Source organism: Streptomyces sp. A0958, from assembly GCF_004795035.1.
Lineage (GTDB): Bacteria > Actinomycetota > Actinomycetes > Streptomycetales > Streptomycetaceae > Streptomyces.
In genome coordinates, this window is the sequence record NZ_SSBK01000046.1 from 1 (window position 1) to 44,184 (window position 44,184).

General features: G+C 71.0%; 34 protein-coding genes, 5 pseudogenes and 1 riboswitch. Of the genes and pseudogenes, 20 read left to right on the forward strand and 19 right to left on the reverse strand.

What is annotated here, in order from left to right; all coding sequences use genetic code 11:
* Window positions 1-151 precede the first annotated feature (151 nt).
* Window positions 152-1,042, reverse strand: a complete 891-nt coding sequence (locus E6P78_RS29230) for a LysM peptidoglycan-binding domain-containing protein (RefSeq protein WP_136206653.1) — start codon at window positions 1,040-1,042, stop codon at window positions 152-154.
* Between the two features lie 5 nt (window positions 1,043-1,047).
* Window positions 1,048-1,230, reverse strand: a riboswitch (cyclic di-AMP (ydaO/yuaA leader).
* 301 nt (window positions 1,231-1,531) lie between these two features.
* Window positions 1,532-2,266 (reverse strand): ABC transporter ATP-binding protein, encoded by a 735-nt coding sequence (locus E6P78_RS29235; RefSeq protein WP_136206654.1) that lies wholly within the window; start codon window positions 2,264-2,266, stop codon window positions 1,532-1,534.
* Between the two features lie 532 nt (window positions 2,267-2,798).
* Between E6P78_RS29235 and E6P78_RS29245 the strand changes: the two genes are divergently transcribed.
* From E6P78_RS29245 to E6P78_RS29275, 7 genes and pseudogenes are all read left to right on the forward strand, one after another.
* Window positions 2,799-3,101 carry a hypothetical protein gene (locus E6P78_RS29245; protein WP_346765635.1) on the forward strand — a complete coding sequence of 101 codons (303 nt, stop codon included), beginning with the start codon at window positions 2,799-2,801 and terminating at the stop codon, window positions 3,099-3,101.
* Window positions 3,098-3,895 (forward strand): 2,3-dihydro-2,3-dihydroxybenzoate dehydrogenase, encoded by a 798-nt coding sequence (locus tag E6P78_RS29250; RefSeq protein WP_136206656.1) that lies wholly within the window; start codon window positions 3,098-3,100, stop codon window positions 3,893-3,895. Before E6P78_RS29245 ends, E6P78_RS29250 begins: the two co-directional genes overlap by 4 nt.
* A gap of 60 nt (window positions 3,896-3,955) precedes the next feature.
* On the forward strand, window positions 3,956-5,167 hold the full coding sequence (locus tag E6P78_RS29255) for an isochorismate synthase (protein ID WP_136206657.1): 1,212 nt from the start codon (window positions 3,956-3,958) through the stop codon (window positions 5,165-5,167).
* Window positions 5,164-6,858 carry a (2,3-dihydroxybenzoyl)adenylate synthase gene (locus E6P78_RS29260; protein ID WP_136206658.1) on the forward strand — a complete coding sequence of 565 codons (1,695 nt, stop codon included), beginning with the start codon at window positions 5,164-5,166 and terminating at the stop codon, window positions 6,856-6,858. The genes E6P78_RS29255 and E6P78_RS29260 overlap by 4 nt, the downstream gene beginning before the upstream one ends.
* Before the next feature lie 32 nt (window positions 6,859-6,890).
* The gene (locus E6P78_RS29265) at window positions 6,891-7,523 is read left to right on the forward strand and encodes an isochorismatase family protein (RefSeq protein WP_136206659.1); all 633 of its coding nucleotides are present in this window, start codon (window positions 6,891-6,893) and stop codon (window positions 7,521-7,523) included.
* 94 nt (window positions 7,524-7,617) lie between these two features.
* Window positions 7,618-9,353: pseudogene (locus E6P78_RS29270) on the forward strand (condensation domain-containing protein); the annotation flags it as partial.
* Window positions 9,354-9,541: 188 nt separating this feature from the next.
* A complete protein-coding gene (locus E6P78_RS29275) occupies window positions 9,542-11,752 on the forward strand; it encodes an AAA family ATPase (RefSeq protein ID WP_136206660.1) in 2,211 nt (736 codons plus the stop codon).
* 152 nt (window positions 11,753-11,904) lie between these two features.
* Here E6P78_RS29275 and katG read toward each other — a convergent pair whose 3' ends face one another.
* Complete coding sequence (gene katG / locus E6P78_RS29280) at window positions 11,905-14,136, reverse strand: catalase/peroxidase HPI (protein ID WP_136206661.1); 2,232 nt, start codon at window positions 14,134-14,136, stop codon at window positions 11,905-11,907.
* 341 nt (window positions 14,137-14,477) lie between these two features.
* Here katG and E6P78_RS29285 point away from each other — a divergent pair, with 341 nt between their 5' ends.
* Window positions 14,478-15,239, forward strand: coding sequence for a hypothetical protein (locus E6P78_RS29285; protein WP_240799417.1), 762 nt, complete (start codon window positions 14,478-14,480; stop codon window positions 15,237-15,239).
* Here E6P78_RS29285 and E6P78_RS29290 read toward each other — a convergent pair.
* A complete protein-coding gene (locus E6P78_RS29290; RefSeq protein ID WP_136206663.1) occupies window positions 15,236-15,853 on the reverse strand; it encodes a class I SAM-dependent methyltransferase in 618 nt (205 codons plus the stop codon). The genes E6P78_RS29285 and E6P78_RS29290 overlap by 4 nt on opposite strands.
* 141 nt (window positions 15,854-15,994) lie before the next feature.
* Between E6P78_RS29290 and E6P78_RS29295 the strand changes: the two genes are divergently transcribed.
* Window positions 15,995-16,747 (forward strand): ABC transporter ATP-binding protein, encoded by a 753-nt coding sequence (locus E6P78_RS29295; protein ID WP_136206664.1) that lies wholly within the window; start codon window positions 15,995-15,997, stop codon window positions 16,745-16,747.
* 153 nt (window positions 16,748-16,900) lie between these two features.
* Here the strand turns inward: E6P78_RS29295 and E6P78_RS29300 are convergent, their stop codons facing one another.
* From E6P78_RS29300 to E6P78_RS29330, 7 genes and pseudogenes are all read right to left on the reverse strand, one after another.
* Window positions 16,901-19,144 carry a serine/threonine-protein kinase gene (locus tag E6P78_RS29300; RefSeq protein ID WP_136206665.1) on the reverse strand — a complete coding sequence of 748 codons (2,244 nt, stop codon included), beginning with the start codon at window positions 19,142-19,144 and terminating at the stop codon, window positions 16,901-16,903.
* 175 nt (window positions 19,145-19,319) lie between these two features.
* Entirely contained in the window at window positions 19,320-20,543 is a 1,224-nt protein-coding gene (locus E6P78_RS29305) for a chitinase (RefSeq protein ID WP_136206666.1), read from the reverse strand.
* Between the two features lie 160 nt (window positions 20,544-20,703).
* A complete protein-coding gene (locus E6P78_RS29310; RefSeq protein WP_136206667.1) occupies window positions 20,704-23,094 on the reverse strand; it encodes a glycoside hydrolase family 65 protein in 2,391 nt (796 codons plus the stop codon).
* Window positions 23,091-23,867, reverse strand: coding sequence for an HAD-IA family hydrolase (locus E6P78_RS29315; RefSeq protein ID WP_136206668.1), 777 nt, complete (start codon window positions 23,865-23,867; stop codon window positions 23,091-23,093). Before E6P78_RS29315 ends, E6P78_RS29310 begins: the two co-directional genes overlap by 4 nt.
* 509 nt (window positions 23,868-24,376) lie before the next feature.
* Window positions 24,377-25,951 (reverse strand): DUF2207 domain-containing protein, encoded by a 1,575-nt coding sequence (locus E6P78_RS29320; protein WP_168712733.1) that lies wholly within the window; start codon window positions 25,949-25,951, stop codon window positions 24,377-24,379.
* Window positions 25,948-26,571: pseudogene (locus E6P78_RS33685) on the reverse strand (LemA family protein). The gene E6P78_RS29320 and the pseudogene E6P78_RS33685 overlap by 4 nt, the downstream one beginning before the upstream one ends.
* 82 nt (window positions 26,572-26,653) lie before the next feature.
* Entirely contained in the window at window positions 26,654-27,829 is a 1,176-nt protein-coding gene (locus tag E6P78_RS29330) for a cellulose-binding domain-containing protein (protein ID WP_136206669.1), read from the reverse strand.
* Between the two features lie 94 nt (window positions 27,830-27,923).
* Between E6P78_RS29330 and E6P78_RS33690 the strand changes: the two are divergent.
* The 5 genes and pseudogenes from E6P78_RS33690 to E6P78_RS29355 form a co-directional block, all read left to right on the forward strand.
* Window positions 27,924-28,034, forward strand: a pseudogene (locus tag E6P78_RS33690) (polysaccharide deacetylase); the annotation flags it as partial.
* 46 nt (window positions 28,035-28,080) lie between these two features.
* On the forward strand, window positions 28,081-28,740 hold the full coding sequence (locus E6P78_RS29340; protein ID WP_206307949.1) for an HAD family hydrolase: 660 nt from the start codon (window positions 28,081-28,083) through the stop codon (window positions 28,738-28,740).
* A gap of 30 nt (window positions 28,741-28,770) precedes the next feature.
* Entirely contained in the window at window positions 28,771-28,998 is a 228-nt protein-coding gene (locus E6P78_RS29345) for a hypothetical protein (protein WP_276607237.1), read from the forward strand.
* Window positions 28,999-29,243: 245 nt separating this feature from the next.
* The gene (locus E6P78_RS29350; protein ID WP_136206670.1) at window positions 29,244-30,377 is read left to right on the forward strand and encodes an SPFH domain-containing protein; all 1,134 of its coding nucleotides are present in this window, start codon (window positions 29,244-29,246) and stop codon (window positions 30,375-30,377) included.
* Between the two features lie 13 nt (window positions 30,378-30,390).
* Window positions 30,391-31,506, forward strand: coding sequence for a hypothetical protein (locus E6P78_RS29355; RefSeq protein WP_136206671.1), 1,116 nt, complete (start codon window positions 30,391-30,393; stop codon window positions 31,504-31,506).
* Window positions 31,507-31,603: 97 nt separating this feature from the next.
* Here the strand turns inward: E6P78_RS29355 and E6P78_RS29360 are convergent, their stop codons facing one another.
* Window positions 31,604-32,437, reverse strand: a complete 834-nt coding sequence (locus E6P78_RS29360; RefSeq protein WP_136206672.1) for a PIG-L family deacetylase — start codon at window positions 32,435-32,437, stop codon at window positions 31,604-31,606.
* Window positions 32,438-33,118: 681 nt separating this feature from the next.
* Between E6P78_RS29360 and E6P78_RS29365 the strand changes: the two genes are divergently transcribed.
* Both E6P78_RS29365 and E6P78_RS33695 read left to right on the forward strand, forming a co-directional pair.
* Window positions 33,119-33,835 carry a GntR family transcriptional regulator gene (locus tag E6P78_RS29365; RefSeq protein ID WP_136206673.1) on the forward strand — a complete coding sequence of 239 codons (717 nt, stop codon included), beginning with the start codon at window positions 33,119-33,121 and terminating at the stop codon, window positions 33,833-33,835.
* A 223-nt stretch (window positions 33,836-34,058) separates the two neighbouring features.
* Window positions 34,059-34,439: an MFS transporter gene (locus tag E6P78_RS33695; protein WP_240799418.1), complete on the forward strand. Its 381-nt coding sequence runs from the start codon at window positions 34,059-34,061 to the stop codon at window positions 34,437-34,439.
* A 319-nt stretch (window positions 34,440-34,758) separates the two neighbouring features.
* On the opposite strand, the gene E6P78_RS29375 is transcribed toward E6P78_RS33695, so the two are convergent.
* From E6P78_RS29375 to E6P78_RS29390, 4 genes and pseudogenes are all read right to left on the reverse strand, one after another.
* Window positions 34,759-35,298, reverse strand: coding sequence for an SET domain-containing protein-lysine N-methyltransferase (locus E6P78_RS29375; RefSeq protein ID WP_136206674.1), 540 nt, complete (start codon window positions 35,296-35,298; stop codon window positions 34,759-34,761).
* 108 nt (window positions 35,299-35,406) lie between these two features.
* The gene (locus tag E6P78_RS29380; RefSeq protein WP_136206675.1) at window positions 35,407-35,745 is read right to left on the reverse strand and encodes an inner-membrane translocator; all 339 of its coding nucleotides are present in this window, start codon (window positions 35,743-35,745) and stop codon (window positions 35,407-35,409) included.
* 113 nt (window positions 35,746-35,858) lie between these two features.
* Window positions 35,859-36,083 (reverse strand): annotated as a pseudogene (locus E6P78_RS29385) (IS5/IS1182 family transposase); the annotation flags it as partial.
* Between the two features lie 103 nt (window positions 36,084-36,186).
* On the reverse strand, window positions 36,187-36,990 hold the full coding sequence (locus E6P78_RS29390; RefSeq protein ID WP_136206676.1) for a helix-turn-helix transcriptional regulator: 804 nt from the start codon (window positions 36,988-36,990) through the stop codon (window positions 36,187-36,189).
* A 119-nt stretch (window positions 36,991-37,109) separates the two neighbouring features.
* On the opposite strand from E6P78_RS29390, the gene E6P78_RS29395 reads away from it, so the two are divergent.
* Window positions 37,110-37,532 (forward strand): hypothetical protein, encoded by a 423-nt coding sequence (locus tag E6P78_RS29395; protein ID WP_136206677.1) that lies wholly within the window; start codon window positions 37,110-37,112, stop codon window positions 37,530-37,532.
* Window positions 37,533-37,558: 26 nt separating this feature from the next.
* Window positions 37,559-38,143: an alcohol dehydrogenase catalytic domain-containing protein gene (locus tag E6P78_RS33945; protein WP_276607238.1), complete on the forward strand. Its 585-nt coding sequence runs from the start codon at window positions 37,559-37,561 to the stop codon at window positions 38,141-38,143.
* Window positions 38,144-38,189: 46 nt separating this feature from the next.
* On the opposite strand, the gene E6P78_RS29410 is transcribed toward E6P78_RS33945, so the two are convergent.
* On the reverse strand, window positions 38,190-38,831 hold the full coding sequence (locus E6P78_RS29410) for an MBL fold metallo-hydrolase (protein WP_168712734.1): 642 nt from the start codon (window positions 38,829-38,831) through the stop codon (window positions 38,190-38,192).
* Between the two features lie 85 nt (window positions 38,832-38,916).
* On the opposite strand from E6P78_RS29410, the gene E6P78_RS29415 reads away from it, so the two are divergent.
* Both E6P78_RS29415 and E6P78_RS29420 read left to right on the forward strand, forming a co-directional pair.
* Window positions 38,917-39,342 carry a MarR family transcriptional regulator gene (locus E6P78_RS29415; RefSeq protein ID WP_136206678.1) on the forward strand — a complete coding sequence of 142 codons (426 nt, stop codon included), beginning with the start codon at window positions 38,917-38,919 and terminating at the stop codon, window positions 39,340-39,342.
* An 833-nt stretch (window positions 39,343-40,175) separates the two neighbouring features.
* Window positions 40,176-41,394 (forward strand): annotated as a pseudogene (locus E6P78_RS29420) (IS110 family transposase).
* Here the strand turns inward: E6P78_RS29420 and E6P78_RS29425 are convergent.
* Both E6P78_RS29425 and ltrA read right to left on the reverse strand, forming a co-directional pair.
* Window positions 41,352-42,488 (reverse strand): IS3 family transposase, encoded by a 1,137-nt coding sequence (locus E6P78_RS29425; protein WP_136206679.1) that lies wholly within the window; start codon window positions 42,486-42,488, stop codon window positions 41,352-41,354. The pseudogene E6P78_RS29420 and the gene E6P78_RS29425 overlap by 43 nt on opposite strands.
* A gap of 19 nt (window positions 42,489-42,507) precedes the next feature.
* Window positions 42,508-43,767, reverse strand: coding sequence for a group II intron reverse transcriptase/maturase (gene ltrA, locus E6P78_RS29430; RefSeq protein ID WP_136206680.1), 1,260 nt, complete (start codon window positions 43,765-43,767; stop codon window positions 42,508-42,510).
* Window positions 43,768-44,184 lie beyond the last annotated feature (417 nt).

Sequence of the window (44,184 nt, forward strand, 5' to 3'; positions counted from 1 at the left end):
GCAAGCGCTGGACCATGCGATGGAAGGCCGCACTCCAAGCCTTCGACATCACCTTCAACGGCCGGCTCACCGCCGGACGCCGGTAGAAACAATCAACCGAGTCCCACCGTTCGCTGTACAGACCCCCGCCCCGAGCGCGGGACCGCTCGGATCAGTAGGCGCCGAAGACGTTGTCCATCGAGCCGTAGGTGGCGGCGGCGTAGTTGCACGCGGCCGTGATGTTGGCGACCGGGTCGAAGATGTCCATCGAGGTGCCGGGCACGTGGTAGGCGTCGAAGGTGGGCTGGATCACCTGGAGCAGACCCTTGGAGGGCGTGCCGGCGACAGCGTTGGAGTCCCAGTTGTTGACGGCGAGGGGGTTGCCGGAGGACTCGCGGATGACGTTGCGGTAGATGCCGTCGTAGCTGCCGGGGATGCCGTTCTGGGCCATGACGGCGAGGGATTCCTTGATCCAGCCGTCGAGGTCGTTGGTGTACGCGGTGGCCGCCTGCGTCTCGGTGGTCGCCTGCGTCTCGGTGGTCGCGGCGGTCTCCTCGGCGACCGGCACGGCCGTGCGCTCGGAGCGGTCGGCGCGGTCGGCGCTCTCGGCCCGCGCGGTGGTGCCGGCCTTCTTCTCGGCGTTCTCCGCCTTGAATTCGCTCTTCTTCGCGGCCTTCGGGGCGGCGGCCTCCGACTGGGCGCCGATGGTCAGCTTCAGACCCGGGTGAATGAGGTCGGGGTTGCTGCCGACAACACTCCGGTTGTCCTTGTACAGGCGCTCCCAGCCACCGCTGAGGGAATGGCCCCGGGCGATCTTGTAAAGCGAATCGCCGGAGATCACGGAATAGGTGGTGGGCGTGGCCTTGCGCACGGCAATTTCCTTGCCGGCAACGGAAGTCGGGGCGGCGGCCTTTTCGGCGACGACGGACTTCGCGGGTGCCGCGGAAGCCGATCCGGCGGTCATCAGGGGGAGCGCGAGAACGGCTCCGCCCGCGCTCACGGCGATGAAACCGCGGGTCAGGGACGTGGACTTGGCACGACGGTGCTTACCCGGGATGGGCATGGCGCTTTTCCTCTCCGCCGCCTGCGAGGTGAGCTGTCGGGTTCGGACTGGAGATGTCCGGCCGCACATGGCGACTTCACCCCTAGCCGCTCCGGATACCGGACCGGCGGCAAACCTGGGTCCCCCGCTCCTGCCGTACGTGAGTGGTCGGGTCCCCGGACGGCGGCAGGATTCGGCGTTCCGTCCGGATTGATTGACGGTGACCGTAAGCGAGAAACGGCGGCCGGAACAAGCCCGGAATTCGTGATCACAATTGTTTTACAAGATCAATCAAAGGAAATGCTCATGATCGACCGCGGCGAAGGAAGTCAACTTTCTTGGCACGTCTGGGAACCGACGCATCGGATCATGCGTCAGGGATGGCAAACGTGATGCTGACCACTGCGCCCGAAAGGGGCGATTTAGTCAGTGTTCACACCTTTGAGCACGCCCAAAAGCCCCTCGAAGTCTTCTTCTTAGCCTTTCGGTCATAAGTGAGCAATTAGGACATCACTGCATGGCGCTCGGCTGCGTATCCGCGCCCGCACGGCCGCGCGGTACGACGACCGGTGAGCCGTCGACGGGCGCGCGCAGGATGTCCGCTTCCAGCCCGTACAGCTCCTTCACCAGCGCCCCCTCGACCGTCTCGCGGGGAGCGCCCTCGGCGATGACGCGGCCGTCCTTCATGGCGACGAGCCGGTCGGCGTAGCGGGCGGTGGCCGTCAGGTCGTGCTGGACCATCACGATCGGGCGGCCGGTGGCGGCGACCTCGCGGACGAGTTCCAGGACCTCCACGGCGTGGCCGAGGTCGAGGGCGCTGGTGGGTTCGTCGAGCAGGACGAGCGGCGTCCGCCGGGCGCGGACCATCGCGAGCCGGCCGCGCAGGCGCTGCCCGCCGGAGAGCCGGTCGACGCGTTCCCCGGCCAGGGCGGTGGTGCCGGTGGCGTCCAGCGCGCCGCGTACGCCCGCTCGTCCTCGCGCGACCGCTGCCGCAGGAGCCCCTGGTGGGGGGCTGCGGCCGTAGCGTACGAGCCCTGCCACGGTGATGGCCTCGGGGGCGCGCGGCGACTGGGGCAGCAGGACCACCCGGTGCGCCGCCCGGCGTCGGCTCAGCTCCCAGATGTCCGCGCCGTCCACCAGGACCGCGCCGGAGGCGGGGTGGTGGAGCCGGGCGACGGTGCGCAACAGGGCGGACTTACCGCAGCCGTTGGGGCCCACGACGGCGACGACCTGTCCGGCGGGCACCGCGAGAGGGTGTCCGACAGGCCCATTCCGGTCGACCTCGCCATCACCGCGAGCGAGCCGTTCGTCCGGTAGCGGTAGGCGTCGAAGGCGGACCGGGTGCCCCGCAGACGCACGAGGCGAGTCCGAGGGCCAGGGCGAAGGCGGTCCCCGAGTTGACGCCGACGAGTCCTGTTTCGGCGAGCGGGTTGCCGGTGGCCGCCCAGCGGACGGAACCCCCTTCCCCCGGCAGGATTTCGCTGGGAAGGGACCTTGTTTCGGACTGTCCCCCTTGCACGATCGACATATGGTTAGCCTAACCTAAGTACCCCGAGCGGATTGCGGTGGTCCCCGGGGCACTCCCCTGCCCTGAGACGACGTCAATCGCTCTGTACCGCCTCCCCCTGTCGGTTGCTACGGAACGCCCGCCCGGACCAACTCGCCCCTCGCACACAAACGGAGATCCCAGGCCATGGCGCCGCACCGCCCCCCTTCCTCCCGTCGCCCCCTCCGCCCCGCCGCGGCGGTCTCCCTGACCGGCGTCTGCGCTCTGACCATGAGCGCCCGTGGATCGTCCGACGAACCGGACGCGTCCGCCCACGCGGCCCACTCGACGCCGATCAGCGACGAGAACCTGAAGGAGATCGACGGCGACTGGCACTCCACCGGCACGCCGGCCTCCCACGGAGCGGACCGGTCCCTCGTGGACGAGCCGGCGAAGAAGCCGGCGTACCAGCGGCTCAAGGCCGTGCGCGCCGGGCACGCGACCGCGACCGACGGCACCACGTGGACGAGCCCGGGCGGCGCGCAGGCGGCCGTCTCGGTGCTCGACGACATCCGGAAGGCGATGGTCAAGTGAGCACCGCTCAGGAACTCACCGGCCGGCTGGCCCTCGTGACGGGAGCGGGCCGCGGCATAGGCGAGGCGGTCGTGCGGGCCCTCGTCGAACGCGGCTGCCGGGTCCTGGCGACCGACGTGGACCGCGAAGGGGTCGACGCCCTCGCCCGCGAGCACGGCGGGAGCGTCGTCGCACGGGCGCTCGACGTCACGGACGCGGCGGCCGTCGAATCCCTCGTCGCCGAGGCCGAGGAAACGGTCGGCGCACTCGACATCGCGGTCAACGTCGCCGGAATACTGCGCTGTTCGCCCGTCTCGGAGCTGACGGACGAGGACTGGGCGGCGACGTTCGCCGTCAACACCAACGGGGTCTTCCACGTCTCGCGGTCCGTCTCGCGCCGGATGGCCGAGCGCGGCTCGGGCAGCATCGTCACCGTCGCCTCCAACGCCGCGGGCATACCCCGCACGACCATGGCGGCGTACGCCGCGTCGAAGGCCGCCTCCGTCATGTTCACCAAGTGTCTCGGCCTGGAACTGGCGCCCCGGGGCGTGCGGTGCAACACGGTCTCGCCGGGCTCCACCCTCACCGACATGCAGCGCGGGATGTGGCCGGCCGGTGAGGAGCGGGACGACGGGCCCGCCGCCCGGCGCGTCATAGCGGGGGACCTCGCGAGCTACCGCACGGGCATCCCGCTCGGCCGGATCGCCGAGCCGTCGGACATCGCCGAGGCGGTCGCCTTCCTCGTGTCCGACCGGGCCCGCCACATCACCCTGCACGACCTCTACGTCGACGGCGGCGCCACCCTGCGGGCCTGACCGGCACGCACGGCGTCATTGACAGCGGCTCGCAGCCCTCCCCCACTGGAGACAACCACGATGTCTGCCTCACTGCGCGTACCCACCGTCCCGCCCCTGGCCACCCCACCGCATCCCCGCTCCGCCGGCCCGGCCACCGCGCTCCTGGACGCCTACCGGCCGGGCACGGACCGCTTCCTCGCCTCGCCCGGCCGCACCCTGCTCGGCACCGGCACCGCCGCCGAGGTCCCGCACGACGACAGACCACCCGCCGTCCGCGTACAGGAAGCCCTGGACGCCGCCCGACGGGCCGGGAACGCGGCGCCGGTCGTCATGGGCTCGCTGCCCTTCGACCCGCGGGCGGCTGCCTCGCTGGCCGTCCCGCAGACCGTGCGCCGGGCCCCCGCCCTGCGCGACGACCCATTCGTCGCCCTGCCCGTCCCGGCCGCCGAGCCCGGCACCTGGCAGACCCGGGAGGTCCCCGCGGCGGCCGGCTACGCCGCGGCCGTGGACGCGGCGGTGCGGCGGATGCGCGCGGGCGAGTTCGACAAGGTCGTCCTCGCCCGGACCCTGGAGCTGACCTCCTCCCGCGACCCCGATCTGCCCGCCATGCTGCGCCGGCTGGCCCGGCACGACCCCGGCGGCTACACCTTCGCCGTCCCCAGCGGCCCCGGCCGCACCCTCATCGGCGCCAGCCCCGAACTCCTCGTCGCCCGCACCAGCGACCGGCTCACCGCCAACCCGCTGGCCGGGTCCGCGCCCCGCAGCGGCGACCTCGCCGAGGACGTGCGGCGGGCGGCCGCGCTGCTGGAGTCGCCCAAGGACCTCCACGAGCACGCCGTCGTCGTCGATGCCGTGCGCGAAGCCCTCGCGCCGTTCTGCGCCGGCCTGGACGTGCCCGAACAGCCCACGCTGGTACGGACGGAGGCCATGTGGCACCTGTCCACGACCGTCACCGGCACCCTCGCGGACCCCGCCACGACCTCCCTCGCCCTCGCCTCCGCGCTGCACCCCACGCCCGCCGTGTGCGGCACGCCCACCGACGTGGCGCGGGCCGTCATCGCGGAGTCGGAGCCCTTCGAGCGGGGCGCCTACACCGGCATGGTCGGCTGGCAGGACGCGGACGGCGACGGTGAGTGGGTGGTGACGATCCGCTGCGCCGAGGCGGAGGGCCGCTCCCTGCGGCTGTTCGCCGGCGCCGGCGTGGTCGCCGCCTCCTCGCCCGAAGCCGAAACCGCCGAGACCGGCGCCAAGTTCCGTACGTTCCTCAACGCCGTGGGAGCCGCCCTGTGAGCACCGCACCGCACGAAGACGCACCGACCTGGCCCGCCGAGTTCGCCGCCCGCTACCGGGCGGCCGGGCACTGGCGCGGCGAGACGTTCACGAGCATGCTGCGCGAACGGGCCGAGGCCCACGGCGACCGCGTCGCGCTGGTCGACCCGGCGCCCGTGCGCCGCGCCTGGACGTACCGCGAACTCGACGAGCGGGCGGCCCGGCTGGCGGCCGGCTTCCGGGCGCGCGGGATAGCCAAGGGCGACCGGGTCGTCGTCCAGCTGCCGAACATCGCCGAGTTCGCCGAGGTCGTCTTCGCCCTCTTCCGGATCGGCGCGCTGCCCGTCTACGCGCTGCCCGCCCACCGGGAGACGGAGATCGGCTACTTCTGCTCCTTCGCCGAGGCCGTCGCCTACGTGATCCCGGACCGGCACGCCGGATTCGACCACCGCACGCTGGCGACCGCCGTACAGGAGCGGACACCCACCCTGAAGCACGTGTTCGTCGTCGGCGACCCGGGCGGGCACACCGCCCTGTCCGACGTGCCGTGCGAGGAGACCTCGGCGCCCGAGGACGGCCCCGAGCCGCACGACCTGGCCTTCCTCCAGCTGTCGGGCGGCACCACCGGGGTGCCCAAGCTCATCCCCCGTACGCACGACGACTACATCTACTCGCTGCGCGGCTCCAACGAGATCTGCGGTGTCGACGCGGACACCCGCTACCTCGTCGTCCTGCCCGCGGCGCACAACTTCCCGATGAGCTCGCCCGGTTGGCTCGGCACGCTGTATGCCGGCGGCACGGTCGTCCTGTGCCCGCGCCCCGACCCCGCGACGGCCTTCCCGATCATCGAGCGCGAGCGCGTCACGATGACGGGCATGGTGCCGCCGCTCGCCCTGGTGTGGACCGAGGCCGCCCCCGGCGCGGAGCAGGACCTGTCGAGCCTGGGGCTGGTCCTGGTCGGCGGCGCCAAGTACAGCGAGACGGCGGCCCGCCGCCTGGAGCCCGCGCTCGGCTGCCGGCTGATGCAGGTCTTCGGCATGGCCGAGGGCCTGGTCAACTACACCCGCCTGGACGACGACCACGAGACCGTGGTCACCACCCAGGGCCGGCCGATCTCCGAGGACGACGAGATCCGCATCCTGGACGACGCCGGACAGGAGGTCGCCGAGGGCGACTTCGGGCACCTGCTGACCCGGGGCCCGTACACGATCCGCGGCTACTGGCGCGCACCCGAACACAACAGGTCGGCGTTCACCGAGGACGGTTTCTACCGTACGGGCGACATCGTGCGCCGCACCCCGGGCGGCCACCTCGTGGTCGAGGGCCGGGCGAAGGACCAGATCAACCGGGGCGGCGAGAAGGTCGCGCCGGAGGAGATCGAGAACATCATCCTCGCCCACCCGTCCGTGCACGACGTGTCGGTGGTCGGTGTGGCCGACGCGTATCTCGGCGAACGCACCCTCGCCTACGTGATCCTGCGCGAGGAATCCGGACCGCTCGGCGCCCTGGCCGTGAAAAGACATGTGCGCGAGCGCGGAGTCGCCGCGTACAAGGTCCCCGACCTGGTCGAGTTCGTGGACGTCTTCCCGCAGACCGGGATCGGCAAGGTCAGCAAGAAGGGCCTGCGTTCCGAATCCGCCCCCGAATCCGCCGAATCCGCCCCCGAACCCGCCGAATCCGCGTCCGCCCCCTCTCCCGCCGAGCAGCACTGAGCCCGCCCCGAGCGGCACCGAAAGGCCTCCTCATGGCACTCCCCGCCATCGCCCCCTACGCCCTGCCGGGCGCGGACGAACTCCCCGTGAACCGTGTCGGCTGGACCGTCGACCCGGCGCGCGCCGTGCTGCTCGTACACGACCTGCAGAACCATTTCCTCAGCGCCTACCGCCCCGGCGAACAGCCGCTGACCGGCATGCTGGACAACACGGCCCGCATCATCGGGACGTACCGCCGCGCCGGAATCCCGGTCGTCCACTCGGCGCAGCGCGGCGGCCAGACCGCCGAGGAGCGCGGTCTCCAGCTCGACTTCTGGGGCCCCGGCGTGGCCGACGACCCCGAGGCCCTGGCGACACCGCACGCGGTCGCGCCCGCGCCCGGTGACACGGTCCTCACCAAGTGGAAGTACAGCGCGTTCGCCCGCACCGACCTGGAGGCGCTGATCCGCGAGCAGGGCCGCGACCAGCTGGTGATCACCGGTGTGTACGCGCACATCGGGGTGCTGATGAGCGCGGCCGACGCGTGGATGCGGGACATCCAGGCGTTCGTGGTGGCCGACGCCGTCGCGGACTTCTCGCGCGAGGACCACGACATGGCGCTGCGCTGGGCGGCGGGCCGCTGCGCGGTCGTGACGACCACCGACCTGCTCCTGAAGGAGGTCTGAGCGCCGTGGCCCTCGCACCGGAACCGCCCCGCACGGGCCTCGCCGGGCAGGCCCGCGCCGAAGCCCGGTCCCCCCTGGCGGGGGCGGGTGTCTCATGACGGTCCTGTTCGCCGGCGGGGCCGCGACGGACGCGCCGGAGGCGGTACTCCCGTTGACGGCGGCCCAGTCCGGCATGTGGTACGCGCAGTCGCTCGATCCGCTGAGCCCGGCACAGAACACCGCGGAGTGCCTGGAGATCGACGGGCCGCTCGACCCGGAGGTCTTCGCCACCGCGCTGCGCCGGGTCGTCGCCGAGACGGACGCGCTGCGCGTGCGCGTGGAGGACACGCCCGGCGGGCCGCTCCAGCGCGTCGCCGCCTCGGTCGGACTGCCGCTGACCGTGAACGATCTGCGGGGCGTGCCGGACGCGCGGGGGCGGGCGCCGGCATGGATGCGGGCGGATCTCGCGGAGCCGTGCGACCTGGCGGCGGGCCCGCTGTTCGGGCACGCGCTGTTCCGGGTCGGGGACGAGCGCTGGCTCTGGTACCAGCGCGTCCACCACCTCGTCATGGACGGCTTCGGCCACGCGCTCCTCGTGCGGCGCACCGCCGAGGTCTACTCGGCGCTCGCCCGGGGCGCCGACCCCGCTCCGCGCCGCTTCGGCACGCTCGCCGGTCTCGTCGCGCAGGACGCCGCCTACCGGGACTCGGAGGCGTTCGACGCGGAGCGTGCCCACTGGTCGGCCGCGTTCGCCGACCGGCCCGGGGTGCCGAGGCTCGCGGGCCGGGGCGCGCTGCCCTCCCGTACGTCCCTGCGGCGCACCGCCCATCTGGGCCCGGAGGCCACCGGGCGGGTGCGGGACCTGGCGACGCTGCTCCGCGCGACCTGGCCCGAGGTGCTGATCGCCGCGCAGGCGCTGTACGTGTCCCGGGCGACGGGCCGCCGCGACGTGGTGCTGGGGCTGCCGATGACGGGCCGGGCGGGGTCGGTGGCGCTGCGGGTGCCGGGCATGGTGACGAATGTGCTGCCGCTGCGGGTGACCGTCGAGCCGGAGGCGACCTTCGGTGAACTGGTGCGCGAGGTGGTCCTCGGCATCCGCACGGTCCGCCGCCACCAGCGTTACCGCTACGAGGACATTCGCCGCGATCTGCGACTGCTCGGCGTGAGCCGGGCGCTGGTCGGCCCGCTCGTCAACGTGGTGCCGTTCGGTTACGGCGTGGACTTCGCCGGTGCGCCGGCCCGGGCCCGCGATCTGTCGGCCGGCCCGGTCGACGACCTGACCCTCAACATCCACGACCGCGTCGACGGCCGGGGCCTGACCTTCGACCACGACGCGAATCCGGCCCTGTACGACGAGGACGCGCTCGCCGCGCACCAGGAACGCTTCCTGCACCTTGTGGAGCGGCTGGCCGAGGCGGGCCCCCGCACCCCGCTCGCCGCGCACGGCATCGCCACGCCCGCCGAACTGGAGCTGGTCACCGACCAGTTCGTCCGCACCGGCCGCGAGCTGCCGCCGACGACCCTGATCGGCGCGATCGAGGCGCAGGCCGTCCGCACCCCGGACGCGACCGCGCTGGTGTACGGGGAGGTCTCCCTCACCTACGCGGAGCTGAACACCCGGGCCAACCGGCTGGCCCGCCATCTGCGGACCCTGGGCGCCCGGACCGGGCGGTGGTGGCGGTGGCGGTGCCGCGCTCGGTGGAGCTGGTCGTCTCGCTGCTCGCCGTGCTGAAGTCCGGGGCCGCCTATCTGCCGCTGGACCCGGAGTACCCCGCGCGGCGGATCGCGCACACGCTGCGGGACGCGGACCCGGTCTGCGTCGTCGCCGACCGCGCGGACCGCCTCCCCGAAGGCACGGCAACGCCCAGGTGGTGCTGGAGTCCCTAAAGAAAAAATCCCCGGTCCGAAATTGCGGACCGGGGATTTTCGCGAGTATATTGAGGGGTTCTGTGCGCCCACAGAAAAGGCCCCTCACAGGGGGCCACAAGAAACACCATATCCGCCAGGGAGCAATTTTGTCAACTCGGGAAAGTACCGAATTGCAGAAGGAGCAGGAATTCATCGACCGGCTCTACGACCGCGTCGACGTGCTGCGCGGCGTCGCCGCCCAGCGGGTCCAGGACGCCCTGACGCCCGTCGGTACCGGTCTGCAGGCCCGGCTCGAACGTGATGTGCTCGTCTCCGAGCGCTCAGGTCTGCTCGCCGCCCTGAACGCGGTCGACGGCTCGCTGTGTTTCGGTCGCATCGACCTTTCGGACGGCGCCGCGCACCATATCGGCCGTATCGGAATCCGCGAGGACGACACCGAGCACACGCCCATGCTGATCGACTGGCGCGCACCGGTCGCCCGCCCCTTCTACCTCGCCACCGGCCACACCCCGATGGGTCTGCGCAGGCGCCGGCACATCACCACCGAGGGCCGCTCGGTCACCGAGCTGCACGACGAGATCCTTGATGTCGGGGACCGGGAGCGCACCGGCTTCGAGGACCCGAGCGGCGACACCGTCCTGCTCGCCGCCGTGAACTCCGCGCGCACCGGCCGCATGGCCGACATCGTGCGGACCATCCAGGCGGAGCAGGACCGCATCATCCGCGCCCCGCACCGCGGTGTCCTCGTCGTGGAGGGCGGCCCCGGCACCGGCAAGACGGCGGTGGCGCTGCACCGGGCGGCGTTCCTGCTGTACGAGCACCGCGAGCTGCTGGCCAAGCGCGCCGTCCTGATCGTGGGCCCCAACCCGGCGTTCCTCAGCTACATCGGCGAGGTGCTGCCCGCGCTCGGCGAGACCGGTGTCCTGCTCGCCACGCAGGCCGAGCTCTTCCCCGGGGTCCACGCCCGCGGCACCGACACGCCCCGCGCCGCCGCGGTGAAGGGCGGCGCGGCCATGGCCGAGGCGCTGGCCCTGGCCGTGCGCGACCGGCAGCGGCTGCCCGAGCCCGGTGCGCCGCTGATCGTCCCGCACGACGACGGCGACCTGGTCCTGGACTGGGAGATCGCCTACGAGGCACGGCAGGCGGCGCGCGACACCCGGCTGCCGTACAACCTCGCCCGGCCGCACTTCGCCTTCCGGATCATCGACGCCCTGACCGCGCAGCTCACCGAGCGCATCGGCGCCGACCCGTACGGCGGTCCCAACTTCCTCGGCCCCGACGACATCGCCCAGCTCGGCAAGGGCGTCGCCGTCAGCCGGGAGGTGCACGCCGCCATCGACGAGCTGTGGCCGCCCCTCACCCCGGAGGGCTTCCTCGCCGACTACCTCGCCGAGCCGGTCCACGTACCGGAGGCGGACGCCGAGGCCATCCGGCGCGCGCCCGGCGAGGGCGGCTGGACGCCGGCCGACGTACCCCTGCTGGACGAGGCTGCCGAAGTCCTCGGGGTCGACGACAGCGCCGAGCGGGCGGCCGCCGAGGCCGAGCGCCAAGAGCGGATCGCGTACGCCCAGGGGGTGCTGGAGCTGTCCAGGGGCTCGGAGTCCTTCGAGTTCGAGGACGAGGAGTCGGAGCTGCTCGCCGCCCACGACATCATCGACGCCGAACGGATGGCGGAGCGGCAGGAGGAGGCCGACCACCGCAGCGCGGCCGAGCGCGCCGCAGCCGACCGGACCTGGGCGTTCGGGCACATCATCGTGGACGAGGCGCAGGAGCTGTCCCCGATGGCGTGGCGGCTGCTGATGCGCCGGTCCCCGACCCGGTCGATGACGCTGGTGGGCGACCCGGCGCAGACCTCGGAGGAGGCGGGGGTCGGCTCGTGGAAGGAGATCCTTGAGCCGTACGTGGGCGACCGCTTCGAGCACGTACGGCTGGGGGTCAACTACCGTACGCCCGCCGAGATCATGGAGCTGGCGGCGAAGGTGCTGCGGGCCGAGGACCCGTCGTTCGAGCCGCCCGGCTCGGTGCGGTCCACCGGCGAGGTGCCGTGGGTCCGGGACGCCGGGGACGACCTGGCGGGTGCGGTGGCACGGGCGGTCGCGGAGCTGACGCCGGCGGAGGGGCGCCTCGCGGTGATCGCGCCGCGTGAGCTGCACGAGGAGATCGCCGCCCCGCTCGACGGGGTATCGGCCGGTGCCGAGCCCGATCTGACCCGCACGATGGTCCTGCTCGGCCCCCGGCAGGCCAAGGGCCTCGAATTCGACCATGTGCTGGTCGTGGAGCCCGGCCGGTTCGGGACCAGCGATCTGTACGTGGCGCTGACGCGCGCCACGCAGCGGCTGGGGATCGTGCACCGGGAGGCGCTGCCCGCGTCGCTGCGCTGACGGCTGCCGGGCAACCGGGTTCGCGGGCCGGGCTGTTGTGGGGAGGACAGCCCGGCCGGACGGACGGTGCACGCCGGTGACCCGGACGACATCGAGGTGGCCGGCTCGGGCCCACAGGTGCTGGACGTCCCCTCGGTGCCCGTACGCCGTGCTCAGACCAGGTCGAACCGGTCCAGGTTCATGACCTTGTCCCAGGCGGCGACGAAGTCGCGCACGAACTTCTCCTTCGCGTCGTCGCTGGCGTAGACCTCGGCGACGGCGCGCAGTTCGGAGTTCGACCCGAAGACGAGGTCGGCGCGGGTGCCGGTCCACCGGACCTCGCCGGTGGCGGCGTCGCGGGCCTCGAACGCGCTCGCGTCGTCGGCCGTGGACTTCCACGTCGTCCCCATGTCGAGCAGGTTGACGAAGAAGTCGTTGGTCAGGGTCCCCGGGGCGTCGGTGAGGACGCCGTGCGAGGTCTGCTGGTGGTTGGCGCCCAGGACGCGCAGGCCGCCGACGAGGACCGTCATCTCGGGCGCGCTCAGGTTCAGCAGGTTCGCCCGGTCGAGCAGCAGGTACTCGGCGGGCAGCCGGTTGCCCTTGCCCAGGTAGTTGCGGAAGCCGTCCGCGGCCGGCTCCAGCTCGACGAAGGACTCCACGTCGGTCTGCTCCTGCGAGGCGTCGACGCGGCCCGGGGTGAACGGGACCTCGATGTCGGTGCCGGCCACCCTGGCCGCCTTCTCGATCCCGGCGGCGCCCGCGAGGACGATCAGGTCGGCGAGGGAGACCTGCTTGCCGCCCCGCTGCTCGGAGTTGAAGGACTCCTGGACGGACTGGAGGGTGCGCAGGACGCCCGCGAGCCGGTCCGGGTCGTTGACCTCCCAGCCGCTCTGCGGTTCGAGGCGGATGCGCGCGCCGTTGGCGCCGCCGCGCTTGTCGCTGCCGCGGAAGGACGAGGCGGAGGCCCAGGCGGTGGAGACGAGTTCGGACACCGACAGGTCCGTGGCGAGGACCTTTTCCTTGAGCGCGGCGATGTCCGCGGCGTCGATGAGCTCGTGGGTGCGGGCCGGCAGCGGGTCCTGCCAGATCATGGTCTCCTGCGGGACCTCGGGGCCGAGGTAGCGGACGACCGGGCCCATGTCGCGGTGGGTCAGCTTGAACCAGGCGCGGGCGAAGGCGTCGGCGAACTCCTCGGGGTTCTCGTGGAAGCGCCGCGAGATCTGCTCGTACGCCGGGTCGAACCGGAGCGAGAGGTCGGTGGTCAGCATGGTCGGGGCGTGGCTCTTCGACGGGTCGTGCGCGTCGGGCACCGTGCCGGCTCCGGCGCCGTCCTTCGGCCGCCACTGGTGGGCGCCGGCGGGGCTCTTGAACAGCTCCCACTCGTAGCCGAACAGGATGTTGAAGAAGCTGTTGTCCCAGGTCGTCGGCGTGTCCGTCCAGATGCCTTCGAGGCCGCTGGTGATGGTGTCGCCGCCCTTGCCGGTGCCGTACGTGCTCTCCCAGCCGAGGCCCAGGCGCTCCATCGGGGCGGCCTCGGGGTCGGGGCCCACGTGGTCGGCGGGGCCGGCGCCGTGCGTCTTGCCGAAGGTGTGGCCGCCGGCGATCAGGGCGACCGTCTCCTCGTCGTTCATCGCCATGCGGCGGAACGTCTCGCGGATGTCGCGGGCCGCGGCGATCGGGTCCGGGTTGCCGTTGGGGCCCTCGGGGTTGACGTAGATGAGGCCCATCTGCACCGCGCCGAGGGGGTTTTCCAGCTCCCGGTCGCCGGTGTAGCGCTCGTCGCCGAGCCAGGTGGTCTCGGGGCCCCAGTACACGTCCTCGTCGGGCTCCCACGCGTCGGCGCGGCCGCCGCCGAAGCCGAAGGTCTTGAAGCCCATGGTCTCCAGGGCGACGTTGCCGGTGAGGACGAGGAGGTCGGCCCAGGAGATGTTCTTGCCGTACTTCTTCTTCACCGGCCACAGCAGGCGGCGGGCCTTGTCCAGGCTCGCGTTGTCCGGCCAGCTGTTGAGCGGGGCGAAGCGCTGCTGGCCGGAGCCGGCGCCGCCGCGGCCGTCGCTGATGCGGTAGGTGCCGGCGCTGTGCCAGGCCATCCGGACCATGAAGGGGCCGTAGTTGCCGAAGTCGGCGGGCCACCAGTCCTGTGAGGACGTCAGCACCTCGGCGATGTCCCGCTTGACGGCGGGCAGGTCCAGGGCGTTGAAGGCCTCGGCGTAGTCGAAGTCCTCGCCGAGGGGGTTGGCCACGGCGGGGTTCTTGGCGAGGATTCGCACGTTGAGCCGCTCCGGCCACCACTGGCGGTTGCCGCCGCCCTGGGTCGGGTGCGGCGCGCGACCGTGTGCGACGGGGCAGCCGCCGGCCTCCTCCGACTTGGGGTCGGTGACGATCGCGTCGTGGTTCTCAGTCATGGAATTCCTTCCGGACGGGCGGATCACGGCGCTCCGGGAGTGCGGAGGGTATAGCGGCCGGACCCGTCTCGGCCCTGGTGTTGTCCTGCCCTGGCTTCGACCGGAACCGATCCTACGATGGACTTAGTCCAAGTCAATACGACACACACCCTGGAATGGATCAGCGCCCGATCCGCTCGCGCTGCCAGGCTTGCCCGCCGGCGCGGAAGGCCGAGTCGCGTACCCGAAGGGGCTCGTGGCCCGGACTGTCCGACCGCCGCCGTATATTGCCGCGCAGGGAAAAGCAGTTCGTCCGGGGGGGCTGAGCACTCATGCGATCGGATCGGACACGTCGACCGGCCATGGCGGTCGCCCTGCTGGGCGCCGTCGCCATGCTGCTTCTCGGGGCGTGCGGGACGCAGAGGGCCGCGCCCGGGGCAGGCACGCCCATCGCGTGGACCACGATGCAGCCCGCCTCGGTCACCGGTGTGCGCCTCGGCGAGGACGACCGCACGCTCCTGGTCGACACCAGCGTGCCCAGCGGCGCCGCCGCGTGCGTGCGCGACCTCAAGGCGGTGCTCACCGACCCGATGACGGACCTCGTGCGCGTACAGATCACCTTCGTCTCGCCCTCCGGGGACAGGTCGTCCGGTTGCACGAAGGAGAGCGGGGCCACGGCGAAGGTGAAGCTGCCCGAACCGCTGGGCGACCGGGACGTGGTCGTCGACAACTACACCCGCTTCACGTCCGACGGCGCCGAGGCGCCCGCGCTGCGGCTGTGCGGGGAGCTGGGCTGCACCCCGCCGGCCACCGGCTGCACCACCGGCTCCTACGAGCAGGCGGTGAAGGCGACGGACGTGCCGACGCACACGTCCCGGGACGCGGAGCGGTGCGACGGGAAGTGGCTGGTGCTGGACCTGTCGTCTCGCATGGGACCGGCCTGCGCCGGTGACACGGACCCCGCCTGCTCGTCCCGGCTGGGCGACCGCTGGTTCTACCGGGCGGAGAAGTCGGGCTGGAAACCGATCGCCCGGACGACGGCCGGCGGCTGCGGGGACGTACAACGGGTGGAACCCGCCTTCCCGTCCGCACTGTGCGCGACGTTGGAGCCGTTGTCCCGCTAGCGGGTGTCCTGCCTGCGGTGGACGCTGACGGCGTAGCCGCCGCCGTCGTACGGGGCCGCGTCCCAGGTCGCGAAGCGGTCGGCCGGGACGAGACCCGCGGCGGTGCAGCAGTCGTCGTACTCCGCCAGCGTGAGGCCGGGCTCCACCGGCAGGTGGGCCTCGTCCAGGCCGAAGCCCGCGACCAGCAGGCCCCCGGGGCGCAGGGCCGCCGACAGGCGCCGGACGACGGTGGCCTCGGTGCCGGGGGCGAGCAGCGCGAAGACGTTGCCCGCGGCGACGACGAGGTCGAAGCCCGCCTCGATGCCGAGGGCCGCCGGGTCGAACGCGGCGAGGTCGGCCCGGAACCAGGGCAGGTGCGGTGCCTGCTTCCGCGCCACGGCCAGCATCGACGGGTCGACGTCCACCCCGACGCAGTCGTACCCGAGCTCCGCGAGCCGGATCGTGACCCGCCCGGTGCCGCATCCGGCGTCCAGCACCCGCGCCCCGGCGGGCACGAGGGCCGAGCAGAACCGCGCCTCACCGTGCAGGTCCTTGCCGCTGCGGGCCAGGGCCGCGAACCGGGCGGCGTAGTCCTCCCCCGACGTGTCTCCGGTCAACTCGGTCCAGCGGTTCATGCGGCCCACTGTAGACGGGGCGGGGGGCAGGCCGGAGCGGGGGCGGGGCTCACGGCCCCGGCCATGGTTCGGTTTCCCGTACCCCCGATCCGGGGGCAGGCATGATCGATCCGGGCGCCCCGTCGGCCCAGGATGGGGGACATGGCTGAGACAGCGACACACACCGGGACCCAGACCGCCGTCCGAGCGCAGTACCTGCACCGCGAGTACGGGCGCGGCACCGCCGCCGTCCGGGCGCTGCGCGGAGTCTCCGTGGACCTCTCCCCCGGTACGTTCACGGCGGTGATGGGTCCTTCGGGCTCCGGCAAGACCACGTTGCTGCACTGCCTGGCGGGGATGGACCGGCCCACGCGGGGCTCCGTCCGGTGGGGCGGTACGGAGGTGTCCCGGCTGCCGGAGCGGCGGCTGGCGGAACTGCGGCGCGGCCGGGTCGGGTTCGTGTTCCAGGCGTTCAACCTCATGCCGGCGATGACGGTCGAGCAGAACGTCGAGCTGCCCGGCCGGCTGGCCGGTGAGCGGCCCGGCCGGGAACAGGTCCGGGACGCGCTCGCCCGGGTGGGGCTCGCCGGGCGGGAGCGGTACCGGCCGGGGCAGCTGTCCGGTGGGCAGCAGCAGCGGGTGGCGATCGCCCGAGCGCTGGTGTCGCACCCGGAGGTGCTGTTCGCGGACGAGCCGACCGGGGCGCTGGACCGGTCCACGGGGCGCGAGATCCTGGACCTGCTGCGCGCCGGGGTGGACCAGGAGGGGCAGACCTGTGTGATGGTGACCCACGATCCGGTGGCCGCCGCGTACGCGGACCGGGTGCTGCTGCTCGCCGACGGTCTGCTGGTGGACGAGCTGGTCCGGCCGACCGCCGCTCAGGTCGGCGAGCGCCTGAGCCGTCTGGGCGGCTGAGCCCGTGATCGTCCTGCTCGCTCTCGGCCGGATTCGGCGGCAGCCGGCGGCCTTCGCCGGTCTGGCGGTCGCGCTCCTTCTCGCCATCGCCACGGTGACGCTGTTCGGTTCGCTTTCCTTCGCGGCATGCGGTCTCCCCCGCCCGCCCCTGCGTCAGCCCGGCTTCGGCGGGTTCCGCGCGTCGAACGCGAAGACGGTGTTGCCGGCCGCCGCCACGATCAGCGCGCCCCCCGCGACGGTCACGCGCGGGCTCGCGCCCTGCTCGCCGGTCAGCCCGTCGGCCTGCGGGTCGGTCGTCCACAGCGATGTGCCGTCGGCCGGCGACAGCGCCACGACCCGGCCGGTGGCGGAGCTGAAGTACAGCGCCCCGTCTCCCGCTGCGGGGCCCGACGCGCCCTCCACGCTCGTCTGCCGGGACCACTTCTTCCGGCCGGTCGCGGGGTCGAGCGCCGTGACGAGACCGGTCTGTCCGCTCACGTACACGGTGCCGCCCGCCATACCGGGCGTTCCCCCGTACGTCGTGGACAGCCGGGTGTAGGCGGCCTTCCCCGACGCCGGGTCGACGCGCACCACCCCGTCGTATCCGGTCATCGCCGCCCCCTCCCAGTGTTCCTGGAGGAGTACGAGCCTGCCGTCGGCGTCGCCCATCGGCACGGCGGGACCGTCGACCGCGATGGCCTCGCCCCAGGTCCCCGAGGTGCGGTCGACCGGGTAGAGGGTGGGGTGGCGTACGGACAAGGCGGACAGCTCCGCGTCCGTCGCGCACATCGCGAGGAGGTCAGCGCCCATCGGGACGGGAGCGCACTGCTCACCGGCGGGGAACGGCTGCGTCCAGGCGATCTCGCCGCTGTGCGCGTCCCGGGCCTCGAAGGCGGTGTCGGTCGCGTCGACCGTCACGACGGCGTCGCCCATCAGCACGGCGTCCTCGGTCCGGCCCGTGACAGCGGTCGACTGGCCGCCGGCCGGGGCGGACCACAGCTCCCGGCCGCTGTCCGCGTCGATGGCCACCACCTCGGTGTCCGGGTCCTGCGGGGCGTCCTCGGCGGCGAACCGGTAGCCGAGCACCGTGTCGTCGGTGGCGCCCACCAGGTGCATGCCCTGGACGGGGATGCCGGGGCTCGAAGCCGTCCACGCACGGGAGCCGTCCACGGCGCTGATCCGCGCCGCGACGACGCCCCCGCCTCCGCAGAACACCCGGTCGCCCCGTGCGACGCACCGCAGCTCGTCGGGAATGTCCTTGCGCCCGCCCAGCACGGTCTTGTGCCAGGGCGCGAAGCCGTCCGGCAGCGCGGCCCCCGGCGCCGCGGTCGTGTTGCCGTGGTCCTTGGTGTCACTGCCGCCGATGCCGCCCGCCTGCAACGCGGTGACTCCCCCGCCGATCGCCGCGACGGCGACGGCGGCCGCGAGCACGGGCCGCCACCGGCCGCGCAACCGCCGGCCGATGGCGGTGCGGGAGTTTCCGGCGCCGGAGACGTCCGTGGCCGGGGCATTCGGTGCGGGGGTGTCCCGTGTCGCGAGGTGGTGCTCGGTGAGGACGTCGCGGGTACGGCCGGCCGCCGCCCCGGGCCCGTCCGCCGCGCTCTCGCCCAGCTCGGACGGCAGGTCCCGCAGCAGTTCGAGGAGTTCGTCCGCCGAGGGGCGGCCCTCGGGCTCCTTGTCCAGGCACGGCTCGACGACCGTCCGCAGAGCGGCCGGTACGGCGTCCAGCGACGGTTCCTCGTGGACGACCTGATAGGCGGTCAGGTAGGGGCTGTCCGCGTCGAAGGGTCCGCGTCCCGTCGCCGCGTACACCAGCAGCGTCGCCAGCGAGAAGACGTCGGAGCGCGGCCCCACGCCCCTGGGCGCCTGCAACTGCTCGGGCGACATGAAGGGCGGGGTGCCGATGACGCGTCCGGTCATCGTGAGCGTCTGCTGGTCGGCGGCGCGCGAGATGCCGAAGTCGATGACGCGCGGCCCCTCGGCCGACAGTACGACGTTCGAGGGCTTCAGGTCACGGTGGACGACGCCCACCCGGTGGATGTCGCGCAGCGCCTCCGCAAGACCGATGGCGAGGCTCCGCAGCCCGGCCCCGCTCAGCGGGCCCTCGTCGGCGATGCGCTGCGCGAGCGTCGGCCCCTCGATGTAGGCGGTCGCCATCCACGGCTGCTCGGCCTCGGGAGCGGCGTCGACCACGGCGGCGGTGAACGCTCCGCTCACCCGCCTCGCCGCCGCGACCTCCTGGCGGAAGCGGATGCGGAACTCGCTGTCACCGGCGAACTGCTGGTGGATCAGCTTGATCGCGACGGGCCGGCCCGAACTCGTACGGGCCAGGAAGACGGTGCCCATGCCTCCCGAGCCGAGGCGCGCCTCAAGCGGATAACCACCGATCTCCGCCGGATCGCCTGCGCGCAGCGACACTCTTCCCGACCTCTCGTCCCCCGGGCACCTCTGCCGCCCCGGGCCTGCGTATATGTCCTGGACCCAAACTAGTCGCAGGCCGGTCCGGCCGAGCAAAGCGGGTGACATCCCAATCCGGCAACGGGGCGGGGCCGGCGCGCCCTCCCGCGCCGGCCAGGCCCTCCGGGGCGCCCCTTCAGCAGGCGCCGAGGTCTTCCCATACCCCCCATTCACCCGTGCTGCCGGGCGTCTCGTTCTGGGTCCACCACTTGGCCTTCCAGGAGTGGCCGCCGTACGAGACGGTGTCGCCGCCCGTGTAGACGGCGCCGCTGTTCCACGCGGCCGCGGTGCAGCTGCCGCCGGTGGGGGGCGGGGTGGTCGGCGGGGTGGTGGTCGGCGGGGTGACGCCGGCGAACTTCACCGAGAACTTCGCGAAGTCCCAGTCCGACTGGGCCACGCTGCTGCACGTGCCGGAGGTCTTGCCGTTGTTGTCCGGCGGGGTGCACTGGCGGTCGCGGTTGAGCGACCAGAAGGTGAAGCGGTCCATGTGGTGGCTGGTGGCGAAGTCCAGCACGGTCTGGAAGTCGGCCTGGGTGAAGTACTCGCCGGTGTCGCTGCGGCCGTTCATCCCGGAGAAGCCCTCGTGCGCGTACGCGGTCGCCGCGTCCCAGCCGAAGGTGGACTGGAGGACGGTGTTGAAGTTCGTCAGGGCGCTCGTCTGCGCGGCCGCCCCGTTGAACCCGCCGTCGAACGGCATGATCGAGAAGTTGTTCGGCGTGAAGCCCTGCGCCTTGGCCTCGTTGAGCATCTGCTTGCCGAACCAGCCGGTGCCGTCGGCGGTCCCGGCCGTGGTGACCGAGACGTAGAGGCCCGGGTTGTTCTGCTGGAGGATCTTGGCCGCGCCGATCTCGCGGGCGATGGCGGCGGTGTTCTCGTACTCCGGCTCCTCCAGGTCGAAGTCGATGGCCTTCAGCTGGTACTTCGTGATGACCTGCTGGTAGGCGGCCGCGGTGGAGGCGGCGTCGGAGCAGGTCTGGCCCAGCTTGGTGCCCCCGTATCCGCCGATGGAGACGGACACGTCGCCGCCCTTGGCGCGGATCGCGCTGATGACGGAGCCCACGGCGGTGTCCGACGAGACCGGCGACGTACCGTCCCAGGTCGGGCTGCAGCCTCCCCCGTTGGGCGCGAGGATGAACGCGAGCTGGAACGCCTTCAGCCCGGTGGCGTCCATGATGGCGCCCGCGTCCGGCGGATTGTTGTCGTGCGGCATCAGATAGGGCGCGGCGGCGTACCACCGGTTGCTGAGCGCGGTGGCGTCGGCGGGCGCGCCGGAAGCCTGCTGCGCGGCGAAGGCAGCGAGTCCTGCGGTGGCCAGGGCGGCGGTGGCCGCACCGCAGAGCAGAGCGCGAAGACGGTTCATGGGGACTCCTGTCGGGAGAAGGTGCCGCCAAGAATCGAAGGGTGACGCATTCACGTCAATGTGTTGGCCTAGACCATTGCGGTTTCTTGAACGTTGACACATCGGCCCGCCGACGCCCGACGCGGTCCCGAACCGCCCCGTTCAGCCGCGAGGCCGCCGCTCAGAGCCGGAACCAGCGCTCCTCCCCCGGACGGACACCGAACCGGCGCCCGTCCGGCAGGACGACGGGGAGCGGACCCCCGCGCGAGTCCGGTACCTGGATGCCCAGGCGCCCGGGGAGCATGCGGACGCGGACTCCGCGGTGGCCGCGGAAACAGACCGTGAACGAGAACCGGGGGATCTGTGCCAGGGCCACCGGCTCCACGTGCAAGCCCTCCGGCACGGCCGCCAGGCCGGTGATCCCGCGCTCCACCAGGTCGAGGGTGCCGGCCATCGCCCCGAGGTGGATGCCCTCGCCGGTCGTGCCGCCCTGAAGGTCGGCCACGTCGCCGAGCAGCGCCTCCTCGCAGTAGCGCCAGGCGTCGGCGCCCTTCCCCCGGGCGGTCACCCAGCCGTGGACGAGGCTGCTGAGCGTCGAACCGTGGCTGGTGCGGCGCAGGTGGTACGCGACGGTGGCGCGCCATGTGTCGTCGTCCAGGGGACAGCCGAGCCGGGCGAACAGCGCGTGCAGTTCACTGGGCCGGAAGAGGTAGCCGAGCATGAGCGTGTCGGCCTGCTTGGAGGCCTGGTAGCGGTTGACGGTGTCGCCCTCCGCCTCCAGAATCCGGTCGAGCCGGCGGATGTCGCCGTAGCGTGCCCGGTACCCCTCCCAGTCGAGTTCCGCCAGGTCGCCCCAGCCGTCGAACTGGCTGATCACCCCCTGGTGGAAGGGGATGTGGAGACGGCGGGAGACGTCCTCCCAGCGCGCGAGTTCGTCGTTGTCGAGCGACAGGTCCTCGCGCAGTTCCGCCTTCCGCGCGGGGGGCAGGTCCTCCAGGAGGTCGAGACCGCGGGCGAGGACCCAGGCGGCGGTCGCGTTCGTGTACGCGTTGTCGTCGATGCCGGGGTCCGCGGCGCCGGGATAGGCGTCGTGGTACTCGTCGGGGCCGACGACGCCGCGAATCCGGTAGCGCCGCAGGCCCGGGTCGAAAGCGGCGGCACCGGACCAGTAACGGGCGACCTCCAACAGGACCTCGGCCCCCTCGGCGTGCAGGAATCCGCGGTCCCCAGTGGTCTGCGCGTACCGCCACACGTTGTAGGCGACGGCCGATCCCACGTGGTGCTGGAGCCGGGAGTTGTCCGGGAGCCAGCGCCCCGAGCGGGGGTTGAGGTGCAGTTCCTGGGTCTCCTCCCGGCCCGAACTCGCGCTCTGCCATGGGTACATGGCCCCTTGGCCCCCGGCATCGCGGGCCGCCGCGCGTGCGGCCGGCAGGCGGCGGTGGCGGTACATGAGCAGGGCCCGGGCCACTTCGGGGAAGTGCAGGTTCAGGTGGGGCAGGACGAACAGCTCGTCCCAGAAGATGTGGCCCCGGTAGGCCTCGCCGTGCAGCCCCCGGGCCGGGACGCCGACGTCGAGTTCCGCGGTGTGCGGCGAAAGCGTCTGCAGGAGGTGGAACAGGTGCAGACGCAGGATGCGCCCCTCCTCTCCGGGGACGTCCAGTTCGCCCTGTTCCCACAGGCGCCGCCAGGACGCCTCGTGGGTGGTCAGCAGCCGGGAGAAGTCCGGTGTCCGGGTGAGTGCGTCGCAGGCCTCCGCGCGCGGGTCGCCGTCGGGCCGGTCCATCGAGGTGTGCAGGGCCAAGGTCTTCACCACGGACACCGAGCGACGCGGGACGACGGGGAGGCGGTAGGTCTGGACGGTGCCGGTCGGTGTGGCCTTCTGTCCGGCGGGCACCTCGGGTGCGGTGTCCGTGCGGACGGCCAGGGCGAGACGGATACCGGGATCATGCGTGCGGCAGGAGAGCCAGGCGGTCCCGTCGGCCTCGAACCCGCTCGTGAGGTCGGTGAGATGGTGCCCCTCCAGGTCCCGGTACCGCTCCACACCGGCGTTGCTGACCGCGCCGTCGAGGACGGACTCCACCTCGACGGCGCCGCTCCATCCGTAGGCGCGGAACGTGCTGCGCTGGGCCGCGAGGTGCGCGTCGCCCATGTGCACGATCCGCGTGTGGCCGACGCGCAGGCCGCGTCCGTGCGCGTCCCGGAAGTACAGCTGCCGGGTGAGTGTTCCGGCGCGCAGGTCGAGCCGTACCTCGTAGTGCCGCAGGTCCGGGGAGCCGGGCGTCAGCCAGTCGCCGGGCGGTTCGTCGTCCGGGAGGCAGCGGTAGCGCAGAAGCGTCCAGTTGGGGAGGTTGACCAGGTCCTCGTTCTCGACGCTCCGGCCGCCGACGGTCGAGGTGCGCCGGTCGTAGCAGCCGGCCAGGTACGTGCCCGGGTAGTGGACGGGACCCGCGGAACACTCGGGTGCGGAGCCCCGGGTGGCGAACCTGCCGTTGCCGAGCGTGCAGAGCGACTCGACCAGCCGCTCGCGCTCCGGCTCGTACCGCCCGTAGCCCCACGTCCATCCGGTGGTCATCGCACCTCGCCCCATACTTCTCGTACCAGTGTCATGAGGTCGCAGACCACCAGGTCGGCGCCCTCCTGCCGCAGGGCGGCCGAGCCGCTCCCGTCCGGGCTCCGGTCCACACCGACGACGTAACCGAAGCCTCCGCGCCGCCCCGCCCGTACGCCTGCGAGCGCGTCCTCCACCACGGCGGTGTCGCCGGGGCCGGTAGCGAGGCGGTCGGCCGCGTGGAGGAAGAGCGCCGGGTCCGGCTTTCCGGGGAGCGCGAGGCGGGCGGTGTCCTCGCCGTCCACGACGCCCGCCAGGAACCGGTCGAGTCCCGTGTCCGCGAGCAGCGTCCGGGCGTGCCGGGACGCGGAGACGGCGACGCACGGGACATCGCGCGTACGCAGGGCCGCCAGCGCCTCCTCCGCGTCTGGAAACGCGACGACGGCGCCTGCGGCCAGAGCGTCCCGGAACGCCGCTTCCTTGCGCGCGGCGACGGCCCGGACCGTGCCGCAGCCGGGCGGGTCGTCGGGGCTCCCGGGCGGGAGGCGGATGCCCCGGGAGGTCAGGAACGCCTCGGCCCCGTCGTACCGCGACCTGCCGTCGACGTAGCGGCGGTATTCGGCGTCCGCGTCGAAGGGCGCCCCGGCCCCCGGCTCGTCGGACGCCGGCTCGGCGAGGCAGGCGTCGAACGCGGTCTTCCATGCGGCGGCGTGCACGACGGCGGAGTCGAGGAGCACCCCGTCCGTGTCGAGGACAACTCCGCGCAGCGGCCCGGACCGGTCACGGCCGCCGTTCATGCGGCGGCCGGAGATCCGGGGATGTGCGAGGCCGGTCCGCAGAGGGTGACGGCAGCGATCCGTACGCTCTCGTCACCCGCGCCCTCGGTGCCCGGACCGGGAACGTGCCGCCGGGCGATTCCGCCCGGCCCCTCAAAGACGCCGGCCCTCATGCTGCCCACCCACTTCCTGTACGGCGTTCGGGTGCCCTTCTCCCTCGGCTTCACCCGTAACCACCTCGCGGTGCGGCGTGCATACGCGGTCGGCGCGTGGCGGTCACGGCTCTTCCAGGGTCACCCGAACCCGCGGCGCCGCAACCGGGGGCGTCCCGGTCCGTCCTCGTCCGGCGGCCCGACCGGGCCTCGTCACGCGGCCGGTCTCCCGGTCCCGGTCGCGCTCGGGACAGCCGCCCGGCACCCGGCACCCGCCACCCGTTCCGGCGCAGCGGCGCGGTGACGGACACCGTGCGGTGCTTCAGAGGCTGTCACCGCCTGCTCGCCCGGACGTACCGCTCCGGCGCGCCCTCCGCCTCAGGACGCGTCCTGCGTACCGGCCCTCACCCGGTCGCCTTCCGGCATCGCGGCCTTCACCAGCTCCGCCGAACGGATGGTGCGGGTACCCCGCGAGACCCGCAACCGCACCTGGGCGCCCGTCGCGACGGCCGGCGAGGCCGCGGGCAGCGCCCAGGCGGTGGTCAGGTCCGTGTTCCCCTCGTCGAGGGCCAGGAACCGGGCCACCTCCTTGCCCCTGCGCGACTCCATGCGCAGCACCTCACCGGTGACCGTGTCGGGCTCCCGCCGCTCCAGACAGGCGAGCACCACGAGGTACACCGCCAGCGCGCCGAAGGCTGCGACGGCCGCCAACTCGCCCGGCAGGGGCCCCTCGTGCTCCGCCGCGTCTCTGAACCAGCCGTGGGTGCCGCTCGCGAAGTTGCCGGGCATCATCGCCAGGAACGCCACGAACAGGGTCCAGCGGCTGAACTTGCCCGCCACCACCAGGCCGAGCAGCGCGCTGCCCACCCACCCGGCGCTCAGGACGAGCCCCGGCCTGCGCAGCGAACCGCCACTGTGCGCGTCGGCCTCGACCACCCAGCCGGGTTCCCGCATCATCGCGAAGGCGCAGAGGCACACCGCGACCACGCCCGCCGCGGCCGCCAACTGCAGCAGCCGGCCGGTCGAGCAGCCGAAACCCGGGCGCAGCCGGGGGTAGCGGATGCGCACGGGACGCCAGGTCCCTCCGTACGAGGACCAGACGCGTCGCCGGTCTCCCGAGTCGAAGCCGAGGAGGCGGCTGGTCAAGCTGGTGACGCCGAGCGCGGTCCCGTACGCGAGGTAGCGGTCCCATACCGTCACGGAGGCGGGCGGCAGCCGGGCGAAGTCCTCGTGCGCCGTCAGCCAGGCGCGCAGCCCGGCCCAATGAGCGGATTTTTCAAGGCCTTTGGATGTGGCCCGCTCCCCCAGTGACTTGCCGAGCAGGAAGGCCAGCGCGGCGCCCGGGGCCACACCGAGGACGCATGCCGCCCGCACATTGTGCCCGCCCGTGATCACGGCCACGGCGAACAGCGCACCGGGAACGAACGCGGTGACGAGCAGGGCGCTGACGAGCAGGGGCGCGAACCGGTACCGGGACAGGCCGCGCAGCCGGGCCTCGGCGATGACCTCCCGGCGCAGCGCCGTGTTCCAGGAGGCGGCGCGCTTCTCGTCGCGGAACGCGATCGCCCCGATGGGTGCGCCGCCGTTCGTCGCCGCGGCCGTCACCCGTTCCAGTACGCGCAGTTCGTACGGCATCAGCCCCTGCGCCGCGCGGCCGGCCTCCGTGACGTGGACGGTGCTGCGGGCCGGGTCGTCGCCGGGCTGCCGCAACTCGACCAGTCCGCGGGCGGCGAGGTCCAGCAGGGTGGCCGCGGCGGCGTGTTGCACGCCCCGCCAGTGGTTGCCGAGCAGGCTGACCACGGCCGGCGGTTCGGGGGCGTCCCCGAACTCCTGGGTCGCGGGCCCCGGCGTGACCACGCCGTTCCGGGTGGCGACCAGCGCGAGGGCGAAGGCGACGAGCCAGAGCACGATCAGGGCGGCGCCGCCCCAGTAGAGCTGTTCGGTGAGCGTCACGCGAATCTCACCTGGACGGCGTCCTGCGCCACGTCGGGGGCCTCGAAGTACTCGCGCCGGGCGTGCGCGCCGCCCAGCCCGGACACGATGTTGCCGGGGAAGCTCTCCAGTGCGGTGTGGTAGCTCTGCACGGCGCTGTTGTAGAACTGCCGCGCATACGCGATCTTGTCCTCGGCCGTCCTCAACTCGGCCTGCACCTCGCTGAAATGCTGGTCCGCCTTGAGCTCCGGGTAGTTCTCCCCGAGCGCGAACAGCCTGCCCAGGGTAGCGGTGAGCGTCGTCTCGGCGGCTGCCTAATCCTTGACACCGAGCCCGCCGCTCACGGCGGCCCCACGTGCGTCGGTGACCGCCTCGAAGGTGGAGCGCTCGTGAGCGGCGTAACCGCGCGCGGTCTCGACGAGATTCGGTATCAGCTCGTGCCGCCGCTTCAACTGCACGTCGATCTGGGCCCACGAGGCCTGCGCCTGGTTCCGCAGACGGACGAGCCGGTTGTAGGTCCGGACGAACCACCACCCGCCCACAACCACACATAGCGCAACGATCGCACCCACAATGACACCCACGGCGTCGCCCCCAGAGGCCCTAGAAGATTCGACCCCCTGGCCGATCGACGTGATCATATTTGCGGGTGTCAAGGACCGTACGGCCGGGGGAATGTTTCCGTGGAGCCGGCACTTCCCCCGCCCGCCGGGTGGCCGGTCGTCAGCAGCCGACCGGTGAGGAGCCGACGACCACGTCGTCGAACCACAGGGTGTCGTCGCCGGTCCCGTAACTCTCCCAGCCCAGCCGCAGGGCGGTAGGTCTCGGCTGAGTGGTCCGGGAGAGCCACTGCGCGTCGATGTCCTGCGTCGGCACTCCGTCGGCGTGCAGCCCCGGCACCAGCTCGTCGTCGAGCCAGGTGTCGAGCCCCGGCGCCGAGGTGTCGACCGCGAACCGCAGGCATTGCCAACCGCCCGTCGGCAGGGGCCTGCTCAGCCCCACCCCGACCGGGCTCTGCGCCGGAAGCGTGGCGTCGTCGCTCTCCCGGTTCCACTGCAGGGCGCCGTTCTGTCCGCCGACCCGCAGCGCCCTGCCGTCCTGGGCACTGTCGGGCATCGATACGAAGGTGACGTGCGCGGCCGGGAGCGCGGTGGTGTGGCGTACCCACATGCGGACGTGCAGCACGGGGCCGACCGACGACAGGTCCGCGGTGGAGGCCACGAAGGCGTGGTTGCAGTAGCCGGCCCGCCCGTCCAACCGCAGCGACCGCGTGCCGCTGTGGGCGACCTCCGTATCGACGGCGGCCGTGCCCGTGCCCTGGCAGTCCGGCGCGGTGAACTGCCAGTCACCGGCGGGGGCCGGGCCGGCCTGGTCCTCGAAGTCCTCGCAGACGGCGGCATCACCGCACTGCGCGGAGGGCGGTGTGGTGGGAGGCGGTGACGTGGGAGGCGGCGTGGTCGGCGGTGCGGCGGGGTCACCGCCGCAGGACACGCCGTTGAGCGCGAAGTCGGTGGGCGCCGAGCCGGCGGACTGCCAGGTCCCCTGCACACCGAAATCGACGGTGCCGCCACTGGCCAGCGCCCCGTTCCAGGCGGCGTTGGCGGCGGTCACCGCGTGGCCGTCCTGAGTGACGGTCGCGCCCCAGGCGGAGGTGACCTGCCGGTCGCCGTCGTAGGTCCAGGTCAGGCGCCAACCGTTGAGGTCGGGGCCGGTGTTGGTGACGCGCACCTCGGCGGTGTAGCCGCCGGACCACTCGTTGACGGTGTAGTCGACCCGGCAACCGGACGCCAGGTCCGAACCACTGGCGGGCACCGCGACGAAGAGGGACAGGGCCAGCGCGAGAGCGGCCCCGGCCGCTGTCCAGGGTCTGCGCAGTAATCGCGGAGCATGAATCGGCATGTGCGCCTCCTCAAGGTCGGAAACCGTAGGTCAGTTCAGTCGTGGGAGCGCTCCCATATATGACAGCGTCTTGACTGCGCACTGTCAATACACCGAATGGCCGGCCGCCACACTCACCGCGCTCCCCCGGATCGCTCAGTCGCTCGCGTCCCGCGGCCTCTGCGCGCGCACGATCCCCCCGCAGACCGGTCGCGCCGTCGCACCCGGGGCTGGTGCGGGGCACGCACCAGCCCCCCTCTACGCTGCTGCACATGACGCTGAGCTCTCTTGACCTGGTGATCTTCGACTGTGACGGCGTACTGGTGGACAGCGAGAAGATATGCGTCAAGGTGGACGCACTGATCATGGCCGACCTGGGGTGCACGTTCACCGAAGCCGAGATCATCGAGAGGTTCGTCGGCTCGTCCACCGAGGTCTACACGGCAGCCGTCGAGGAACGGCTCGGGCGGCGCCTGGAAAAGGACTGGCAGCACCGGTACGAGCACCTGTACGACGCGGCGTTCGAGGCCGAGCTGGCTCCTGTCGACGGCATCGCCGAGGTCCTGAATCACCTCACCACCGGCATCTGCGTCGCATCGAACGGCGGTCACACCGGCATTCGGCGGAGCCTGGAGATCACCGGCCTGACGCACCACTTCGAGAACCGGGTCTTCAGCGCCGACGACGTCCGCCGAGGCAAGCCCGCACCCGACCTCTTCCAGCACGCGGCGCGCTCCCTGGGGGTACGGCCGGAGCGGTGCGCGGTGATCGAGGACAGCGCATACGGGGTCCAGGCAGCCCGGGCCGCGGGTATGCGCGCCTTCGGCTACTGCGGGGGCCTCACTCCGGCCGCACGGCTGGAAGGACCAGGCACGGTCGTGTTCGACGACATGCGAGACCTGCCGGCACTCCTGGCCACCGCCGCCCACTGAGCCGGCCCGACCCGTCAGCCCGGGGACGCCATGAACCGGGACGTCGCCCACGGCCACCAGCCGGCGTTCGGCGCCCGGCCGCTGCGCCGCACGATCCGGACGGAACTCGGCAACCGGATCGCCTCCCTGCTCCTCGGCTCCGACACCGAGCCCGGCGACACGATCGTCGCCGACGTGGTGGACGACTCGGTCCACTGCACGGTCCGCAAAGGAGAGGCCATTGCGCAGGGGCCCGCCGTCTCCGAAGGCAAGGAGTAACCGAGGGCCGCCCTCGACGCGGAGCGGCCGGGCCGCGCCGGGGCACCCGCTAGGCGATGTCGTCACATTCCCGTCTGCCGCGCGACGCCATGCACGACAGGTCCTGGCCGGACTCCGCCTCCTGCCCGAGAGCCCCTGACGGCAGGGCCCGGCACGCACAGGTCCGGGGAACCCCGTTCGTCGCCGGTTGCTATCGTTCCCTGACGGATCAGGAGTGGGGCGCAGCACCGAACGGGGGAGGTTCCATGGGGCTGTTCGACAGCATCCGCGGGGAGTTCATCGACATCATCGAGTGGACCGACGACAGCCGGGACACCATCGTGTGGCGATTCCCGCGCCACGACAACGAGATCAAGATGGGCGCCAAGCTCGTCGTACGCGAGTCGCAGACCGCGGTCTTCGTCAACGAGGGCCGAATAGCGGACGTCTTCCAGCCGGGCACGTACACCCTGCAGACCCAGAACATGCCGCTGCTGTCCACGCTGAAGGGCTGGAAGTACGGCTTCGACTCTCCGTTCAAGGCCGAGGTGTACTTCGTCACCACCCGCCAGTTCACCGACATGAAGTGGGGCACGCAGAACCCCGTCATCGTCCGCGACCCCGAGTTCGGAATGGTGCGGTTGCGGGCCTTCGGTGCTTACGCGGCCCAGGTGGTCGACCCGGCGGCGCTGCTGCGCGAACTGGCGGGTACCGACCCGCAGTTCCGTACCGAGGAGGTGCAGCAGTACCTGCGCCAGCTGATCGTCGGCAAACTGGGCAGCGCACTCGCCACCGCGGGTGTGCCGATGCTGGATCTGGCGACCCAGCAGGAAGCCATCGGCACCAGGCTCGCGGGTGTGCTCTCCCAGGAGCTGAAGCCGGTCGGTATCGCCGTCCCCAAGTTCATCATCGAGAACATCTCGCTGCCTCCGGAGGTCGAGGAGGCCATCGACACCCGTTCCCGGATGGGTATCGCGGGCAATCTCGACCAGTACACCCAGTTCCGGGCAGCCGATGCGCTCGGCACCGCTGCGGGCACGCCCGGCAGCGGCGTCGGCGAAGGCATGGGGCTGGGGCTCGGGATGGCCGCGGGCCAGCGGATGGCTGCCAGCCTCACCCCACAGCCGCAACCCGCTGCTCCCGCACCCGCCACGTCTCCCGCCCCCTCGGCGGGGCCGCCGCCGCTGCCCGTGCAGGAGCAGTGGTTCATCGGCGTCAACGGCACCCAGCAGGGGCCCTACGACCGGACGGCGCTGACCGGTCTGGTGAGCGCGGGCACCCTGACCCGGACGACGTTGGTCTGGAAGGAAGGGCTGCCCGGGTGGCTGCCCGCCGACCAGGTGCCCGACATCGGCCGGCTCTTCGGGGCCGTCCCTCCGCCGCTGCCGCCTCAGGCCTGAGGGAGGGACGACGTTGGACACCGAAGAGCAGAACGCCGGGGCTCCCGGTACGGGTTCTCGTTCCTACCCCTGCCAGGCGTGCGGCGCCACGGTGGAGTTCGCGCCGGGCTCCGACGCCATGCGTTGTCCGTACTGCGGTCACGAGCAGGCGGTGGCCACGGCAGCGCGCGAGGTCCGCGAGCACAGCTTCGACGAACTGGCCCCGCTGCCCGTCAAACCGCGAAGCTCCGTGTCCGGCGGCATACGCGCCTATGTCTGTCCGGGCTGCGGCGCCCACACCGAGAGCGACGACCTCTCCGTGAGCTGCCAGTTCTGCGCCACCCCGCTGGTCGCCGACCCCGATGCCACCGAGCGGGTACAGCCGGAGGCCGTCGTCCCCTTCGGCCTGGACCGGGACGCGGCCCGGGACGCGCTGCGCACATGGACATCGTCCCGCTGGTTCGCGCCCTCCCGGCTGAAGAAGGTCAGCGAGGCGGAGACGTTCAAGGGCAGCTACCTGCCGCACTGGACCTACGACGCGGAGACGGTCACCAGATACCGGGGTCAGCGTGGCGTCTACTACTACGTCACCGAGACGTACACCACGACGGAGAACGGTGAGAGCGTCACCAAGACCCGCCAGGTGCGTCACACCCGCTGGTCCCCCGTCTCCGGTACGGTCAGCCGCGCATTCGACGACGTCCTCGTCGCCGGGACCAGCCACGTCGGCCACGAACAGCTGGACAAGCTCACACCGTGGCCGCTGGAGGAGGCCAAGCCGTTCCAGACGGAATACCTGGCCGGCTTCCAAACCGTGCGGTACGACGTGGAGCCCGAGGACGGGCTCGTGACGGCCAAGGAACGGATGGCCACCGTCATCACGTCCGACTGCCGCTCCGACATCGGCGGCGACGAGCAACGGGTCACCACGCTGGACACGCAGTACTCGGCGCTCACGTTCAAGCTGATGCTGCTGCCTGTGTGGTTCCTGACCTATCTGTACGCGGGCACCAGCTGGCAGGTCATGGTGAACGCCCGCACCGCCGAAGTCATCGGCGAACGCCCGTACAGCAAGGCGAAGATCGCCGCGGCGGTGGTGAGCGGGCTGATCCTCGCCGCGCTGGTCGTCCTCCTGGTGATGCGGAAGTAGGGAGCGCCTGCGTGCGGTGTTACGGGGGCGATCGGCCAGTCCGAGAGCCCCCGCCGGCATGGTCCGACGGGGGCGCGCCACTCCGAGCGCGGGCGGATCAGCGCAGTCCGGCGAAGAGGTCGTTCTCGGGCACGGCCGCGCCGGTGGAGTCCTTGACCCGTACGAAGGTCTCCATGCCCATCAGCTCGCCGAACCTCTCCTTGCCCATCTTGAGGAAGAAGATGTTCTCCCCCTGACTGGCGTGCGCGGCCAGCGCATCGAACTTCTGGCCGCTGAACGCGGTGGTGTCCACCCACGTGGTGATCTCGTCGTCGGGGAGCCCGATCTCGGCCATCGCGGCGACCTCCGCGGGGTCCGGCTCCGGCATGTCCGCGCCGAACTCGCGCATGGTCTCCCCGAAGCGCTGCATCATCGAGCGCGGCGCCGTCGTCCAGTACACCTTCGGTGTCAGCTCGGTCATCTCCAACGCCGCCATCGTGATGCGGTGGGCCTGGATGTGGTCGGGGTGACCGTAGAAGCCGTTCTCGTCGTAGGTGACGACCACATCGGGCCGGTAGTGGCGAATGAGTTCCGCGAGTCGTGCGGCGCCTTCCTCCACGGGGGTCTGCCAGAAGGAGCCGGGGGCGTCGTTGCTCGGCCAGCCCGTCATCCCGGAGTCGGCGTAGTCCAGCATCTCCAGATCGCTGACCTTGAGGACTTCACAGCTCGCCTCCAGTTCCTGCCGTCGCATCAGAGCGACGGCCGCCGGATCGTGCCCGGGTTCGCCCGGCTTGACACCCCCCGGCCCGTCACCGCAGCCACCGTCGGTACATGTCACAAGAACAGTGCGCATGCCTTCCGCCGCGTACCGCGCGAGGACCCCTCCCGTTCCGGTGGCCTCGTCGTCGGGGTGAGCGTGCACTGCCATGAGCGTCAACGGCCGGTCAGTCATGGACCCAGTCCTCCTGCGTAAATACGTCTTGTTCCAAGGGCGCGGCAGGCATACCGCGATCCGGGGCCCGGACTCCGCCGGGGCGGGACGACCTCGCGGTCTCCGTATCCGCTGCCATTCCCCGCCCGTGCGGCGCCGGTCCCTCGGTCGATGCAACCGTTCCGGCCGGGCCGGCTGTTCCCGGCGCGGCCAGTCGAGCTTCCCGAGGCCCGAATCCCAAGGCGAACGAGGTACAAGCACTACACGCCCGCCTCGGCGCCACCGCCGGCCTCGGCGGAGCGACACCCTGCTGAACCAGGCCGGTGCCAGGCCGGTCACGGCAGCGAACGCCTCGCGCACGCCATCGGCGACGCCGTCGCCGGCCGCGCCGCCGTAGCGGCGTTCCCGGACCAGGCCGGTGAGGATGTCCTCGAACCGCGCGGGCACCTCGTCCGGGGGCACAGCGAGCGGGGAGGCGCCGACGGGCGCGGCCGGCAGCCGCATCAGCAGCGTGTTGACCAACCGGTAGAGCACCTTCGCGTCCGCGGAGTCGACGTACCGCGCGAAGGCCGTGCTCCAGCGTGCCGGCGGTCACCGTCGGGAACGCGGCCCTGAGCACGGCGGCGGTGCACCACGGCATCGCTCGCTTCACCCGCAACCAACCTATTGACTCTTTGCTATAGCGGAGGCAATGTTGCGGACATGAGCACGGATGCCCTCAGCCCCATGGAGACGACGTCGTTGGCCGACCAGGCTTACCGGCGGCTTCGTGCTGCGGTTCGGGAGGGGGCGTTGCGGCCGGGCGAGAAGATCACCGAACGCGATCTCGCCGCCCGTCTCGGTGTCAGCCCTACCCCGGTGCGTGAAGCGCTGCGTCAGCTGGTGCACGAGAAGGTGGTGGAGCGGGTCGGGGCCCGGGCGCTGCGGATCGCGGACCACTCGGCTTCCGCGCGTTCGGAGATCGTGGAGGCCGAGGTGCGGCTGTCGGCCCTCATGGCTCGCCTGGCCGCCCGGAATGCCACCGATGCCCAGCTCGCGGATCTGGCCGAGATGCTGGAGCACGCCGATGCCCTGGTCGGGCAGATCGAGCAGGACCTGGCCGAGCACGGAGCACGAGCCGACGTGACCGACCAACTGGTAGCCGTCCATCGCCTGCTGCGCCGCTTCCACCACCAGATGGAAGCGGCGGTCGGCAACCCGGTGCTGGATGGACTGCTGCAGCAGGCCCGCGCCTTCAGTGACGAGGAGCGCCTCGATCTGACGATCAAGCTTGCCCCGGAGCGGGCCGAGGCTTTCCGCCGACGGTTCCGCGAACACCGCAGCCTGCTTGACGCCCTGCTGGACCGGGACGAGGAACGGGCCGAGCTACTTGCCGCACATCACCACCGTGAGGCGCTGAATCAGCTCTCCAGCAGCTGACTCGACGCATCCGGCTACCCGTTCACCGGTACCGCCCCAAGTACCTGTTCACCGGTACCACGGGCGGAGGGCGCACACCCAGACTGTTCGGGGACCTGGGCGTCGTAGAAGTTCCAGACCGATTCCTGGGCGAAGACCGCCAGGGTGACCCACAGCACCGCGCCGGCGCTCATTCGCTCAGCTACGCCACTACGTCACGTCGGCCGGCGTCATCGGCCTGATCATGGGGCTGGACCACTCCTTGGGCATCTTCACCCAGCCGTCCGTGGGGTTCCTCTCCGACAAACTCGTACGCCGCAAGGCGGGACGGTGGCCGATCGTGCTGACCGGGGCCTTGATCGCCACGGTCCCGTTCGTGCTCATCCCCTGGGCGGACAGCCTTCCCGTACTGATGGTGTGCGTCGTCGGCTTCGCCGCGGTAGCCAACGCCTTCAAAGGCGTCACCGAGACGCTGATCTCCGACTACGTCCCAGCAAGCAGCCGCAGCAAGGCACAGGGCTTCACCAAGGCCGGCGTCAGCCTGACCATCATCATCTCTTCCCTGATCAGCCTGCTGGTCGTCGACCGCAGCCTCCACCTGGCGTTCGCGATCCACCGGTCCTGATGCTGATCATGCTCGGTCTGTCCTGGACGTTCCTCGGCCGCCGGCACGAGCAGGCCGTCCTGCCCGAGCAACCGAGCCGGGAACAGCGGCGGTGCACCTGCCGGGCGGGAGACCACACCCATGGCCTTCCGCCCGCTCGCCCGGCGCGCCACACCCCACAGCAGCGGCCTGGGGGGCCTGGGGGCCCGGCGATGGGTGGTAGAGCGCCCCTCTTCGCCCGGCTCCACGGCTTCATCGGAAGACCTGACCCAGTGCGTCGCCTGCTGGTGACGCCACCTCATTCTGTTGGGCGTTCTGCGACGTCGTTTCCTTTGGCTCCCTACGCGGTTGAAGCGATACGTGACAGGAGCGCTGGAACCCAGTGGTTGCCGTAGCGTGTCCGCAACTCCGGTAGCTGCCAGTCGTTGCCGGTGACGGTTCCTCGGCAGCCGGCCGGTGAGCCACATGAGCATGCCAGGACGAACTGCGGGTCCCAGGTACTGGTGGCGTAGTCGCTGGTCAGTTCATCATCCGGTGCGATGTCGTGACGGGCGAGAAGGGTGTACGGACCCTCCCACCACAGGCTCGGGTCGCAGTGGTGGTTGCTGTATCCGATGGACTGCTCATTGCGGGGTGGAAGGACGAGATGGATGGCCTCGGTCACTGCGATGGTGTCGATGTAAGGGCGGCCCGGCTCAAGCCCGGAGGCGGCGAAGAGGTCTTGTAGTTCCTGGTCGGAGACCAATCGGCCGCCCAGCCGGGCCACGACCGTTCCCGCTCCGATCGGCGCATTGGCGAACAGGCCCGAACCTGCGACGGGCGACGGACGGACCTCGGCGTGAGGGTGCAGCCAGCAATGCGGATCTGGTGTCGATGCCATTGGCCCATCGTGCCGTGTCGCAAGTGGTGTCAGCCAGTGAGCGTTTTCCAACCCCAGCGCCTGTGCCTCTATCCCAAGGCTCCTCCGACGGCCGTGACTACGTCTGGGTCAGAGCCAGTACCCCAGCATGTGGAGTGCCGGAAACACGCAGAGCGTCAGCTGTACCGCCCCGATAACGCGGTGTCCGATCCGCAGCAGTACGACGGCCGTCACGCCGAGCGCCAGGGCCAGAGCGCCGAAGCCCAGCACTGGCGCCCAGTCCAGGGCCGGCGCGCCGGTCGTTGTCCGTCCGGAGCCGGTGTCCATCCGGTCCAGCCCCCGGACAGCGAGCACGATGACGACCAACAGTGCGGCCGCCACGTCCGCCACCAGTACGAGAAGCAGAAGACAACCTGCGGTGAGGGCACCCTCTCTGCCGGGGGGCTGCTTGTCGTCAAGTTCGGGCATGGCTTGACGATCGCCCGGAATACATCCTCCCGAACGGTCCGTCGCCGACTCGCAACCCAGACGTACTCCAGTCTTCATGGGCCTATCCGGACCCGGCGATCTCTCACAGACGCTCAGTTCGAGCAGGCCGGGAGAGTGAGGACGGACTGAACAAGGCTGGTGACGCGGGTGGTGGAGCATCGCAGTTTGCGCGGCAGCCGCCAGGTTCTGAGAGTGGCCACGGCCTGCTCGACGAGCACGCGGATTTTCGCGTGTGAACGATTGACGGCCTGCTGGTCGGGGGACAGCGTCTCCCATCGCCCCCAGCAGGGGACGCGCACGGTGGCGCCGGCACCGCGCGTCTGGCGAGGCGGCTCGGGGACTCGGCGGGCTACGGAGAACGCGAGCAGACCCGCACGGATCACTTGCGGGAGTCGCTGCGCGGGGCTGTGGCGCGATCGGTTACCGCTCGAGGAGTTCGGCCAGCATGGCACTGGTCGTTTGGTCAGCCGGCAGGAACGCCTCAAGTCGTAGTTCGGCGATGGTGACGTCGATGGCGGTGCCGAAATGGGTGAGCGTGGTGATGAGCGTCAGCTCCCTGTCGTCGGCTGGATCATGTGCCCGCAGGCGCAGTGGTACGGCGAAGCCGAGGTGCTCCGGTGATTCGCGCGGACGTGATGGTGCCAGGTCGGTCAGTTCGCAGGCCAGGCGTTGGAGTTGATCGTCCGGGTTGCGCGCGCTCTCGTCCTTGATGCGGTCGATGATGTGCCACGCCCACTCGTCGAGGTTGACGATGCGTGGCGCGAGGCCCTGCGGATGCAGCAACATCCGGGGAACGCTCACCGGCGGTACGAACAAATGCGGCGCCACGCCGGCGGTGAGGACGTGGAAGGCGGTGTTGGCCGAGACCAGGTCACCGTGCCGGTCGACGACCACCGCCGGGTACGGCAGGTGGCCGTGCAGGATACGTTCGAGTGCGGTGCGGATCGGTTCGAGTTGGGGGTCGTCCAGGCGGGTCTGCGGGTAGACCGGTGCGAATCCGGCCGCAAGGAGTAGTTCGTTACGCTCGCGGATCGGCACCTCCAGGGATTCGCCCAGCCGGATGATCATTGATCGGCCGGGGGTCGACCGTCCGCTCTCGATGAAGCTGACGTGCCGCTGCGTGGTTCCGGCTCGCATGGCCAGTTCCAGCTGGCTGACGCGCCGCCGAGTGCGCCACTCACGCAACGCTCCGGCGAGCTCGCCCCTGCTTGATTCGCTGATCACCCCTCTTGTGTAACCCGATGGGCTGCTGATCCGCCATTCCCTGTGAGGAATTGCCGCGCTCCGGCCGGCGCAGCAAGGTCGTGCCGCACGCCGACCATTCGTGACCGAGGGGATCAACCATGGCTGACATCGATATCCGCGACCTCGCCGACCGCTACGTTGCCGTGTGGAACGAACCCGATGAGGAGCGCCGCCGCGTCGCGATCCGGGAGCTGTGGTCCGCCGATGCGGTCCATGTGCTGCAGCCTCCCCAGGAGATCCTGCAGACCGCTGAAGGGCTGGGCTTCGACTGTCTCGTTCTGGAGGCGCGCGGGCACCACGCGTTGGAGTTCCGGGTGACTCGCGCCTACGAGGAGTTCGTCGCGCCAGGCACCTTCGTCTTCCGTTCGCGCGGCAACACCGACCGGCTCCACGACGTGGTCAAGTTCAACTGGGAGATGGCACCCCGGGACGGTGGTGAGGTCGCCGGCGTCGGGCTGGAGATCCTCATGCTCGGCCCCGACGGCCGCATCGTCAGCGACTACCAGTTCATCGAGGGATGACCGCGTCGATGGCGAGACGCCCATCGATGGTGCGCAGCTACCACGTCACCACCGGCGGCGGTATCGATGGCCTGTCAGTGCGCACGCACGAACCCCGCACACCCGGGGAGGGGGAGGTCGCGGTCGCGGCCCACGCCACTTCGCTCAGCTTCCGCGAACTTCCGGTGCTGCGGGGGCAGTACGTGCTGCCCGTCAAACCGGACGTCATACCGGTCTCGGACGGTGCCGGCGAGGTCGTCGCCGTCGGGCCGGATGTCCGGCGGGTGCGCCCAGGCGACCGCGTCACCGCCGCACTGTTCCCGCGGTGGCTGGACGGCCCGCTGGAACCGGCATTCCTGCTCGTTGGCGGCCAGGCCGCCGCCCTGTCCGGCCGACGACGCGCCTTTCTGACGGCGGTCGCCGTCTTCGGCGCGGTGAGCCTGCTGGGAGCGCTCGCGCCGTCCGGCGGCCTGCTGGTCACGGCGCGGCTACTGGAGGGTCCACGCGCGCGGCGCACAGGTCGTCGCCATCGACATACGCCCCGAACGGGGTTCGCCGTCAGGCGAGTTCCTCGGAGCCGTGACAGTGACCGGCGGTGGTCGGCGCGGAGGAGACCGCCACCCGCGCGGTAGAAGCCGCCGTCGACGCCTTCGGCGGGTTGGACATCGCCACCTGGCCTCAGTCGATCCGGACGCTCGTGCCCGGGGCCAACCGGTGGTAGAGGGTCGCAACCCCGGGACCACGCTCACCGAGGAAGCCCTCGACCATAGCGGTGCCGGTGTCATTGAGGGCGCCGTCGTGCACGGCGTAGGCGTCGCGCGGAGCGACCTCGCGCAGATAGTCGATCAGATCGCCGACGCTGGACCAGGGAGCGTGCACCGGCAGCAGTAGCGTGCCGACCGGAGTGCCGGGGACGGTCAGGGCATCGCCGGGATGGAAGAGGGCCCCGTCCACCAGGAAGCCAACGTTGCCGATTCGCGGGATGTCCGGGTGGATAACGGCGTGCCAGGCCCCGTGCACCGTGATGTCGAACCCTGCCACGCTGAGGGCGTCCCCGTCCCCCGTGATGGCTACCTGCTTGCCGAGGCCGTCCAGTCGCTTCGCGACGGATGAGTTGGTCCAGATGCGCAAACCGGGATGCGCCGCGGCGGCCCGGCGCAGCACCTCCTCCGAGAAGTGGTCGAAGTGCTCGTGCGTCACCAGCACGGCGTCGGCGCCTTCCAGCGCCCTCGGGTCGGTCAGACCGCCCGGGTCGATGACCAGACGGCGCCCGTCCTTCTCCAGTCGCACACACGCATGCCCGAACTTAGTGAGTTCCATGACCGACACACCCTTCATCGCTATAGAGCTTGGTTGTACAAATAGACTGTACAACTGAGTACGGGGTGAACGCTAGGATGGCCCCATGGACGAAGACGTGCTGGCCGAGGAGTTGCGGCAGTCGCTGGGCGAACTGGTCCGGGCGGTGCGTACCGTGGACACCATGCCGCCCGGCGAGGCCGCCGTTCTGGGATTCCTCGACCGCGGCGGCCCCTTGACCACCGCCGATCTCGCCCGCCTGCGTGGTGTCACACACCAGTCGGCCGCCAAGTCGGTCAAAGACCTCTCCACCGAGGGTCTGGTCCATGGCGAGCGGCACCCCGACGACGGCCGGAAGCTCCTGCTGCACCTCACCGACGCCGGCCGCTCCCGCCTCCAGCGGGAACGCACTCTCCGCGCGGGCGCCCTCGGTGCCGCCATCCGTGAGACCTTCACACCCGACGAGAAACGGCGACTCAGCGAGTCCGTCGCCCTGCTGTCCCGCCTGACGGCCCGACTGACCGGGAACTGACTGGACGTCACGGGAAGGTTCGAGGGCCGGACTACCCTGCCACCGGGAGGAACGACCAGGCCGATCGTAGAGGCCGGCCGGCTTTGGCTCGCTCGTTTGCCGGCGGAAGTATGCCGGGACCGAGGGATCACCACTCGGGTGCTGCGCCGGGCTCACGACTGCCGCGCAGCCTGTGAAGCCACCCGCCCCGGCGTTCGAGTGACCGTCCGGCACAGGTGGATGAAGGAAGCGGGTTTGCTACCGCGAGATGGAGCGAAGCCCAGACCCGCAGGCCGGCGGACGACCGTGCGCATCGCTCAGTTGGTGCGACCGGACTCGCCCTCCAGGGTGCAGCCGAAGCGTCTCACCCTCCGAAGAAGCTCAGCCGGACGTCACGGTCGGTGTTGCTCCTGTCCGTGTCCACCAGCCTCCGTTGAGGCAGCCTCAGGCTATCCGGATGGTGCGGCCTACCGGGACAACCGCCGCAGCCGCCCCCCTTCCAGAACGACCAGGCAGCTGGAGCATGCTTGAGCACCAAACACCAGCCGTCCTTGAACACCTCGAGGGGTCCGGGGCCCTTTGAAGTTCCCCCCCCGTTATCTTTTTCGCGGTCCTGCAAGAGGGCCGCTGGCCTCCGGGCCCGGCATGACTGTGTCCCCCTGTCGCTGGCATGACCTGGGGGGTGGTGTCACCGGGTCCGGGGGTGTTCGTCGGAGACGCTGATCAGAGGTCCGACCACCGTCCGGTCCGGCGCAACGCCGGGCAGTTCGCGGACGGCAGGTCTGCATAACGTGGATGCGCGAGCACGACACCCGGGCCGAGGCCGGCACCGTCAACATCCTGGAAAGAGCGCGATGTTCGAGATCGAAGACGTGGGTGTGTTCCTCGGCCTGGATGTCGGCAAGTCGGCTCATCACGGGCACGGGCTGACTCCGGCAGGGAAGAAGGTCTTCGACAAGCCGCTGCCCAACAGCGAGCCGAAGCTGCGGGCCGTCTTCGACAGACTTGCCGCGAAGTTCGGAACCGTCCTGGTCATCGTGGACCAACCCGCCTCGATCGGTGCCCTGCCACTGACCGTCGCCCGCGATGCCGGCTGCCGCGTCGCCTACCTGCCCGGCCTGGCGATGCGGCGGATCGCCGACCTCTACCCCGGCGAGGCCAAGACCGACGCCCGCGACGCGGCCGTGATCGCGGACGCGGCCCGCACCATGCCGCACACCCTGCGATCCCTGGAACTGACCGACGAGATCACCGCCGAACTCACCGTGCTCGTCGGCTTCGACCAGGACCTCGCCGCCGAGGCCACCCGCACCTCCAACCGGATACGCGGCCTGCTCACCCAGTTCCACCCCAGCCTCGAACGTGTCCTCGGCCCCCGCCTCGACCACCAGGCCATCACCTGGCTTCTGGAGCGCTACGGCTCCCCGGCCGCCCTGCGCAAGGCCGGCCGCCGCCGACTCGTCGAGCTGATCCGCCCGAAAGCCCCACGCATGGCTCAGCGGCTGATCGACGACGTCTTCGACGCGCTCGACGAGCAGACCGTCGTCGTCCCGGGCACCGGCACCCTGGACATCGTCATCCCCTCCCTGGCCGCGTCCCTGGCCGCCGTCCACACCCAGCGACGGGCGATGGAAAACCCAAATCAACACCCTGCTGGAGGCCCACCCTCTTTCCCCGGTCCTGACGTCGATGCCCGGCGTCGGCGTCAGGACCGCCGCCGTCCTGCTGGTCACCGTCGGCGACGGCACCAGCTTCCCCACCGCCGCCCACCTCGCCTCCTACGCCGGACTCGCACCCACCACCCGGCAGTCCGGGACCTCGATCCACGGCGAACACGCACCCCGCGGCGGCAACCGCCAGCTCAAGCGGGCCATGTTCCTGTCCGCCTTCGCCTGCATGAACGCCGACCCCGCCTCCCGCGCCTACTACGACAAGCAACGAGCCCGCGGCAAGACCCACACCCAAGCTCTCCTCCGCCTCGCCCGCCAACGCATCAGCGTCCTGTTCGCCATGCTCCGCGACGGCACCTTCTACGAATCCCGGACACCGAAGGACGTCGAGCTCGCCGCATAACCCCAGCACACCGAACCACACCAAACCCGACAGGGGCGCCTTGACGAAGGACATAGAGGCACCCCCCCGCGAGCTGGACAGCGGGTGTTTACGCTGCGGGGGGCGAGGTTCTGTCTGAGCAAGGCTCTCGTTTCGAGCGGGGTGACGTACCCGTAGTCGGGGTGCCGGCGGAGCCGTCTGCGGTTGTACTCGACCTCGACGTAGCGGAAAACGTCGGCCCGGGCAGCCTCGCGGGTCTCCCACATGGTCGTCCCGATCTCCGCTTTCAGGAGGGCGAACCAGCTTTCCGCGGCGGCGTTATCGTAACAAGATCCGACGCGCCCCATCGATTGCCGCATGCGCAACTTGCGTATCTCGGTGCGGAATTCGTCACTCGTGTACTCGCTGCCGCGATCCGTATGCATGACGCAACCGTGTTCCAGGCCGCCACGCCCGGCCGCCATCCGCAGGGCAGCGACCGGCAGCTCGGCGCGGTGGTGATCGGCCATCGCCCAGCCGACCACCTCCCGCGTCGCAAGATCGATACAGGTCGCCAGATAGAACTTCCTTTCCAGCGTGACGAGTTCGGTCATGTCGCCGACGAGCCGCATTCCGGGTCTGGGTGCGGTGAAGTCCCGACCGATCAGGTCGAGGGCGAATACCGCCCGCTTCGCCTGCCGGGTCAGGCCCCCACGCCGTCGGCGGGTGATCCCGGCGATCCGGTGCTTGCGCATCAGTCGCTCGACTTTCTTGGAGTTCACCGCCCGCCCGGCCCGCCGCAGGGCGGCGTGGATCCGCGGGGCCCCGTAGGCGCCGCGCGATCCGGCGTGGAGTACCCGGATCTCGCCCACGAGCACCTCCTCGGCCCGCTCCCGCACCGTCCGGGCCGGCCGTGACGCCCTGTGCGCGTAGTAGGTGGAGCGGGGCACTCCCAGTACACGGCACAGGAACGAAACGCTGTGACCTGCGGGATTACCCTCCGATGCCTTCTCCGCATCGATGAAGTGACACCGTGCCGCGGTGTCTACCTCATCTTGTCCTGAGCGAAGTCGGGTGGCCCGGGGGAATTTCACCCCCGGGCTCCCACAGATCCGTACGTGACAGTCTCCCGTCATACGGCTCTTGTCGTCCTGGTCACCAGACCCGGGCGGGCTCGGTCATCCAGACCCAGTGCGCGAGAAGCCGAGGATGTCGATCAACCCCGGACCACCACGCACGGAAGGTCGCCGACCAGCTTCGCCTCAACCTCCGGTACTTCCCGCGCAACCACCGGACCATATAGGCGTTGATCCGTTTCAAGAGTGGATATAGGGCCGACCTGTTGAAGGCCCCGTAGTACTGCATCCATCCCCGCACGACCGGATTGATCCAGTCCGCGAGGTCTCGGGCCTCGCCCTGCACCCACCGGTGCAGGCGCCAGGAACGCACCACCTCACCCATCCGCTTCAGGGCCTTGTCCGAAACCGCCGGAGAGAAACTCCGGAACAGCCCCTTCCGCCCGTCCACGGTGCGCTCGCGAAAGTCGTAACCCAGGAAAGTGAACCTCGTGTGCTCGAAAGAGCTCTTGCGGTTCGCGTCCCGGCAATAGACGATCTGCGTCTTGTCGGGGTGCAGTTGAAGGCCAACCGAGTTCATGCGCGCATCCAGTGCGGCCAGTACCGCTCTCGCCTCGGCGAGACTGCGGCAGTGAATGACCGCGTCGTCGGCATACCGTTCGAAGCGAACGTCCGGGAAGACCCGGCGCAACCACATGTCGAACGCATAGTGCATGAACAGATTCGCCAGGACGGGAGATACCGCCGATCCCTGCGGGGTGCCCATGGAACGCTCGATCAGCGTGCCATTCTCATGTTGCAGCGGGGCAGCAAGCCACCGCTTGACATACAGCAGCACCCAGGGAAGCTCACAGACCGAGCCCACCGCCTTGAGCATCAAGTCCCACGGCACCGAGTCGAAGAACGCCTTGATGTCGAGATCGACCACCCAGTCGTACTTCCAGCACCGCTCCCGGCATTTGCCCACCGCGTCGATCGCTCCACGCCCCGGGCGGTAGCCATAGGAATCCGGATGGAAGATCGGCTCGACCTTCTTCTCCAGCACCATCGCCACCACCGTCTGCGCGATACGGTCACCTACGGTCGGCACTCCGAGAACCCTGAGACCACCTTGCGGCTTCGGGATCTCCACCATGCGCACCGGCGGTGGAAAGTAGCAGCCCGAGGACATCCGATTCCAGATCTTGTACAGGTTTCCCCGCAGATCCTTCTCGAACTCCTCAATGGCCACCGCGTCCACACCCGGGGCACCCGTGTTCGCCCTAACTTTCTCCCAAGCCTCCATCACCAGCAGCTTCGGAATACCGAACGGCTTGACCGGTGATTTCAACTCATCCACGCCAATTCCTCCCGGAGCACTTCCGGTTGATCGAATGAACAAGCCACGAACGACCCAGCCCCTTCGCTCCACCCCCATTACAGGGACTTCACCACTACTACGAGCCAGTCCGCCGGCGCACGCCCAGCACGGACGTACGCCTTCTCCTGTTCCGCACAGATCCCGCAGATCGGGCTCGCGCCACCTTCACGCCGGACACCACCTGGCCAGGAAACGGACACCCGCCAGACTCATCCCGGGGAGCCTTCAAGCCCCGGTTTCGATGTCGTCCAAGCATTTCGACGCATCAGCCTCGATTCTTCACGGGTGGCGTGAGCGTGTTCGGCTCGGTGGGGTGCCCGTAATGTCCTCGGCTGGTCGAGGGTGGGCCATCGCGTGACGCTGCGGGTGCGCCGGGTTCCACGGGTCCGGGGTGCT

Excerpts from the sequence above, each read along its gene's own strand:
- E6P78_RS29255 (WP_136206657.1), top strand. The coding sequence starts at position 3,956 with ATGTCTGCCTCACTGCGCGTACCCACCGTCCCGCCCCTGGCCACCCCA.
- katG (WP_136206661.1), bottom strand. The coding sequence starts at position 14,136 with ATGACTGAGAACCACGACGCGATCGTCACCGACCCCAAGTCGGAGGAG.
- E6P78_RS29395 (WP_136206677.1), top strand. The coding sequence starts at position 37,110 with ATGGCTGACATCGATATCCGCGACCTCGCCGACCGCTACGTTGCCGTG.
- E6P78_RS29425 (WP_136206679.1), bottom strand. The coding sequence starts at position 42,488 with ATGACGGGAGACTGTCACGTACGGATCTGTGGGAGCCCGGGGGTGAAA.
- E6P78_RS33695 (WP_240799418.1), top strand. The coding sequence starts at position 34,059 with ATGGGGCTGGACCACTCCTTGGGCATCTTCACCCAGCCGTCCGTGGGG.
- E6P78_RS29315 (WP_136206668.1), bottom strand. The coding sequence starts at position 23,867 with ATGAACGGCGGCCGTGACCGGTCCGGGCCGCTGCGCGGAGTTGTCCTC.
- E6P78_RS29245 (WP_346765635.1), top strand. The coding sequence starts at position 2,799 with ATGAGCGCCCGTGGATCGTCCGACGAACCGGACGCGTCCGCCCACGCG.
- E6P78_RS29360 (WP_136206672.1), bottom strand. The coding sequence starts at position 32,437 with ATGACTGACCGGCCGTTGACGCTCATGGCAGTGCACGCTCACCCCGAC.
- E6P78_RS29290 (WP_136206663.1), bottom strand. The coding sequence starts at position 15,853 with ATGAACCGCTGGACCGAGTTGACCGGAGACACGTCGGGGGAGGACTAC.
- E6P78_RS29230 (WP_136206653.1), bottom strand. The coding sequence starts at position 1,042 with ATGCCCATCCCGGGTAAGCACCGTCGTGCCAAGTCCACGTCCCTGACC.
- E6P78_RS29330 (WP_136206669.1), bottom strand. The coding sequence starts at position 27,829 with ATGCCGATTCATGCTCCGCGATTACTGCGCAGACCCTGGACAGCGGCC.
- E6P78_RS29265 (WP_136206659.1), top strand. The coding sequence starts at position 6,891 with ATGGCACTCCCCGCCATCGCCCCCTACGCCCTGCCGGGCGCGGACGAA.
- E6P78_RS33945 (WP_276607238.1), top strand. The coding sequence starts at position 37,559 with ATGGTGCGCAGCTACCACGTCACCACCGGCGGCGGTATCGATGGCCTG.
- E6P78_RS29340 (WP_206307949.1), top strand. The coding sequence starts at position 28,081 with ATGACGCTGAGCTCTCTTGACCTGGTGATCTTCGACTGTGACGGCGTA.
- E6P78_RS29375 (WP_136206674.1), bottom strand. The coding sequence starts at position 35,298 with ATGGCATCGACACCAGATCCGCATTGCTGGCTGCACCCTCACGCCGAG.
- E6P78_RS29295 (WP_136206664.1), top strand. The coding sequence starts at position 15,995 with ATGGCTGAGACAGCGACACACACCGGGACCCAGACCGCCGTCCGAGCG.
- E6P78_RS29305 (WP_136206666.1), bottom strand. The coding sequence starts at position 20,543 with ATGAACCGTCTTCGCGCTCTGCTCTGCGGTGCGGCCACCGCCGCCCTG.
- E6P78_RS29410 (WP_168712734.1), bottom strand. The coding sequence starts at position 38,831 with ATGGAACTCACTAAGTTCGGGCATGCGTGTGTGCGACTGGAGAAGGAC.
- E6P78_RS29365 (WP_136206673.1), top strand. The coding sequence starts at position 33,119 with ATGAGCACGGATGCCCTCAGCCCCATGGAGACGACGTCGTTGGCCGAC.
- E6P78_RS29285 (WP_240799417.1), top strand. The coding sequence starts at position 14,478 with ATGGCGGTCGCCCTGCTGGGCGCCGTCGCCATGCTGCTTCTCGGGGCG.
- E6P78_RS29350 (WP_136206670.1), top strand. The coding sequence starts at position 29,244 with ATGGGGCTGTTCGACAGCATCCGCGGGGAGTTCATCGACATCATCGAG.
- E6P78_RS29380 (WP_136206675.1), bottom strand. The coding sequence starts at position 35,745 with ATGCCCGAACTTGACGACAAGCAGCCCCCCGGCAGAGAGGGTGCCCTC.
- E6P78_RS29345 (WP_276607237.1), top strand. The coding sequence starts at position 28,771 with ATGAACCGGGACGTCGCCCACGGCCACCAGCCGGCGTTCGGCGCCCGG.
- E6P78_RS29415 (WP_136206678.1), top strand. The coding sequence starts at position 38,917 with ATGGACGAAGACGTGCTGGCCGAGGAGTTGCGGCAGTCGCTGGGCGAA.
- E6P78_RS29310 (WP_136206667.1), bottom strand. The coding sequence starts at position 23,094 with ATGACCACCGGATGGACGTGGGGCTACGGGCGGTACGAGCCGGAGCGC.